This is a genomic window from Mogibacterium timidum ATCC 33093, from assembly GCF_000525775.1.
Lineage (GTDB): Bacteria > Bacillota > Clostridia > Peptostreptococcales > Anaerovoracaceae > Mogibacterium > Mogibacterium timidum.
The window spans coordinates 1-57671 of record NZ_JALU01000016.1 but is presented as its reverse complement, the minus strand read 5'-3'; the positions used below and the strand labels follow the sequence as shown (position 1 = coordinate 57671).

General features: G+C 45.4%; 49 protein-coding genes and 4 tRNA genes (1 of these 53 running past the window's edge). 3 read left to right on the top strand and 50 right to left on the bottom strand.

The window, feature by feature from the left end; translation table 11 throughout:
- From HMPREF0581_RS03980 to HMPREF0581_RS03895, 18 genes are all read right to left on the bottom strand, one after another.
- On the bottom strand, nucleotides 1–609 hold the 5' portion of the coding sequence (locus tag HMPREF0581_RS03980) for a metallophosphoesterase (protein WP_009643842.1). It extends 126 nt beyond the left edge of the window; only the first 609 of its 735 coding nucleotides appear in the window; the start codon lies at nucleotides 607–609; its stop codon lies beyond the left edge, outside the window.
- A 2-nt stretch (nucleotides 610–611) separates the two neighbouring features.
- The gene (locus tag HMPREF0581_RS03975) at nucleotides 612–1703 is read right to left on the bottom strand and encodes a DNA recombination protein RmuC (protein ID WP_036380618.1); all 1092 of its coding nucleotides are present in this window, start codon (nucleotides 1701–1703) and stop codon (nucleotides 612–614) included.
- A 133-nt stretch (nucleotides 1704–1836) separates the two neighbouring features.
- Entirely contained in the window at nucleotides 1837–2376 is a 540-nt protein-coding gene (locus HMPREF0581_RS08285; protein WP_051426924.1) for a regulatory protein RecX, read from the bottom strand.
- A gap of 164 nt (nucleotides 2377–2540) precedes the next feature.
- Nucleotides 2541–3203, bottom strand: coding sequence for a 4'-phosphopantetheinyl transferase family protein (locus HMPREF0581_RS03965; RefSeq protein ID WP_036380616.1), 663 nt, complete (start codon nucleotides 3201–3203; stop codon nucleotides 2541–2543).
- Between the two features lie 107 nt (nucleotides 3204–3310).
- Complete coding sequence (locus HMPREF0581_RS03960) at nucleotides 3311–4486, bottom strand: S41 family peptidase (RefSeq protein ID WP_083844316.1); 1176 nt, start codon at nucleotides 4484–4486, stop codon at nucleotides 3311–3313.
- A complete protein-coding gene (recJ, locus tag HMPREF0581_RS03955) occupies nucleotides 4449–6101 on the bottom strand; it encodes a single-stranded-DNA-specific exonuclease RecJ (RefSeq protein WP_036380614.1) in 1653 nt (550 codons plus the stop codon). The genes HMPREF0581_RS03960 and recJ overlap by 38 nt, the downstream gene beginning before the upstream one ends.
- A gap of 3 nt (nucleotides 6102–6104) precedes the next feature.
- Nucleotides 6105–7247 carry a murein hydrolase activator EnvC family protein gene (locus tag HMPREF0581_RS08280; protein WP_051426923.1) on the bottom strand — a complete coding sequence of 381 codons (1143 nt, stop codon included), beginning with the start codon at nucleotides 7245–7247 and terminating at the stop codon, nucleotides 6105–6107.
- An 11-nt stretch (nucleotides 7248–7258) separates the two neighbouring features.
- The gene (gene ftsX / locus HMPREF0581_RS03945; protein ID WP_009643782.1) at nucleotides 7259–8152 is read right to left on the bottom strand and encodes a permease-like cell division protein FtsX; all 894 of its coding nucleotides are present in this window, start codon (nucleotides 8150–8152) and stop codon (nucleotides 7259–7261) included.
- Entirely contained in the window at nucleotides 8142–8870 is a 729-nt protein-coding gene (gene ftsE / locus HMPREF0581_RS03940; RefSeq protein WP_009643813.1) for a cell division ATP-binding protein FtsE, read from the bottom strand. Before ftsE ends, ftsX begins: the two co-directional genes overlap by 11 nt.
- A 324-nt stretch (nucleotides 8871–9194) precedes the next feature.
- The gene (locus HMPREF0581_RS03935; protein WP_009643795.1) at nucleotides 9195–9914 is read right to left on the bottom strand and encodes an amino acid ABC transporter ATP-binding protein; all 720 of its coding nucleotides are present in this window, start codon (nucleotides 9912–9914) and stop codon (nucleotides 9195–9197) included.
- Nucleotides 9914–10630 carry an amino acid ABC transporter permease gene (locus HMPREF0581_RS03930; protein ID WP_036380612.1) on the bottom strand — a complete coding sequence of 239 codons (717 nt, stop codon included), beginning with the start codon at nucleotides 10628–10630 and terminating at the stop codon, nucleotides 9914–9916. Before HMPREF0581_RS03930 ends, HMPREF0581_RS03935 begins: the two co-directional genes overlap by 1 nt.
- 255 nt (nucleotides 10631–10885) lie before the next feature.
- A complete protein-coding gene (locus HMPREF0581_RS03925) occupies nucleotides 10886–11248 on the bottom strand; it encodes a hypothetical protein (protein ID WP_036380610.1) in 363 nt (120 codons plus the stop codon).
- Between the two features lie 403 nt (nucleotides 11249–11651).
- Nucleotides 11652–13001, bottom strand: coding sequence for a peptide MFS transporter (locus tag HMPREF0581_RS03920; protein WP_009643856.1), 1350 nt, complete (start codon nucleotides 12999–13001; stop codon nucleotides 11652–11654).
- Nucleotides 13002–13336: 335 nt separating this feature from the next.
- On the bottom strand, nucleotides 13337–14269 hold the full coding sequence (locus HMPREF0581_RS03915; RefSeq protein ID WP_009643826.1) for a transketolase family protein: 933 nt from the start codon (nucleotides 14267–14269) through the stop codon (nucleotides 13337–13339).
- Complete coding sequence (locus tag HMPREF0581_RS03910; RefSeq protein ID WP_036380607.1) at nucleotides 14269–15099, bottom strand: transketolase; 831 nt, start codon at nucleotides 15097–15099, stop codon at nucleotides 14269–14271. The genes HMPREF0581_RS03915 and HMPREF0581_RS03910 overlap by 1 nt, the downstream gene beginning before the upstream one ends.
- A gap of 206 nt (nucleotides 15100–15305) precedes the next feature.
- On the bottom strand, nucleotides 15306–16700 hold the full coding sequence (gene mgtE / locus HMPREF0581_RS03905) for a magnesium transporter (protein WP_009643821.1): 1395 nt from the start codon (nucleotides 16698–16700) through the stop codon (nucleotides 15306–15308).
- Between the two features lie 76 nt (nucleotides 16701–16776).
- A complete protein-coding gene (gene ligA, locus HMPREF0581_RS03900) occupies nucleotides 16777–18738 on the bottom strand; it encodes an NAD-dependent DNA ligase LigA (protein WP_036380605.1) in 1962 nt (653 codons plus the stop codon).
- A 110-nt stretch (nucleotides 18739–18848) separates the two neighbouring features.
- Entirely contained in the window at nucleotides 18849–21176 is a 2328-nt protein-coding gene (locus HMPREF0581_RS03895; protein ID WP_036380603.1) for an ATP-dependent helicase, read from the bottom strand.
- A 375-nt stretch (nucleotides 21177–21551) separates the two neighbouring features.
- Here HMPREF0581_RS03895 and gdhA point away from each other — a divergent pair, with 375 nt between their 5' ends.
- Nucleotides 21552–22898, top strand: a complete 1347-nt coding sequence (gene gdhA, locus HMPREF0581_RS03890) for an NADP-specific glutamate dehydrogenase (protein WP_009643784.1) — start codon at nucleotides 21552–21554, stop codon at nucleotides 22896–22898.
- A gap of 95 nt (nucleotides 22899–22993) precedes the next feature.
- Here the strand turns inward: gdhA and HMPREF0581_RS03885 are convergent, their stop codons facing one another.
- From HMPREF0581_RS03885 to HMPREF0581_RS03745, 29 genes are all read right to left on the bottom strand, one after another.
- On the bottom strand, nucleotides 22994–24118 hold the full coding sequence (locus HMPREF0581_RS03885) for an IS1249 family transposase (protein ID WP_036380601.1): 1125 nt from the start codon (nucleotides 24116–24118) through the stop codon (nucleotides 22994–22996).
- A gap of 271 nt (nucleotides 24119–24389) precedes the next feature.
- Nucleotides 24390–24465: transfer RNA gene (locus HMPREF0581_RS03880), tRNA-Met, on the bottom strand.
- A gap of 12 nt (nucleotides 24466–24477) precedes the next feature.
- A tRNA-Leu gene (locus HMPREF0581_RS03875) sits at nucleotides 24478–24566 on the bottom strand.
- Nucleotides 24567–24576: 10 nt separating this feature from the next.
- Nucleotides 24577–24651: transfer RNA gene (locus HMPREF0581_RS03870), tRNA-Asn, on the bottom strand.
- Nucleotides 24652–24910: 259 nt separating this feature from the next.
- Nucleotides 24911–25336 (bottom strand): Hsp20/alpha crystallin family protein, encoded by a 426-nt coding sequence (locus HMPREF0581_RS03865; protein ID WP_009643159.1) that lies wholly within the window; start codon nucleotides 25334–25336, stop codon nucleotides 24911–24913.
- Nucleotides 25337–25507: 171 nt separating this feature from the next.
- Nucleotides 25508–26176 (bottom strand): YwaF family protein, encoded by a 669-nt coding sequence (locus HMPREF0581_RS03860; protein WP_009643142.1) that lies wholly within the window; start codon nucleotides 26174–26176, stop codon nucleotides 25508–25510.
- Between the two features lie 25 nt (nucleotides 26177–26201).
- Nucleotides 26202–27215 carry a tetratricopeptide repeat protein gene (locus HMPREF0581_RS03855; protein ID WP_036380598.1) on the bottom strand — a complete coding sequence of 338 codons (1014 nt, stop codon included), beginning with the start codon at nucleotides 27213–27215 and terminating at the stop codon, nucleotides 26202–26204.
- Entirely contained in the window at nucleotides 27196–28725 is a 1530-nt protein-coding gene (locus HMPREF0581_RS03850) for a B12-binding domain-containing radical SAM protein (protein WP_009643160.1), read from the bottom strand. The genes HMPREF0581_RS03855 and HMPREF0581_RS03850 overlap by 20 nt, the downstream gene beginning before the upstream one ends.
- A gap of 11 nt (nucleotides 28726–28736) precedes the next feature.
- The gene (argS, locus tag HMPREF0581_RS03845) at nucleotides 28737–30455 is read right to left on the bottom strand and encodes an arginine--tRNA ligase (protein WP_036380596.1); all 1719 of its coding nucleotides are present in this window, start codon (nucleotides 30453–30455) and stop codon (nucleotides 28737–28739) included.
- Nucleotides 30452–30961, bottom strand: a complete 510-nt coding sequence (locus HMPREF0581_RS03840) for a DUF523 domain-containing protein (RefSeq protein WP_050992582.1) — start codon at nucleotides 30959–30961, stop codon at nucleotides 30452–30454. Before HMPREF0581_RS03840 ends, argS begins: the two co-directional genes overlap by 4 nt.
- 72 nt (nucleotides 30962–31033) lie before the next feature.
- A complete protein-coding gene (locus HMPREF0581_RS03835; protein ID WP_009643140.1) occupies nucleotides 31034–33409 on the bottom strand; it encodes an endonuclease MutS2 in 2376 nt (791 codons plus the stop codon).
- Complete coding sequence (locus tag HMPREF0581_RS08275; protein WP_009643158.1) at nucleotides 33402–33881, bottom strand: cell division protein ZapA; 480 nt, start codon at nucleotides 33879–33881, stop codon at nucleotides 33402–33404. The genes HMPREF0581_RS03835 and HMPREF0581_RS08275 overlap by 8 nt, the downstream gene beginning before the upstream one ends.
- Nucleotides 33882–33920: 39 nt before the next feature.
- Entirely contained in the window at nucleotides 33921–34745 is an 825-nt protein-coding gene (locus HMPREF0581_RS03825; RefSeq protein WP_009643155.1) for a TrmH family RNA methyltransferase, read from the bottom strand.
- Nucleotides 34746–34771: 26 nt separating this feature from the next.
- Entirely contained in the window at nucleotides 34772–35911 is a 1140-nt protein-coding gene (gene ftsZ / locus HMPREF0581_RS03820) for a cell division protein FtsZ (RefSeq protein WP_009643144.1), read from the bottom strand.
- Between the two features lie 148 nt (nucleotides 35912–36059).
- Nucleotides 36060–36989, bottom strand: coding sequence for a cell division protein FtsQ/DivIB (locus tag HMPREF0581_RS03815; RefSeq protein ID WP_036380594.1), 930 nt, complete (start codon nucleotides 36987–36989; stop codon nucleotides 36060–36062).
- 8 nt (nucleotides 36990–36997) lie between these two features.
- Nucleotides 36998–38110: an undecaprenyldiphospho-muramoylpentapeptide beta-N-acetylglucosaminyltransferase gene (gene murG, locus HMPREF0581_RS03810; protein ID WP_009643150.1), complete on the bottom strand. Its 1113-nt coding sequence runs from the start codon at nucleotides 38108–38110 to the stop codon at nucleotides 36998–37000.
- A 2-nt stretch (nucleotides 38111–38112) separates the two neighbouring features.
- Nucleotides 38113–39330 (bottom strand): putative lipid II flippase FtsW, encoded by a 1218-nt coding sequence (ftsW, locus tag HMPREF0581_RS03805; protein ID WP_051426922.1) that lies wholly within the window; start codon nucleotides 39328–39330, stop codon nucleotides 38113–38115.
- Nucleotides 39331–39371: 41 nt separating this feature from the next.
- Nucleotides 39372–40760: a UDP-N-acetylmuramoyl-L-alanine--D-glutamate ligase gene (murD, locus tag HMPREF0581_RS03800; protein WP_009643163.1), complete on the bottom strand. Its 1389-nt coding sequence runs from the start codon at nucleotides 40758–40760 to the stop codon at nucleotides 39372–39374.
- Nucleotides 40761–40791: 31 nt separating this feature from the next.
- The gene (gene mraY, locus HMPREF0581_RS03795; protein ID WP_009643149.1) at nucleotides 40792–41757 is read right to left on the bottom strand and encodes a phospho-N-acetylmuramoyl-pentapeptide-transferase; all 966 of its coding nucleotides are present in this window, start codon (nucleotides 41755–41757) and stop codon (nucleotides 40792–40794) included.
- Nucleotides 41758–41772: 15 nt separating this feature from the next.
- Entirely contained in the window at nucleotides 41773–43212 is a 1440-nt protein-coding gene (locus tag HMPREF0581_RS03790) for a UDP-N-acetylmuramoyl-tripeptide--D-alanyl-D-alanine ligase (RefSeq protein ID WP_009643141.1), read from the bottom strand.
- A 22-nt stretch (nucleotides 43213–43234) separates the two neighbouring features.
- Nucleotides 43235–45385 carry a penicillin-binding transpeptidase domain-containing protein gene (locus HMPREF0581_RS03785; protein WP_009643148.1) on the bottom strand — a complete coding sequence of 717 codons (2151 nt, stop codon included), beginning with the start codon at nucleotides 45383–45385 and terminating at the stop codon, nucleotides 43235–43237.
- A 154-nt stretch (nucleotides 45386–45539) separates the two neighbouring features.
- Complete coding sequence (locus tag HMPREF0581_RS03780) at nucleotides 45540–45944, bottom strand: FtsB/FtsL family cell division protein (RefSeq protein WP_156791919.1); 405 nt, start codon at nucleotides 45942–45944, stop codon at nucleotides 45540–45542.
- Nucleotides 45945–45981: 37 nt separating this feature from the next.
- Nucleotides 45982–46911: a 16S rRNA (cytosine(1402)-N(4))-methyltransferase RsmH gene (rsmH, locus tag HMPREF0581_RS03775; RefSeq protein ID WP_009643146.1), complete on the bottom strand. Its 930-nt coding sequence runs from the start codon at nucleotides 46909–46911 to the stop codon at nucleotides 45982–45984.
- An 8-nt stretch (nucleotides 46912–46919) separates the two neighbouring features.
- Nucleotides 46920–47351, bottom strand: a complete 432-nt coding sequence (gene mraZ / locus HMPREF0581_RS03770) for a division/cell wall cluster transcriptional repressor MraZ (RefSeq protein ID WP_009643154.1) — start codon at nucleotides 47349–47351, stop codon at nucleotides 46920–46922.
- A gap of 207 nt (nucleotides 47352–47558) precedes the next feature.
- Nucleotides 47559–48311 carry an acyl-[acyl-carrier-protein] thioesterase gene (locus HMPREF0581_RS03765; RefSeq protein ID WP_009643151.1) on the bottom strand — a complete coding sequence of 251 codons (753 nt, stop codon included), beginning with the start codon at nucleotides 48309–48311 and terminating at the stop codon, nucleotides 47559–47561.
- Nucleotides 48312–48372: 61 nt separating this feature from the next.
- The gene (locus HMPREF0581_RS03760; RefSeq protein WP_009643147.1) at nucleotides 48373–48996 is read right to left on the bottom strand and encodes an SDR family oxidoreductase; all 624 of its coding nucleotides are present in this window, start codon (nucleotides 48994–48996) and stop codon (nucleotides 48373–48375) included.
- A gap of 224 nt (nucleotides 48997–49220) precedes the next feature.
- Nucleotides 49221–50648 (bottom strand): alanine/glycine:cation symporter family protein, encoded by a 1428-nt coding sequence (locus tag HMPREF0581_RS03755; protein WP_009643161.1) that lies wholly within the window; start codon nucleotides 50646–50648, stop codon nucleotides 49221–49223.
- Between the two features lie 274 nt (nucleotides 50649–50922).
- Nucleotides 50923–51837 carry a D-alanyl-D-alanine carboxypeptidase family protein gene (locus tag HMPREF0581_RS03750; protein ID WP_036380590.1) on the bottom strand — a complete coding sequence of 305 codons (915 nt, stop codon included), beginning with the start codon at nucleotides 51835–51837 and terminating at the stop codon, nucleotides 50923–50925.
- A 15-nt stretch (nucleotides 51838–51852) separates the two neighbouring features.
- Complete coding sequence (locus tag HMPREF0581_RS03745) at nucleotides 51853–53004, bottom strand: double-cubane-cluster-containing anaerobic reductase (RefSeq protein ID WP_036380588.1); 1152 nt, start codon at nucleotides 53002–53004, stop codon at nucleotides 51853–51855.
- A 422-nt stretch (nucleotides 53005–53426) separates the two neighbouring features.
- On the opposite strand from HMPREF0581_RS03745, the gene HMPREF0581_RS03740 reads away from it, so the two are divergent.
- A complete protein-coding gene (locus HMPREF0581_RS03740; protein WP_242835193.1) occupies nucleotides 53427–54143 on the top strand; it encodes a TraX family protein in 717 nt (238 codons plus the stop codon).
- A 439-nt stretch (nucleotides 54144–54582) separates the two neighbouring features.
- Here HMPREF0581_RS03740 and HMPREF0581_RS03735 read toward each other — a convergent pair whose 3' ends face one another.
- Both HMPREF0581_RS03735 and HMPREF0581_RS03730 read right to left on the bottom strand, forming a co-directional pair.
- On the bottom strand, nucleotides 54583–55116 hold the full coding sequence (locus HMPREF0581_RS03735; protein ID WP_009643145.1) for a CPBP family intramembrane glutamic endopeptidase: 534 nt from the start codon (nucleotides 55114–55116) through the stop codon (nucleotides 54583–54585).
- Between the two features lie 139 nt (nucleotides 55117–55255).
- Nucleotides 55256–55343: transfer RNA gene (locus HMPREF0581_RS03730), tRNA-Ser, on the bottom strand.
- A gap of 127 nt (nucleotides 55344–55470) precedes the next feature.
- Here HMPREF0581_RS03730 and HMPREF0581_RS03725 point away from each other — a divergent pair.
- Entirely contained in the window at nucleotides 55471–56745 is a 1275-nt protein-coding gene (locus HMPREF0581_RS03725; RefSeq protein ID WP_036380585.1) for an L-cysteine desulfidase family protein, read from the top strand.
- 271 nt (nucleotides 56746–57016) lie between these two features.
- On the opposite strand, the gene tnpA is transcribed toward HMPREF0581_RS03725, so the two are convergent.
- Nucleotides 57017–57481, bottom strand: coding sequence for an IS200/IS605 family transposase (tnpA, locus tag HMPREF0581_RS03720; RefSeq protein ID WP_036379574.1), 465 nt, complete (start codon nucleotides 57479–57481; stop codon nucleotides 57017–57019).
- Nucleotides 57482–57671 lie beyond the last annotated feature (190 nt).

The window sequence follows — 57671 nt, the reverse complement described above, 5'->3', positions numbered from 1 at the left end:
TTCCCAAGCCGTCATGCCGTGTAAATGGCCGTAGATGCACTGCTCTACGCCAAATTCCTGCATTATCCTTGTAAATTCCGTCTCCTCTGTCTTGGCCGGAGGATAATGCATAGCTGTGATAATCCTCGACGCTCCGATACGCTTGGCCTCGCTTAGGCTGTTGCGCAGGCGCCCCTGTTCTCTCAGGTACATCTTCCGGTCATGCTCAGTGTACGCTATCACGTCCGGAGTCGGCCAGCCGCGCGAGCCGCAGACAGCTATGTCAAGCGGCTCGATATAGTAACAGTCATTTTGCAGAAAATGCATATCGTCGTAGAGAGTCCTTAAATACTGAATCCTGCACCACCACAGATCGTGATTGCCGCGGAGCAATACCTTCTGCCCCGGCAAATTGTGGATCCACTCCAGATCAGCCATAGCCTCATCAAGCTTGAGCCCCCACGAAATATCGCCCGGAATTATTACTACATCAGCTTCTGTCACCAGATCCGTCCACGCGGCTCTGACTCGCTCCGCATGGTCGTCCCAGCCGGCGCCGAAGACATCCATCGGCTTATCGATTCTCTCGTCGAAGGAAAGATGCAGATCAGCAATGGCGTATATTTTCATACCTAATCCTCTTTATCGTCTATATCGGTTACTCTCTGCAGAGCCCTCTTCATCCGGCGCATCCGCACGCCTGCAAGCTCATCTATATCGTCGCTCGCCATTTTGAGGTGTCCCTGCGACTTAGCGATTACCGCTTCAAATCTGTCAAATTCCTTGCGCACCGCATGCAGCAGTTCCCACACCTCACTGCTCTTCTTCTCAATAGCCAGCGTGTTAAACCCCATCTGCAGGCTGCTTAGCAGTGCCGCCATAGTAGTAGGGCCTGCTATCGATACCTTGTACTTTCTCTGCAAAGGCTCGATCAGCCCCGCATTAATAGCCTCGGAATAGAGTCCTTCAAACGGTAGGAACATTATAGCAAAATCCGTCGTAACCGGCGGATTGATATATTTCACATTGATATCCTTGGCTTCGCTTTCAATCCTATTTACAAGCCTCTTTTTCGCTTCTGCTATCTGATCCTTTTCGCCCAGGTCATACGCTTCAAGGAGAGCATTGTAGGCATCTCCCGGGAATTTCGCATCTATGGGGAGAAACACCTCATGATCATCAATACCGGGCATCCTGATTGCAAACTCTACATTTTCCCTGCAGTTCTCCTTCATCCTGGCATTCTTTACATACTGACCGGGCGAAAGCACCTGCTCTAAAATCGCACCCAGCTGCACCTCTCCGAGTATACCTCTAGTCTTGACGTTAGACAAGATTTTGCGAAGATCTCCTACGCTTTGAGCAACGGACTGCATTTCGCCAATGCCCCTATAGACCTGCTCCAAACGATCATTGACTAATCCAAACGATTTCGTAAGCCTCGTATCCAAGGTTGTCTGCAGCTTCTCATCCACCGTCTGCCTGATATTCTCTATCTGAGTATTGCTGTCAGCGCGCAATCTCGCCATGCTGTCGTTGAGTTCCTTGAGCCTCAAATCCTGATGCTCGGACATCGTCATCTGACTCTTAGCTATCGCATCGCCATAAGCCTTGAAGTATGAATCCATACGCGATTCATTCTCTCCGGTGCGCATCAGCACAAGTATGCTCATCAGCATCGATGCGATGCACACGATTAACAACAATATTACAATGATATTCATCCCTGCCGATCTTCTCCTATCTGATACATTTTGTGTTTCCGGAGTCGCTCATATCCCATTCTTGCCCTACGCCTTCCGGCTGCGCATCATGCTATCATTGCCTTCACAATCAGTGCCGCGGCTCATTCCTGCACTATACCTTCCAGCCGCGCACCTCCGACACAATCCTGCAAATCACGCTTGAGGCGTACCCTCGCGCTTCGAGCTTTCTCGCTATCGATGCAAGCTTGCGTTCTTCCAGATATTCAGCACCTTCAATATCCTTGAATTTCGCTATCACATCGATAAAATCCGAATCGCATCCGTTAATATATTCCGAACCGTAGACTGAATAAATCGCAAGACGTCTGGCATTCGCCACCTCATCGATACCCGCCTCGTATCTGTAGTCCTCGAGTGCATTTTCCGCAACAACCGCATCTACACCCTTTTGCTCCAACTCACGCTTAGCCCTCATGCCTCCGCGCAGCTTTTCGTATGAATTGCGGTAAAAAGCCAACGCATATTCATAGTCATCTATGTAATGGTGCGTCTTGAGATCCCTTATAGCACCTTCGATCTCCGACTCATCATATTCTCTCTCTGACAGATGCTGCCGCATCTCCTGTTCCGTGCGCATGCGGTGCGATAGAAACCGCATCGCTTCGTCACCTACACCTCTTTTTTCCCTCATAAATGTCCGCTATCCGATTATTATATTGCGATTAAAAATTAGATTTATATATCAAGTGCGTAATTTTCGTATACCGCCACACTGCAGCCTGACAGCTCTTATATCCTGACATTTCACTCGCGCTATAGACTGGCAGCTCTTATCTCACGAATATTTCTCTCACACTACAGCCTGATAAGATTTACGTCATTAACATTTCGAAGCGCTGAATCTCCCCTCACAGCCACTGCTGCCTTCGGCACAGGCTCGTTACCTCTGCACCCGAAATCAACATCATACAGACGCCATATACATCCGCAGTAAACCACTTCATCGTTAAGTGTGCTTGAAACCTCGTCAAACACGGTGCCCCCGGCTGCCTTTATCACAGCCTCGTGTCTCGCCCAGATGCGAAAAAACTCATCTTCCTTTCGCGCATTGAGCCTCTTGACATATAACAGCTCTTCCTCGGCATAAAATCTCTCCGCTATGCGCATGAGCTTAACAGCTCTATTATACTGTATATCGAGTCCACATGGGACATCTGCAAAAGCTATTGCCCAAGTATTTTCACTATGTGATATGGAGTAATCCGGAACACCTGCGATACAAGGTTTTCCGTTCTGATTTTCCTCGATATTCTTCTCGATATATATGAGGAGCTCCTCCTGCGACATGCAGTAAAGCTCCTTGCTCAGACAGATCTCGGAGTTATCCTCCGGTGAGCTGCTGTCAGCGGTTGATTCAGCATTTGCGAGCTGTTCATTCAGCATTGTGATGCTCTTGGCGAGCAGCTCACGGCTATGCTTCCTGCCCCTCCGGTATTCATTTGTGTAGAATAAATACATAATCGGAACCTCCGCGTTACAAGATATACCTTTTATGTCGCTCATGGCTTCAATAATTTATATGCACAAATTTATATACACAGCTGATTTGCAGCCTGACAATTGCGTTACTGCTTACCCGTGAGAATCCGGATTGCTTCTCCCTCTGCCTGTTCTCCTGAATCTGCTTTTATATCGGGCTCTATGCCTTTATTGTTGATTTTCTTGCCATCCGGATCAACGTATTCTGCGGTAGTCAACTTGACAACCGCTCCGCCCTTGAGCTTAAACACAGTCTGAATTACGCCTTTGCCGTATGTTCTGCTCCCGACAATTTTCACCTCGTTCGCCTTCACAGCTGCTGCAAATATCTCCGCAGCGCTTGCCGTATCGCCGTCAACGAGCACTACCACATTTACGCTCTGTGACTTGGAATCGGAGCTATATGTCTTAGTCTTACTCTTGGAAATAATTCTGCCAAGCTTCGCCTTTCCCAGCACCTCATCCGCTGTGTCAAACGCTTCCTCTACTACTCCGCCCGTGTTACCGCGCAGGTCGATTACCACCTTGTCACAGCCTTTAGCCTTGAGATCGCTGACTGCCGATCTGAATGCCTTAGCTGTGCCTTTCCGAAAAGTACTGATCCTCACATAACCGATATGGGCAGCTGAATCCTTAACATCATAGGTTATACCATCGTCTTCTACCTTGGATCTGTTGAGCTTGTATTCCTTGACTACTCCGCTGCGCGAGATTGTGAATTCAATCTCGCTACCGGCGGCGTCATTCATCAGGTTGCCTGCATCTTCGAGGCTTTTGACGTTTTTACTATCTATCTTGAGCAGAATATCTCCTGAGGTGATACCGGAACGCTCAGCATCGCTTCCCGCCAGAACCCTGCTTACCACTATCCTGTTGTTCTCATCCATCTTGAGTGCAACTCCCACGCCGGAATACGAGCTCAGATACCTGCGCTCAAAAGCGTCGTATTCCTTGCCGGTCATGTACTCTGCGTATTTATCGTCTACCGTCTTGAGGATGCCTCCGGCGATAAGCTTGCCGGTACCCTCGCTATTGCGTTTATAGTACGATTTGCTGCTTATCAGCCTCTCCATATCATAGTACTGTCCAAATTCATCATCCACTGCGACATAACGGTCAAGCTTGTGCTGTGATATCAGCCTTCCCCCAAGGATGACATGCATAATAAAGGCAACGCAAACGAGCGCAGTGCCAAAGCCTGCGGCAAACGACACCACATATAATCTACGCTTCCTCAATGCTGATGACCCTGACTTGAACATTCTCCCTATCCTTCCATCTATTGACGTCTATCACGCCGTATATATCCAGCGGTCTATTTGCAGTCACCAAACCGTACACGTCCATCGCCTTGTTGAACAGGATGCACTGAACCGCGCTGCCTCGCTGCATGACCGAGAATCTGGCATGCTTGTTGTCTGACAGGAACCTCCAGTCAACAACCTGCGCTCTGTCGAGCTTAAACACAGGCTCCGGGTTCCCTTCGCCAAAAGGCGCAAACAGCTCTATCCCCTTTGCCAGGTCAAGACTTATATCCGGGACAGCTATATCCATATCCGTGTCCACTTTTCTGTCAAACAACTCATCATTATCCGCAAGCAGCTCCGCCACATCCTCATTGAGCGTTATCCGTAGGTGTTCGAGCACTTCCGGCTTCATAGTAAATCCGCATGCAGTCCTGTGTCCGCCAAATTTAACGAAGCAGTCTGCGTGCTTATTTAACAGAGCGTACAGATCTATCACGTCTATCGACCTGCCGGTCCCCTTGAGCTGACCATCGCTCGGAGAAACGATGACCACCGGCCTGTTAAATCTCTCCTTGAGATTCCCTGCCACTATACCGAGGATACCCTCATGAGCACTCTCAGCCTCAATCATGATGAAATCCCCGCGCTCCAGCTCGCGCTCCGCTGTGCCGATGCAATTTTCATACGCCTCCCGCTGCAGCTCACGCCGCCTCTTATTATTCTCCATCAGCTTGGTGCACAGACGTTCTATATCATCATCGTCATCCGATAGGAGCATCTCGACTCCCAGAGAAGCGTCTCCCAGCCTGCCTGCAGCATTAATCCTCGGCACGATCGCGAACGCAACATTGGTCGAATCCATAGTGCTGTAATCCACCCCTGCCATCTCGGTCAGTCTGCGCAAGCCCTTGTTCTTAAAGCCCAGTCTCATCAGCCTGAGTCCATATTTTACAAGCGACCTGTTCTCATCTACAAGAGGCATGATATCAGCGATAGTTCCGACTGCAACCAGCTCAAGCACTTCTGTTATGAGGCTTCTGGGTATATCGCAGCTGCGGCTGAGAGCAAGTGCCAGCTTGTAGGCAACGCCTACTCCGGCCAAGCCTTTGAATGGATACGTGTCGCCCGGGTTCTTGGGGTTGATAACTATCCCCGGTGCAACTACATCCTTCACCGTGTGGTGATCGGTTACTATCGTCTCTATGCCAAGGCTGTTTGCATAAGAAACCTCCTCGGCTGAAACAGAACCGCAGTCCACTGTTACTATCACTTCACCCTCTTCCTGATATATACGGTCTATTGCCGTCTTGTTAAGACCATACCCCTCATCCAGTCTGGATGGGATGTAATATGTCACGTTGTCGGTGAGCGACCCGATAACCTTCATCAGAAGTGCCGTCGAAGTGACTCCATCGCAGTCATAATCTCCGTAGATTACAATCTTGCAGCCGCTGTATATCGCATCTAATAATAAATCCACCCCCGCATGCATATTTGCTAGCAGGAATGGATCATATGCGAGCTTAGGACTGGGGGAGAGGAACTCCTTGAGTTCCTCGTCGCCTTCAATCCCTCTTATTCTTAATAACTCGTACAGCACCGGAGTGTTCTTAAAAAAATCTGTGTTCATACTCTAGAATATACTCATCGGGTTAATGTATCTTCCGTTCTTGATCAGGCTGAAGTGCAGGTGAGGACCTGTCGACCATCCTGTGCTGCCAATATATCCGACAACCTGTCCCTTAGTTACATACTGACCGTTGGATACCGCAAATCTGCTCATATGTCCGTACAGAGTCGTATATCCGTTTCCAATAGAAATCATTACGCAGTTTCCGTATCCACCGTAGTACGACGCCTTGGTAACATAACCGTTTGCAATCGATCTGATTGGCGTACCTGTTGGAAGACCTGACACGTCTACACCGTCGTGATACTTCTTGGTATGGAAGATCGGGTGAACCCTCCATCCGAACGGTGACGTGATTGTTCCACCGCTAACCGGCCACTGGTAGCCGCCCGACGATGCGGCCGGTGTGCTTGGGCGAGCCGGGGTACTCGATCCGCCACCGGATGGCTTGCTCTGTGGCTGTGACTGAGGCTGTGACGCCTGCTGCTGTCTGAGCTTCTCCTCAGCTGCTGCCTGTGCTGCCATTGCCTCTGCAGCGAGCTTATCGCCCTCGGCATTGAGCTGATCCTGCTGCTTGGCGTACTCATCAGCCAGCCCCTTGTACTTATCGCGAAGCTCTTCAACCTGCTTCTTGTTATCCTTGAGGACCTTCTCCTGCTCTACCTGCTGCTTTTTGAGGGCATCAATCTCGTTGTAATCATTCTGAAGTGAGCCGAGCAGCTTCTTGTCATTAGATAGCACTCTCTGCACCATGCTGACATTGGTAATCAGTTCGCTCACATTGTCTGAGCTGAGAATTATATTGATAAACCCGGCTGTACCTGTCTTGTACATAGCTCTGAGCCTCGAATTTAGAGCCTCAGTCTGCCTGCTTACCTCAGCCTTCTTGGCCTCCAGCTTGGACTGTGTAGCGTTAATATTAGCCTGTGCAGAATTGATGTTCGATTCCAGTTCTTGCACCTTCTTGGTTGCTTCACCAACCTTTGCGTTGAAATCAGCCGCCTTTTCACCCGCTGCCGCAGCTTCCTTTTTCTTCTGTGCAGCTGTTGTGGCGTACGAATCAGTCGCCATCACAAATGTCGTCACTACCATTGACAAGACGAGCAGCAGAACTACCACATACTTTGATTTACTAACCTTAGCCATGCGCATCCTCCTTATCTATCTAGGAACCTTCTTATCGAGATAATACTTCCACAGGTACCTACTCCAACTCCCAGTGCGATGAATATCAGCATTACGTTAGGAATCAGATATCCTGTCGGAACAACCGGAACTGACAGCATCCTCATGATGTCCGGTCCGACAACCCCTATAAGTCTCGAATAAATAACATACATAAGTATCGTGGATATCGCCGCCGATATGAACCCGAGGATGATTCCCTCGATGAGGAACGGTCCTCTGACGAACCAGTCCGTAGCTCCGAGGTATTTCATGATACTAATCTCCTTGGAGCGGTTAAATACCGTCAGCTTAATCGTGTTCGCCACGATGACAACCGATACGATAATCAGGAACAGCATCGTAATGATGGAAGCAGTCTGGATGAAGTTTGTAATCCTCTGCAGCTTCTCCACCGTGTCCTGATAATACTTAACATCCTCTACTCCCTTGATCGATGTCGCGGTCTTGGACAGCTTATCCGCAACCCCCTTGTCCTTGACATATATCAGATACGAATTTGGAAGCGGATTATCCGTCAAACTATCGAGCAGATAGCCATTGTCTCCCCATCTTTTCTTCATGACCTTGATTGCATCAGCCTTGGAGCGATATTCCACTTTGTCTACGCCGTTGATAGCCTTGAGCTGATTCTCAATGCCACTGTTGACGGCATCTGTATTGTCATCGCTGAGGAAAACCTCGACGATATTGTAGTCCTGCTTGATGACATTTGCAAAGAGGTCTACATTTACAAAGGCTACAAAGAACAGTCCCAGAATCAGCATCATAGCTGAAATAGCCAGAACCGCTGTAATGTTCATACCCTTGTTACGGCCTATCTGCGATATCGACTGCTTGAGTGTGTATCCCGCTCTAGAAAACATATGGATCCACCCCCTCGTCGTAGTCGTAAAATTCTTCGTCGTTATAGAAGCCATACTGACCATGCTCATCACGGACAATATGTCCATCCTCAATAGCCACAACGCGCTTGTTCATCTGGTCAACGATATCCTTGGCATGTGTAACCATGAGAATTGTAGTGCCGCGGAGATTGATTTTATCCAGAATTCCCATAATCTCCATAGCCGTAACCGGATCGAGGTTACCGGTAGGTTCATCGGCGATAAGTACACGCGGATTATTGACGATAGCTCGCGCAATGCCGACACGCTGCTGCTCACCTGCACTCAGCTCATTGGGATATCTATTCCTCTTGTCGAGAATGCCTACGAGATCAAGCGCATAAGGAACCTGCTTCCTGATATCCTTGCGCCTGGCATGAACTACCTCCATCGCGAAGGCAACATTCTCATATACCGTCTTCTTCTCAAGCAATCTGAAGTCCTGGAATACCATACCTATCTTCTGTCTCAACTCCGGCACCTCTCTCCTGGAGAGTCTCGTTATATCTTTGCCGGCGACAGCTATGGAGCCGCTGTCTGCGCTTATCTCATTAAGTATCAGTCTGACGAATGTAGTCTTGCCTGCGCCGCTCGGTCCTACAAGGAACACGAAATCGCCCTTCTCGATGCGGACAGTTGCATTCTCCAGTCCGACATTCGAGCCGTAATTTTTAGTTACATTTCTAAATTCGATCATATGACCTCCTAGACCCACCAACATATTGTAACATTATACACCAGAAGTACTTAAAAATAAACTGAAAGCATTACAAAAGCACGGCATAGAATCCTTATACCGTGCTAAATAATCACTATTTGGGGCTACAAGCTTCACATAACCGCTAAATGGCGCAAAATGTAGTTGCGTGAAGTTTCTCAGCTACAATATATCTGCAATATTTCTAAAAATATCATCTATAATATAAGCAATAAACGCACACTTTATATGAAATATGAAGCACAGCTTATATTTCATCTTATTCATCTGCAAAATTCTCAAAGCCGGATCGGCTCTTGCCGATTAACTTAGCACCTTTGATAAGAAGTTCTTGGTTCTCTCCTCTGCAGGATTTACAAGTACTTCCTCAGGTGTACCCTGTTCCACAATCACTCCGCCATCCATAAAGATTACCTTATCGGCAACCTCTTTGGCGAAGCCCATCTCGTGAGTGACGACAATCATCGCCAGACCTTCCTTGGCCAAATTTTTCATTACGTCAAGCACTTCTCCGACCATCTCAGGGTCTAATGCCGATGTAGGTTCATCAAAAAGCATGATTTCGGGATCCATAGCCAAAGCTCTCGCAATAGCGACACGCTGCTGCTGTCCGCCGGATAAGGAGCGTGGGTATGCATTTGCTTTATTCGCAAGGCCTACCCTTGTCAAGAGTTCTATAGCCTTAGCTTCTGCATCCGCTTTGCTCACACCCTTGACGTTAATCGGAGCACAGGTGATGTTATCCAGAACCGTCATATGAGGGAACAGGTTGAAATTCTGGAATACCATTCCCATCTTGGTTCTAATCTCGTTGATATTCTGCTGAGTAACGAGCTCTCCATCTATGAACACCTCTCCGGATGTCGGAACCTCTAACAGGTTGATGCATCTGAGCATGGTGGATTTGCCGGAACCGGACGGGCCGACGATGCAGAGCACCTCCGCCTCGCTAACGGTCTGGTCAATGCCCTTGAGAACCTCATTACTCCCGTATGACTTGTGTAAATTCTTAATCTCTATCATTACGCTGCCTCCCCTTCGAGCGCCGGTTCTTCGTCTATCAGCTCCACTGCCTGCCTTGGATTCTTGCTCCTGTTCTCCATCACACCTATAAGCTTGGACAGCGGGATCGTCAGGAGCATATATGCAAGAGCAACACCTATGTATGCCGGGAACGCTTGATAAGTAGCGGCATTGAGAAGAGTTCCCTTACGCAGGATCTCAACTACTCCGACGAAGCTGAGTACTGAGGTCTCCTTGATAAGCGTTACGAACTCGTTGCCGACTGCAGGCAGGATAATCTTGATAGCCTGAGGAATGATGATAAGCTTCATAGCCATCGACTTGCTCATGCCGAGCGATCTTGCCGCCTCCATCTGCCCTTTATCAACTGCCTGAATTCCACTCCTGATAACCTCAGACATATACGCCGCACTGTTGAGTCCGCAAACGATGATGGCCGGGATAATCAGATTGGCCCACTTGAAGTATAACACGTGCGCCTGCATAAACTGAGGTATGCCGTACGCAAATATTAACGCCTGCACAACCATAGGTGTGCCTCTCACTATATCAACATATACCTTGGAAATCCAGTTGAGCACCTTGCTCTTGGATGTCCGCATCAGCGCCAGCAGCAAACCTGCTGCCGAACCGATTATGACAGATAATACACTTACAAACACCGTTGCCGGAATTCCCTGACAAGCAACCAGAAAACCTTTTAAATAAGCTCCCATTTCAATTTCCTTACTCCTATACTTATCTAACAGTGGATTTATGGTATCACTTATCTGTCATCAGTTCAATAGTTATTCTGTATTTATTTTAGCTTAATAGTATATTTATGCAGATATTTTCATCAATTCTTAAACAGATAAGGCATAAGGATGCCGCCCGCAGTAGCAGCACCCTTATGCCTTGATCATATTATCATCTTATACTTATCGATTTAGACTTACCAATTCAAATCCGAAACAAAGTCCGTTTTACTGTCACTGTTTAGCCGAATCTGTCACGTGGGTCTTAATTACCTCACACAGCAGCAGGTATATCGCTGTCTCAAGCACTAAAGCAATCACACCATATGTCATTGTCACTGCATAGAAAAATGTCGCCAACCCCAACAGGAATGCACTGTTGATTAAGTATCCACCATCCCAGTGGCGAGCATATCCATAAAAAAAAGGTAGGTCAAGTCTCTTTTCCACTATCAACAGTCCAATAGACACTATGGTAAGTATTATTGCAATACCAAGCGAAGCAAACTGTGGCATATATGATCCTAGTCGATTCCTGACAAAGATCAACACGATTCCCACTACCAATAAATATGCAATTCTCTTCTTAGTATCCATGCCAACACCTCCTGACAAAAATCAGCCAAGTATACGTTAAGTCATTCCATCTTGCAACATCATGATATCATTTTTATATCATAAGTCAAGTGTATTACTAGTTCTTTTCTAGGTTTATAGAATAAAGAAATTGGTGGCTAATTCAAATAACTATAAGACTCAGGTGCCTTGTGTAGCTCTCTCAAGACTGCAACATAACCCTCAGTTGATATAGATGAAGTACGTTTATCTCTCTGAAAGTATTTTGTAACTGCGACTACGCTTTTGTCCATCCTCTATCTTCTTTCAAAAAAGATAAATCCGCTGTAGCCGTTAAAATTCCAACAGCTACAGCGGGTTTTACCAACACAGTTGTCCTCTATTTCACAATCGTTATATAACAGTTTACAAATAAGATAAGGTACTAATTATCTCCCTTAACAAGGTTCATGAACTTCTTATCAACTGCAAGCATTACTAATCCGCAAGCAATAATTATTATAGCAACAGCCCCATATGCTTTAATAAATGAGTACTTAGCTAAGAAGTTATATAGAGGTCCATATCCAAGACCTGCAAAGAAGATTACAACCGGCCATACTCCCAGAAGAGTTCCAAGTAGTTGTTTAGGAGAATACTCCGAAATAAAAGCATTTCCAAGTGGAGAAAATACTACTTCACCAACTGTCATAAGAAGAGAAGTTAGAACAATAATCCAAATACCTGCTGGTGTTCCCTTACCTTCTTTAGCCATTATAGCTGCAAATACCATTGATACAATGCAGATACCAAGTAGAAGAATTCCGATCGCTGTTTTTCTCCACATACTCCAATCTCCCTTTGCTCGTCTTGACATTCTCTCCCAAATTGCAGCGAATACAGGACAAAGGATGATGCAGAACAGACCATTTGCAGAGTCAAACCAAGATGTAGGCATTGTCCAGTTGCCTATTGCCCAGTTTGCCCAACCTTTTCCGCCCTGTTCAACAGGACCGAAATTGTAATACACAGGCATATAAACCATGTACCAGAACAACCAGAAAATTCCTGAAAAAATAGTTACTATTAAAATTGCTGTAACTCTTTTCTTCTCTGACCTTGTTAGCGGACTCTTCTCAACGGCTTTTTCTGCCGTATCCACTACCGCACTGTTATTGAGGAATGGTTTCTTTCCAGCATCATTAAGAAGGAATCTCACTCCAAATAACCACCATGCAGTGTCAAGGAATAAGAACAATCCGCAAACAAGAAACATTGCTCTATAACCATATGTGGTTCCCACAAGTACAAGGAATGTAGTACCTAAGAAAGAGCCGATATTAACAAATGAATACTGTAGTGAAAATACCTTATTAAGCATCTGCTCATCTGTAAACTGACGTCCGTTGATACCAGAAACATTACCCTTGAAGAATCCTGTACCGATAGCTACAAGCAGAATACAAAGAAGCAATGAACCTTTACCGGTAGCCTGCCATGCTACAAGGTATCCTAATCCCATAAGTATTTCACCCACCGGCACAAGAATCCTTGGACTAATCCATCTATCAGCAACAATACCTCCGATAACTGGAGTGATATAAGTGAATGCTACGAACCATGATGATAGGAGAGCTCCTTCAGCATGAGTCAAGCCTAATCCACCCTTTGCCACTGCCAGTACGGGGAAGATAGCCATCCCGTATTTAGCCGTATAGTATGCAAGTCTCTCGAATGTAAACGAAAGTGCGCAAACATAAAAGCCAAAAGGGAGTTTTCTTGATGTAGTTTCCATTTTAAAAAACCTCCTAAAGTAATAAAATGATAATTGCAAGCAACTAGCTTATACATTGCGTATACCGCAGTCCGCCATTTGCGCCCGAACCTGAACACATCGGATTCAAATTCGTTTTTAACAGTACACATTGTATCACTTATTCATCACAATGTAAATTAATATTGTTGTATTTAAATATTTTTTCGGCAAATATTTACCTATAATAACCAAAATTTATAGTTGCATATAGATTCAGTTTATAAATAAACCGTGCACATGTGAAGATTTCATCACGTAAGCACGGCTCATATTTCTCAATTCCTTGTAAATACAGCGTCACAAGTGACGTTCTCTTACTCAAGAGTGTTTGTCACTGCATTAATGATATCTGCCTTTGTCAGGCCGTACTTTGCTCTCAGCTCATCCGGCTTGCCCGACTCTCCGAAAGTATCCTTCTGTCCGACCATCGCTACCTTCACCGGCTCATTTTGCACCAGAACCTCAGCAACTGCGCTGCCCAGTCCGCCGATTACAGAGTGTTCCTCTGCTGTTACGATTTTGCCGGTATCGGCAGCAGCCTTGATGATAGCATCGCTATCTATCGGTTTGATGGTGTGCATATCTATTACGCGAGCTGAAACTCCCTTTGCAGCCAGTTCATCAGCTGCTTCAAGAGCATCTGCTACCATGATGCCTGTAGCAATGATTGTCACATCTGTACCCTCGCGCACAGTGTTAGCCTTTCCAACCTTGATGTCTGCATCATCTCCATAAATCACCGGCACCCCGGATCTGCCCAACCTTACATAAGCAGGGCCGTCAGTATCAACAACCTCGTCGAGCAGCTTCCTGGCGCTTACAGCGTCAGCCGGATTTACAACAGTCATACCCGGAATCTCTCTCATAAGAGCGATGTCTTCAAAGGTCTGATGGCTGGCACCGTCCTCGCCGACCGTGATCCCGGCATGAGTAGCGCACACCTTTACATTTGCATGAGTATATCCTATAGAATTTCTGATAATTTCGTATGCTCTGCCCGTAGCGAACATTGCAAATGTGCTGGCACACACCACATGTCCGGACAGCGCGATGCCCGCCGCCTCCGCCATGAGGTCCTGCTCTGCAATTCCGCAGTTAATAAATCTCTCCGGGTAAGCCTGCGCGAAGCCCTTTGTCTTGGTCGAACCTGACAGGTCAGCATCCATTACGACAAGATCCCTGCGTACAGCGCCTTTCTCTACCAGGAATTCTCCGTATGCAGCTCTAGTTGCGATCTTATCTGCCATTAATTGTCACCTCCAAGCTCTTCAATTGCAGTAGCCAGCTCCTCATCACCGGGAGCCTTGCCGTGCCATCCTGCATTATCTTCCATAAACGATACGCCTTTGCCCTTGTGTGTATGTGCGATGATAGCAGTTGGAGCAGTCTTACACTCCTTAGCCTCCGCAAAAGCTCTAATAAGCTCATCATAACTGTGTCCATCAACCACTATTACGTTCCAGCCAAAGCTCTTGAACTTCTCATCTACCGGGCCGACCTCCTTGACATCGCTAACCTTGCCGTCAATCTGCAATCCATTGAGGTCAACGATTGCAACCAGGTTATCGAGATGTCTGTGTGCAGCCTGCATAGCAGCCTCCCACACGATCCCCTCCTGAAGCTCTCCATCTCCAGCCAGGACATATACCCTGCCGGGGTTATTATCGATCTTACCGGCTATCGCCATACCGACCGCCGCCGAGAAGCCCTGACCCAGAGAACCGGTAGACATCTCGATACCCGGCACCTTGTGCATGTTGGGATGCCCTTGGAATCTGCTGTCAACCTGCCTCAGCGTCATCATGTCATCTACATCGTAGAAGCCTCTCTCTCCGAGAGCTGCGTAGAGAGCCGGAACAGCGTGACCTTTCGAGATTATGAATTTATCTCTATCTGCCTTATCAGGCTCCTGGGGATCAATATTGAGCACCTCAAAATACAGAGTTGCGATAATGTCGGCAGCCGACAGCGATCCACCCGGATGTCCGGATTTTGCAGCATGAATTGCCTTGAGAGCGTTGATTCTGATTCTGCGAGCCCTTTCGGCCAGCTCAGCATAGTTGTTAGTATTCACCATGTCCTCCTGCAATTAAATTCTGGTAGCTAATATAGCTAATTAAGCAATTACGTTGATATATAAAACAAAATATCCTGACTAATTATCGGTTTTGAAATATTTGAAATATAGTCAACATGCATTTCCCAATATATTTATATTATCTCTATACTACTTATTTTCCTTATTCCTGTTACATATATTACCGTTATTATCGTAAAAATATTCTATATCTTGAGCACTATCCGAGCCATCGTAAAGTATGTACCCAGCGCAACCATATCGGTCAGTGAAGCCATCATAGGCCCGGCGATGAGCGCAGGGTCGATACCGATCTTCTTGGCGATCATCGGGAGCAGCGCGCCAATGCACTTTGCGATTACTACGATAAGCACCATCGAGAAGCATACTGTCAGTGCAACCAGCGAGCCATTGTGATCGAACAATACTATTCTGAAATAGTTGAGTACGCTGACGCAGATACCGACGATGATACCTATGCGGAATTCCTTCCACAGGACCTTGAGTATATCCGACAGCTCCAGAGCACCTGTCGCCATACCGGTGATGATAACGGTCGAGGACTGCGTGCCTGAGTTACCTCCGGTTCCCATCAGCATAGGCATGTATGCTACCAGTGCGATTACCGCTGACAGAGAAGCCTCAAAGCTGGCTATCATTCCGCCTGTAAATACATACGAACACATCAGAACGAGCAACCATGGCAAGCGCGCCTTGACATGCACCAATACCGGGGTATCGAGGTAATCCCTATCCTGATTGTCGATGACACCTCCCATACGTTCCATATCCTCTGTGCTCTCGTCTTCAATTACATCCAGGATGTCGTCAAACGTGATGATACCGACGAGTCGCTCCTCGTTGTCAACTACCGGAATAGCGATGAAGCCATATTTTTTGAACAGCTCAGACGTCTCTTCCTGATCGTCATCGACATGAGCATAAATAATGTCATCACGCATGATGTCTGAGACCTTGGTATTCTCGTCAGCGAGCACAAGGCTCCTGAGTGAGCAGACACCTATGAGCTTGCGTCCGCCATCCAGCACATAGCAGGAATAAATCGTCTCTGAATCCATTCCGACATCGCGTATGTGGTCGAGTGCCTCACGTCTCGTCATGTTCTTGCGCAGATTGATATAATCCGGGGTCATCAGCGAGCCGGCACTATATTCCTTGTACATGAGGAAGGTATTTATCTGTCTGCGTTCGTTTTTTGGTGTCTTGTCGAGAATCTTATCCACGATATTGGCAGGCAGCTCCTCGAGCACGTCTATCATGTCGTCGAAATCCAGCGCATCGATGATGTACTTGATCTCGGGATCGGTGATAATATTGATAATCTCAACTTGGTCGTCAACGTCAAAGTTTGCAAATACCTCGACAGAAATGTCCTTCGGTAGCGTGCGGAACAAGATGACGGCATTCTGCATGTCGTACTCTTCCATCACATCCTCGAGCAGCTCGGCGATATCTACTTCGTTGAATTTGAGGAGTTCATCTCTGCAGCGGAAATATTTCTTCTCTGCCAGCAGTTCAAAGATTTTATCTCTGCTTTCTTCGAAAGCCTGTTCCTGGTCAATCAGATTGTTATTTTCCATTGGCCCTCCTCTGCTTTCTAAAAATTATAATTGCAACTTACTCATTATATATCTAAATAAGCCTTACGATAACCCCCTAATACCCGAGCATCGCCCTTATTTCGTCCTCGGTGATTATCTCGACGCCCAGCTCCGCTGCAGACTTGTTTTTAGATGACCCTGAATTGGGGTTGTTGGTTACCAGATAGCTCGTGTTCTTGCTGACACTGCTGCCAACCTTGCCGCCTTGCGCTTCTATTTCTTTCTTGAGCTCGGTGCGACTCTTGTAATGCTCCAGATTGCCTGTTATTACGAATATCGATCCGGTCAGTTCATTTCCGGCAGCTTCGTAGCTCTCATCTATATCCAGCATTCCGATCAAATCGGACAGAACCTGCTTGTTGTGTTCATCTGCAAAGAAAGCTTCATAATCTCTCGCCAACACTTCACCGATACCGTCGATTGTGATCAGCTCATCGTAAGTCAGGGCAGCAATCTTGCGCCATTTATTTTCGTAAGTCTTTGCGACCTGTGTTGCAGTTGCCACGCCAATGCCGGGGATTCCGACAGCCGCCAGAATCCTAGCCGGTACAGTATGGCGAGCCTTTTCAATCGATGCGGCAAGCTTATCGTATGACTTTTCACCAAAGCCGTCGAGCTCCACAATTTCATCTCTGTGCTCATGAAGGCGAAATATATCTGCAAACGATTTGATATACCCCAGTCCTATGAACTTGAGCAAGGTCTGCTCCGATAAGCCTTCTATATTGAGCGCATCTCTCGATACGAATAGCGAAAATCTCTTGACCTGCTTGGCCAGGCAAGCCGGATTGGTACATGTAAGAACCTTGGTTCCGGTCATGACCTTAACCTCTGTATCGCCGCCGCACACCGGGCAGTGGCAAGGCAGCTCTATATGGCTGCTCCTGGTGAGGTTGTCACCAATCTGAGGAATAATCATGTTCGCCTTGTAGACGGTGATTATATCTCCGATGCCTAATTCCAATGACTCCATGATGTTGAGGTTGTGCACTGATGCGCGCTTAACTGTTGTGCCTTCGAGCTCAACCGGGTCAAATATCGCTATCGGATTGAGAAGTCCCGTGCGCGACGGGCTCCATTCGATGTCTCGGAGAACAGTCTCCGCCTGCTGATCCGCCCATTTGAAAGCGAGCGAGTCGCGAGGGAATTTTGCAGTAGTGCCAAGCGTAGCTGCATATCGCAGATCCTCAAGCGTTAGCACAAGGCCGTCAGAAGGCAGCTCGAAGCTCTGCACCCTCTCGGCGTATCTCTCGATAGCATCCGGTATGCTGTGCCGGTCGACCTTGACGTATTCGACGACGTCAAAGCCCTGCGCGCTCATCCACTCCATTTGATTGGACCTGAGGTCTGCAAAATCAACACCTGCAGCCTCACTAAGTGTGAAAGCGTAGAACCTGACATTGCGCTCCGCGGTAATCTTGCTGTTGAGCTGACGCACGCTGCCGCTGCAGAGGTTTCTAGGATTCTTGTACTTGGCATCTGCGTCATCTATAGCCTCGTTGATTTTCTCAAATTCCTCGTAGGTGATAACGGCCTCACCGCGAATAACCGCGTGTCCCGTATAAGCTATCCGCTTAGGCACATTTGCGAACACAAGTGCGTTAGGCGTTATAACCTCGCCTATGTCGCCATTGCCGCGTGTTACTGCCTTGGTAAGCCTTCCTGCATCGTAGGTCAGCACGACCGTCAGCCCATCAAGCTTCCACGAGAGCAGGCCCTCGTGCTCGCCCAGCCACGCAGCCAGCTCATCACGGCTCTTAGTCTTGTCCAGACTGAGCATGCGGCTTGCATGTCTCTCTTTAGGCAGCTCCGACTGCACTGTGTAGCCGACATTCCTCGTCGGACTGTCATTCGGCGTGTATCCGGTCTCTCGCTCCAACGCTTCGAGCTCATCATATAGCGCATCGTATTCGTAATTGCTCATAATCTCACTTGCCTCGTCGTAGTAAGCCGCCGAAGCCTTGTTGAGCGTGATTATCAGCTCATCTATTCGATTCTTCTTGTTCTCAAGATTCATGTTTTCCTCTTTTTCCAGTCCTGTCTGCTGCCTTAGTTGTATTTTGCACCGTAATTTGTGCTAAGCTGCAGCTTATGCTATGCCATAGTTTATCTAACAAGCAAACTAGGCTATTCGACCTTGATAAGCTTGACAAAACCCTTGCCGAGCTTCTTGATCCCGACAGAATCAAAGGCGATGGTCAACGTCTTGGCATCCTGGTCGATCAGGAGCCCTTCGCCGAACTTAGGATGACTAATCCTGTCTCCTGCCTCAAAGCCCTCGTTGCTGATACCCTTGGATGCCTGCTTCCTGGCAAATTTCAGCGCATCAAAAGGCTTGGTGAAGCCGGCATCGTAGCCATCCGCGCTGCCCTCGTATCTTCCTTTGAATTCCCTGGTCCCAAACAAGCCGTCATCGCCCAGAAAGCCTCCACCCGCAGCAGCTCTCTGGATCGCCGTTGGATCGCCCTCCAGCAAATCCACATTCATCTCCCGCATAAATTCCGATTCAACGGTGTAGTCCGTCCTGCCGTACAGCATTCTCATCTCAGCACTTGTCAGATACAGCTTGCGCTTAGCTCTGGTAATTCCAACGTAGCAAAGTCTGCGCTCCTCTTCCATCTTGCCGGGATCATCCATCGCTGCCGCGCCCGGAAATATACCGTTCTCCATACCCGGCATGAACACGACCGGAAATTCCAAGCCCTTGGAACTGTGTAGCGTCATCATGATTACAGCTTCCTCATTGTCATCGCGATTATCAATATCGGACAGAAGCGCTATCCTCTCCAGGAACGATTGCATAAGAGTTGGCTCCTTTACATCAAAGCCTTCGGCTCTAAGTCTGTCACGTTCCTCCTTGAACTCTTCCTCCTGTTCGGTTAAAATTGCACCCTCTGCTTTGTTCTCAAATTCCACGATTACTGAACGGAGTTCAAGGATGTTCTCTATGCGTGCGTCAGCTTCTACGGTGTCCTCTGCCTCGAGCGCGGCGAGATATTCAGAACGTCTAAGCAGGTTGTCGTATACATCCGCCAGCTCCATGTTTTCCTGTTCTGCCCGCAATTCATCAAGCATATCAACCAGATTGGCAGCTGCCGTCTGAGCTTTCCCGGACAGCGCTCCAACCACCTCCGGTTCCTTGAGTGCCTCAAATATACTTATCCTGTACGCCTTCGCGTAGGAGACTATGCCCCCTAAGCTCTTTGCACCGATTCCACGCTTCGGTTCATTGATGATCCTGGTCATAGCCACATCATCACATGGATTGTCGACAAGGTGCATGTACGCCATTACATCTTTGATCTCCTTGCGATCGTAGAATCTGGTGCCTCCAAGCACTCTGTATGGGATACCTCTAAATGAAAACTTTTCTTCAAAAGGACGTGACTGCGCATTCTTGCGATACAGGATGGCCATTTTATTGAACGGAATACCTTCGTCATCATGTAAGCGCTGGATCTCGCCGCCGATATACCACGCCTCGCGTTGCTCGTCTTCAAGTCGTCTGTAAGTGACCTTTCTGCCGGCAGCCTTATCTGTCCACAGGGCCTTGGCCTTGCGATTCTTATTATTGACTATTACGGAATTCGCGAGCTCCAGAATATTGGCATCCGATCTGTAATTCTGCTCCAGCTTGATAACCTTGGTCTCCGGAAAGTCGTTCTCAAAATCCAGAATGTTCCTAATATCCGCTCCTCGCCACTGATATATGCACTGGTCGTCGTCTCCGACCACGCAGAGGTTGTGGCTTTTGCTCGCCAGCGCGTGAATGATCTTATACTGCAAATAGTTGGTATCCTGATATTCATCGACCATTATATACCGGAATCTTCTCTGATAATATTCGAGCACCTCGTCACTAGCCTCGAGCACCTTCACAGCATTCCACAACAGGTCGTCAAAATCCATAGCGTTATTTTGTTTGAGCTCATACATGTACTGTTCATACACCTTTGCTACAGTCTCAGCCTTGAAATTCATGGGGTTTTGTTCGACGTACGTCTCCGGGTCTTCCTCAGATTCCTTACACGAGCTGATTACACTCGCAAGATATGATATCGAATATATTTTTTCATCAATCTTGAGTTCCTTTACTATCCTCTTGAGCAAAGCTTTCTTGTCCGATTCGTCATACACCGAAAACCCATTATTATATCCGATCACTTCACCGTGATTCCTGAGTATGCGCAGACACATAGCATGGAATGTCATCACCCACATGCCACGGACTATTCCGGTCAACGCTTCTATTCTATCTTTCATTTCACCTGCAGCCTTGTTCGTGAACGTGACAGCCAGAATGTTATACGGCGGCACTCCCTGCTCCAGCATATAGGCTACGCGATGAGTCATCATCGTCGTCTTACCGCTGCCGGCACCGGCCAGTATAAGCAGCGGCCCTTCAGTATATCTGACCGCTTCCTGTTGCTCTCTATTAAGTCTGCTCAGATCCATTTTTCTCAACTTTCTTCTATGACAAAATAAAAATATTAGAGTTTAATTCTATCACAGCGCCCAACGTTTGACTAACCTTAATCATGTATAACGCGCACTGTTATACATCGGAAAATCACAAAAAACCACAAGCAAATCTGCAAAATTTTGTGTGATATTAAATATTTTAAATTCAGCGTCAATTAATTTCTTGCAAAATAATCAAATTTTTTTGTCAATTGTGATACGCCTTCTCTCAAGCCCTTGTTATTACTACGTTGCAAGATATTGTATACACGTTGACAGCTTCATATACGAGTGCTAAAATTCATTTGTATGATGCCTGTGCATCAAATTTAATGCATTTTTAATTGTATTTTTTGTAAGGAGTTTAAAATGGCTAATATTTCACAGAAGTACATCGACATTGCCAAGAAGAACTATCCTAACGAGCCTGAGTTCCTTCAGACTGTAGAAGAGGTTCTAACATCTATCGAGCCGGTTCTCGAAGCTCATCCTGAGTATGAGAAGGCCGGTCTGGTTAAGAGACTTATTGAGCCTGAAAGAATGATTTCCTTCAGAGTTCCTTGGGTTGATGACAATGGCGAGGTTCAGGTTAACAGAGGCTATAGAGTGCAGTTCAACAGCGCTCTCGGACCATACAAGGGTGGTCTAAGATTCCAGGCTAACGTATATCCGGGAATCCTCAAATTCCTCGGCTTCGAGCAGATTTTCAAGAATTCTCTAACAGGTCTTCCAATCGGAGGCGGCAAGGGCGGCTCTGACTTCGATCCTGCCGGCAAGTCGGATGCAGAAGTTATGAGATTCTGCCAGAGCTTTATAACAGAGCTTTACAGACATATCGGACCTAACACAGACGTTCCTGCCGGAGACATGGGTGTAGGCGGCAGAGAGATCGGATATATGATGGGTCAGTTCAAGAGAATCACTAACCAGTACGATGGAACTTGGACCGGTAAGGGAACTACGAACGGCGGACTAAACGGAAGAACCGAAGCTACCGGTTTCGGTATCGTATTCTTCGCTAGAGAGGTCCTCAAGCACTTTGGTGATTCCCTCGAGGGTAAGACTGCTGTTGTTTCCGGATTCGGTAACGTATCCTGGGGAACGATCACTAAGCTTGTTGAGCTAGGTGCTAAGCCAATTACGATCTCCGGACCGGACGGATACATCCTCGACGAGGAAGGTATCACAACTCCGGAGAAGATCGAAACACTTCTTGAGCTACGTAACTCCGGCAAGAATATTTGCGCTCCTTACGTAGATAAGTTCCCTAACGCTAAGTTTATCCCCGGCAAGAGACCTTGGGAAGTTAAGGCTGATCTGTACATGCCATGCGCTATGCAGAACGATATCACCATGGATTGGGCTAAGGAAATGGTTGCTAACGGTGCCAGATATCTCATCGAAGGTGCCAACATGCCTACAACTAACGAGGCTGTTCAGTACCTCATGGAGAACGGCTGTGTGGTTGCTCCTTCCAAGGCTGCTAACGCCGGTGGAGTTGCTTGCTCTTGCCTCGAGATGGCACAGAACGCTGAGCACCTCATCTGGAACAAGGAGAGGGTATACGATGAGCTCGAGAACATCATGGTTCACATCTTCAAGATCACAGAGGAAGCTTGCGCTAAGTATGACCTCGGTGAGAACCTCGTAGCAGGCGCTAACATCGCCGGATTCGAGAGAGTTGCAGATGCTATGATGATGCAGGGTATTGTATAAATCCTGGCTCAGGAGATATAACACCATACAGAAAACGCGGGGATGCAGTTACGCATCCCCCGTTTTACGGCTTATAGGACAAAAAACGTGTTTTGCTAATCCCAGTAAGAAGGATAATTGTCCTCTCTATGGAGTTCACTCCAGACGATAGCATCACCCCACATAGGGATAGTTGAGGTGCGTTTTTCGCTATCCGAAATTCTTTCGTATATATCTGAAATGCTCTTGTCTGTGGGCATCACTCTCAATATTTCAGACACAGAAAGCGGCTCCGGTGAGTGCATATAACACCACCAGAAGACCGCTTTTATTCTTCTTTCGACAGATAACCCTCTATGGTCCCGGAGCAATGCTCTTATCCTCGAATTGACGCCTCCTTCGATCCGATTATTCGTTGACGGCAATTCATCTATTTCCTGACTTAACTGCTCATCCAGATATGTGAACATGCTGTTTTCTTTTATCAGCCTTACAATGGAGCGCTGTGCCTTTAACAACCTTTCATGTGTGTATCTCCAGTTTCCGTTTTCGTCACGGGACATCTGGCTCAGGAATTTGTTGTACTTGCTCATCCATTCCACAAATCTTTCTGTCCATTTCTCTGCTTCCTCTTTGGTATCAAGCTTCAGCAGATCCTTTGAAAGTGTGTATAACTCAATCCCTGCAAGGGTTTTAGGCCGCGTTGTCGTATATCGTTTTATCTGTGAAAACACATGAAACAGGCACCTTTGGTGTCTCGCATGAGGCCACGTTTTACGAAGTGCCTTATTAAAACCAGAGCCTCCATCAGACACCACCATTACAGGTTCCTCTATTCTAGACATCAATGCCTTCCAGGCACCGGAATGCTCATATCTGCATAGATACCATCCAAGTACATGTTTGTCATCACAGCAGATCAATACACATGCCTTTCTGGCAAGATATATGCCGTCTAAATACAATACGTCTTTCTTGTCCTCAATGACAGGAGGCATAGGCCACAGGTTCCAGAACTTTACCGTATTTCTACGAAATGTTCTGCCTCCACCCGGCATATTCGCTTGAGTGCTTCGTCCAAACAACCACTTCAGGAACATATTTAATTGCTTTGAAGAGTTATCGATTTTAGGTGTAAATGATGACTTGCACTCAGGGCAAAACCATCTCTGCGTACCTGAACTATTCTTTCCATGTCTGATACATTTGGCTCCACAATATGGACAATTAACGCTCTTCATTCGGTATCCTCCCGATAATTCATTCTCAGAAAGATATAACGCCAATACATGTTGAAATTTCAACTGTTAACAAGCATTCTAAACACGTTTTTTGTCCACCCTCTATCTTCTTTCAAAAAAGATAAAACCGCTATAGCCATTGAAATTTCAATGGCTATAGCGGTTTTGTAACACGTTTTTTGTCCTATAAGCCACAAAAGACCGGCAATACGCCACTGTTTAATCCATTGCACTAAAAAACCGCAGACATCAGCCTACGGTTAAATTTCGTTGGTTGCGGGGACAGGACTTGAACCTGCGGCCTCCGGGTTATGAGCCCGACGAGCTACCAACTGCTCTACCCCGCGATATTTAATTATTGGTGCCGGAAACCGGGGTCGAACCGGTACGAGAATCACTTCTCACGGGATTTTAAGTCCCGGGCGTCTGCCAATTCCGCCATTCCGGCACAAAATCAATGGCTCCGAGGGTGGGGCTCGAACCCACAACCTACCGGTTAACAGCCGGTTGCTCTGCCATTGAGCTACCTCGGAACATCTTCCCACGTTCGCGACTTCCTTATTTTATACTAACCATCATGTCATGTCAAGATTTTTATAGTCAGTATATCATAATTCTATGTATCATTTCATCATTCCGTTATTTTGGAACCTGCATTATTAAATCATTTCTTTAATGAACTATATTATATCAGACAAGCAGCCGAAGCTAACCGCCCCGGCTACTCATCTTGTCACTTTTAATTTTACACCTTTAAGAAGTTATACAATCATTTGTGCTTCTTATGTTACACTATCCTTCAATCTCAATAACACGTGAATTGTCAAGCTCCTGCCGGTTTCGCTTTGGGATATCCAATGTTAACACGCCATCTGCCATGCTTGCATGTATATCCTCCTGCTTTACGCCCTTTCCCAAGTAGAACTGACGCTGATAGCTTCCATAATAGCGTTCTCTTCTTACATACTTACCATTATCATCCTTTTCATCATCAGATGACTTTGCATTAGCTGAAATCGTAAGATAATCCTGATCAAGCTTGATACTTACATCTTCCTTCTTCAACCCCGGCATATTCACCTTTAGCTCATATCCACCTTCTGTTTCTTTAACATCGGTTCTCATGAGCTTCGATGCATCCCAGCGTCTAAAGAAGTCACGATCAAAGTCATTCATAAAATTATCAAATACGTTTTCTCCAAAAATTGCAGGTAACATTCTATCACACCTCCTCATTTTCTACTCTCTGTAAGCCTTAACTATAATCTCATCTCTGCTTACATCTATAGTATAGGCGTAATTGTTAGCACTGTCAACTGTTGAGTGCTAATCTTCATAGTGTCGTCACATTTCTTTAGCGATTTCTCTTACTTAACTATATACGTTAAGCTAATCGTGCATTTTGATTGCGGCATATGCTCTGTCCAGCAGCGGTTCGCCTCCTGAAATTACAGCAGTCAATAACACAAACAGCATATATTTGTTCAACTGTAACGGAATACCGGGTGGAAGCTCAGTCAGATAGCCGTAATTGCTACCGAGCATAGCATTTACAATAACGAGAAATGCATTCATCACTACCGTCATAACGCATGCATCAATTACGCAGAGCTTTACGTCGTTTCTGGCAATAACCATGATTGATCCCATAGCTATAAAGCAATGTGTAGAAACGAAGGTAAGATTGGTCAAGTGTGGCCACATAAAATCCGACGGATCCGGAAAGACAAAAGCGATCACAGCTCCAACCAGTCCCATCCAGGCAAAAAACCTAGCCACCTTCGGTTTATTGAAAAAATATCCAGCAGCTGACATCAAAGCTGCCAGCCTGCAGTGGTATAAGGGAAGACCTTCCTTAATCAGTAGCGCCTTGTCTCCCAAATACCACGCGAACATAACAGCCTGCAAGGCCACACTGATAATCAGCACGGCCTTGAGTAGTTTTTCGTTTTTTCTAAATTTAACTGCGATAGCTATTGATACCGCAAATATTACATATATGAGCATCATATTGAGATACGGTTCGCCGTCCATCTCGTACCTGAAGAAATGCGACATCGACACCTCCACTCCATAGTATAAATTATTGATTTCCACTCTCTTGCTTAATATTGTTTTTTACGATTTCAATCTTATTAAGATATTTGACAGCATTTGCTTGATCACCTATAGCCGCATAGACAGAAGCCAGTTCTTCCATGATATCTGTGTTGCTAGGTGTGTATACCAATGCCTGCTTGTAGTAGTCGATGGCCGGTTCCGCATTACCCAGGGAAGCCTCAGATACGGCCAGATAGTACCACAACGGCCACCAATCCTTGTAATTCCCATCAGTATATTGCGAAAGAATGTTAATTCCTCCCATATAATCCCCACTGAGAACGCAGTTCACACCCTCCTCGATCTTGACCGGCTCCCTGAGCGCATCTAACCTCTCGGAAATTTCACTCCTCAGCTCCTCAATCTCCGGGTCACCCGTTGCCGCAGTCCGTTCGATGAATTTTGCCCATGTGAGGTCAGCTTTTATATATAGCCCCAGGTTAGCGTATCCGTATCCGAGGAAGTAATATCCCATCACGAAGTCAGGGTGAAGCATCGTAAGTAGCTCAAATATTTCCAACGATTCAGCCTTAAAGCTACCTACATACTCCTCGTCCTCATTCTCCCGCTCATATGCATCCTTGCAGGCTCTGCCGTATAGATAGAGTGCATCTCGCGACCTTGAGTCGAATATGAGCACCGCTCTGAAAAACATTGCCGCAAGCTCGTAATTCCCCGACTGTCCGTATTTTGCGCCTTCTGCAATTAACGCCTTTGAGGCATCGTCTCCAAAGAGCTGCTTAATATACGCAACATAGTTGTCCTTGTATTCAAAGTTGGTATCCGCTCCGATTACCCTAGCCATTCCAAATGCGATAGTTAGAGTAGATAGCTCATCGCCAACTCCGGCAGCGATTGGAACAGGAACGCCGTGTAGTATATCGTAGATGCCTGCCTCGCTTAGATATTTATCTGAAAGCTCATCAAACAAAATACCTCCATTTGATTTCTGGAGGTATGTTGCTATGCGATCTTGCTTAGTGTTTTGCTGTGACATGTATTTCCCACCCTTTACGTTCTAATTTCCTAATCACATCCTGCGATACGTTTTTGTTCATATCGCTGTGAAGCACCTCCTGCAGCACCTGCAGTTTCAAGGTATCTTCGTTCTTATCATACAAATCTGCCGCATATGTATACAGCACTCTGTACATATTCTCTTCCTTGCCCAGCTTGCGAGATAAATCGTTTCTCATGATAAACGATGTGAGTCCATCGAAAAATTCAAATGGTCTGAGACCGGCATCAAACATAATCTTATTGATAGAATCCTCAAAGCCATGTTCAAAGGTCTTGACCGTATTTGCTATCAGTTTAATCCTCACGATGCTTGCAGCAGAGAGATAATCGCTTGCAATGACCTCATTAGGGCACTCTCTGCTGTACTCATATCCGAACTGCTCGGCACGCTGTCTGAACATCGTTCCCCTCTTGATGCGCAACACCTCTATATCAAAGGTATCTGCATGAAGATTGTATATCTTGTTAAAGGCTCTTTCAAACAGCTCTATCGTCTCACCCGGAAGACCCACACGCTGCACCACTCTGACGTCAACCTCGCTGTTCTGAAGCAGCTTTGTGACATTGTACATAAGCTGGTATATATTCTCCTTACGTCCTGCTGCGGCCAGCGCAGTCGCATTGGTGGTCTCGATATCAACATCGAAATGAAACAATCCGGGTCTGGCTTCACTTAGAAGCTCAACTGTCTCCTCATCGAGCAAATCACCATTAATATCAAATATAAAGGATGTAATTCCATTGTCATTATTGATTAGATATTCCCAGATTCTGTACGCTCTGGCCACATCATAGTTAAACCACTTCTCGACAAAGGTCACCTTGCCAACCTTCTTAACCAGGAAATATCTCAGCTCATTACAAATCCTATTGAGAGAAAGCGAACGGAGCGACATGCCCGGCATATACTGAGAATAGTGGCAGGTGTCGGGAACTCCGCGAGACGATTCGTAGTATACGTTCTCACCTTCTGCCACTTCGAATTTATCGTACGTAAAAGGTATATCTTCGTAGCGAATCGGCTCTCCAATCTTATTGACCAATATCTCGTCATTCTCTCGATAAGCGAGACCATCTATATTCTCGAAGTCAAAACTGTATGTGATAATTGATCTCACAAAGTCAAACAACACCTTCTCGCACTCACCGCGGAACACATAGTCAATCTCCGGATGCGCCTGCATGAACTCACGTGTCTCAAAGCTGACCTCCTTACCGCCCACAACAGCGATACAGCTCGGTACGGCCTTCTTAATCAATTCGCAGATGTGCGCTATCTTGAATTCATTCACTTCATCGCAGTGAAAATATAGAATGTTGTATTTCTCTCCCAGCAATTCTTCATAAATTCTCTGGTCAGGATCGCTCAGGTCAAATTCCCTGAGATACACGTCCAGCGGTGCATTCCCAACGACGTTGTACATATTCTTAAGTGCTAGCTTTGAATCAAAGCATTCTGTCTTGACTGTGCTGAGCAGTAGCTTCATCGTCGTCTCCCCTACATCTTATCAGGCGCCTGTATGCCGAGAATTGCCAAGCAGTCGGCAATCGTAATCTTAGAAGCATACACCAGCGCTAGTTTAGCCATCTTCTCATCCTCGTTATCTACTAAGATATGTTCATCGTGATAGAACCTGTTAAAACCCTGAGCGATATCTATCAGGTGTCTGGTCAGTATCGATGGCTCATACTTAGCAGCGGCCTCTCTGATTACCTCCGGAACCCTGTAGATCAGCTTGGTCAGCTCATATGCGCTTTCAGATGTCACATAGCTGAAAGCGCCGATGTCTGAGTTTTGAATCTTGCTCAGCTCCTCCTGCGAAGCATTTCTAAGAACACTGGACGCTCTTGCATGTGTGTACTGAACATAAGGACCCGTCTCTCCATCGAAGTTTAGTACCTTATCCCACGAGAACACATAATCCTTGATTCTGTTGTTGGACAGTTCCTGGAATATTACCGCACCGATTCCGACTTCTCTTGAGATCTCATCAATATCAACCCCGCCCGTATTCTTCTCTTCGATGATCTCCCTGGTTTTCTCAACAGCCTTGCTCAGCACATCCTCAAGAAAAACCACTCTGCCCTTACGAGTCGACATCGTACCATCTTCGAGGCTAACCAGTCCAAAAGGGACGTGGATACAATCCTTTTGCCAACTGTACCCCATTAATTCCAGCACCTGCTTCCACTGCTTGAAATGCAGATTCTGCTGAGTTGCAACAACGTATATATTTTTGTAGAAATCATAGTGCTGCTTTCTATATATTGCAGCAGCTATATCTCTAGTAGCATATAGACTTGATCCGTCGGACTTGGTAATAACAGCCGGCGGCATACCATAATCTTCCAGATCCACGATCTGAGCACCTCGTGATTCGTGCATCAAGCCCTTATCCTTGAGCTCCTGCAACACAGAGGGCATCTTGTCTGAATAGAAGCTCTCGCCGGCATATGAGTCGAACTCTATCCCAAGCATCTTGTACACTCTGTTAAATTCCTCGAGACTCAGATCTCTAAACCTCTTCCAGAGAGCAACCTCTTCTTCTGCTCCGTTCTCAAGCTTGGCAAACGTCTCTCTAGCCTTATCATCCAGACTTGGATCTTTCTCAACCTCTTCATGGAATTTAGTATAATATTTAAGCAACGATTTAATCGGGCTCCGTTCAAGCTCATCCTCACTGCCCCACAATCTATATGCAACAATCATCTTGCCGAACTGTGTGCCGTAATCACCGAGATGGTTGATTCTTACAACATCATAGCCTGTCGCTTTATACAGCTTATGGATGGAATTTCCGATTACGGTGCTCCTGATATGGCCAATGTGGAACGGTTTGGCAATATTAGGCGATGAGAATTCGACTATAACCGTCTTGCCCTCACCAATATTGGATTTTCCGTAATCAGCACCGGTACGAATCACCTCTGTGACAACGTTTTTAACGAACACATCCTTGCGGATAAACATGTTCACATATGCGTTTACCCGCTCTACCTTCTCAAAAATCGACTCGGATTCAATTGTCTCAGCTATTCCGGCAGCTATCATCTGTGGCGCTTCCCTCATCATCTTCGCTAGTCTGAAACAAGGGAATGCAAAATCGCCATTGTTAGAATCAGCTGGCACCTCAATCATTTCAGCGATTTCATCTGCGCTTAGCCCTATATCCTGCTTAGATATAATTTGTGCTATCTGTAACTTGTAGTCGATCATTTCTCGGCCTTCTCCTCTACGTTTAATCTCTCTTTAAAATTCTTTTCACTCATAACCGGAACATTGCGTTCCTTGAGCATCCCGGCAAATATTCCATCTCCAGGTATCAGCACCCCTGCAAAGGTTCCATCGTATATCATATCGCTACCGCACGAAGGGCTGTTTGCCTTTAGTATAGCACCCTCTATCGTTTCACCTGTAGATTCGCATTTCCGAAGCACCTCGTTCATTGAGATATTAGCCCCATTGAAGAAATTTGCGGTTCTATCCTTACCGTCCTTATCTATTACACGTTCTTCAACACTGCCATCAGGCATAGTCACCAACTGATGCTCTGCCGGTGGTCTGGGCGACTCCAGTTTACCTGCTGTCTCTGGGCAGACTGCAATAACGGAGTGATTGCGGCAAAACTCGATGACATCCTCGTTCAAATTATTCCCGCCATTATATTTGCAATTAATTCCTAAAAGGCATCTGCTAACGACGTACATTGACACTATCCCCATTATCAATCTCTAATCAATTAATTATATATCAAAACCGGCTTTTTAGTAACCTTTTTGAACGGTTTAAGCTCATTATTTATCTATAAATGTGACAACTGTCACCCCTTCGCCGCCCTGATCATACGAAGCTCCCGCTATAGACTTGATATTTTTGTTGCGTTTGAGCATCTGTCTGAGTCCTGTGCGCAGAATTCCTTCTCCTCTTCCGTGCACAATCCGGACTTCATTTACGCCGGCAAGAAACGCGTCATCGATATACTTGCTTACTTCCATCTCGGCGTCATCCAAATTCTTGCCTACCACGTTGATAGATGGTGAAATCGTCCTCACCTTAGATGTATTCATAACAGCATAGTTTTCGCGTTTGCGTGCTTTATTGCCAGGTCTGTTGTCCTCAATGATCACTACATCCTTGAGCTTTGCTCCCATCTTGAGCGCACCTATCCTTACAGTCAGACTGCCGGATGCATCCGGCGGAGTCTCAACCTCTCCGTTTTGACCCAGCTTTAATAATTTGATACGAGTCCCTCGCTTGAGCTCCTCGGCTTTAGGGACATTGCTGTTCTTAACCTCTTTAGGTGCAGCAGCATTTTTGATATACTTCTCTCGAAGTTTGCGTTTACTCTCAGCCACAGCCGCGGAGGAATTGTCACGGTTTTCCTTGGCAGCCTTCCTAAGCTCTTTGCTAACCTCTTTAACGGTTCTATTTGCATCGCTTATTATGTCTCGAGCCTCTTCCTTAGCAGACTCAATGATCCTACGCTTGCTATCCTTAGCTGCTGCCAGCTTTTCTTCGGCATCCATGAGCTTGCGATTCGCCTCCGCCTCCATCGCCTCAGCTCTAGCAAGAACTTCATCTGCTCTGTTTTGATCAGCCTCAACACGTGAAACCGCCCCCTCGAATTCGATGTCATTCTCATTCATCAAGGAGATAGCTCTATCGATTATCGCCGAATCCAGACCAAGCTTCCTGGAAATCTCAAACGCGTTGGACTTTCCCGGCAAGCCGATCTTGATCTTATACGTAGGTGAAAGTGTCTCCATATCGAATTCCATCGATGCGTTTTCAACCCCTTCAGTCGATAGTGCGTATTTTTTAAGCTCGGTATAATGCGTCGTTGCAACAATATGCGCCCCTTTTGTCTTTAGCACCTCCAGCATTGCAATTCCCAGGGCAGCACCTTCTGCGGGATCCGTTCCTGAACCGATCTCGTCGAGGAGTACGAGTGAATTCGCGTCTGCATTTGCAATAATATCGGCCGTATTCAGCATGTGCGACGAGAACGTACTTAGATTGTTCTCGATGCTCTGTTCGTCTCCAATCTCTGCAAATACATCTCTAAAAATTGGTATGCGGCTCTCCTCACAGCATGGAATATGCAGCCCAGATTCAGTCATCAGAATGAATAATCCGATAGTCTTGAGCGTAACCGTCTTACCTCCGGTGTTAGGTCCTGTTATGAGCAGCGTATCGTAGTCTTCGCCCAGCGAAACATCGATAGGTACGACCTTGTTCTTATCCAAAAGCGGATGTCTGCCTGCGCGTATGTTGAGAACTCCGTTTGCATCCAGATGTGGAGCCACCCCGTCCAGCGCCACAGAAAGTCTACCTTTAGCGTTGATGACATCAAGCTTGACCATGAGTTCCTGGTTATTTCTGAGCTCGTTGTAATGCTCGCCCACTCGGACCGACAGCATCTGCAATATACGCTCTATCTCCCTCTGTTCAGCCAGTTCAAGCTCTCTGAGTTCGTTGTTGAGGTTCACTATAGCCTGCGGCTCGATAAAGAATGTCGCACCGGTTTTAGACTGGTCGTGAATTAACCCCGGAACTCTGCTGCTATATTCACGCTTGACCGGTATTACGTATCTGCCATTTCTCATTGTAACAATTGAATCTTGCAAATACACATTGTTGCTGCCGCTGCTCGTATAGCTGTCGATTTTGTGTCTTATGCTTTCGTTTTTATTTCTTATTTCACGCCTAATGCGTTTAAGCTCCGGTGAGGCATTATCCGACATCTCGTCTTCGGACAGTATACAGCGATTTATTTCACTCTCCAACCGTGGAATCGGTGCAATCAGCGAGCTTATCTCACATATCATCGGAATTTCCGGAACATCGGAGGAAAGGAAGTCTTTAACTTCCCTTGCTCCGACCAAGCTTCGATTGACCGTGAGCAGTTCTCTCATTGAGAGCGTTCTACCCTTGCGAACTATATCGAGTAGACCGATGATGTTCCCAAATTCCCCAACAGGAATATCGCCTTTATATAGAATAACGGAAACTGCTTCCGTAGTTTCCGTTAATGCCTCTTGAATCATCCGCATGTTGGACATAGGTGCAAGCTCAGAAATGCGCTCACGCGCAAGAGCCGACCCCGCCTCAGCGGAAAGCAAGTCTATTATTTTGTTGTATTCCAGAAGCTTTAAACACTTTTTATTCATTCTCGCCTCTGAACTTCTGCAGGTTCCTAATCTCGTTCTTGAGGTTGGTGTTTTCCATTTGAAGATCAAAGTATGCATTTTCAAGCTCGCCACACTTGGCCTCAAGCTCCTTATACTTCTCACTTTCCTGAACATTGAGATCAGATGCAGTTGTCATCTTATCCTTTAGATCAGATACCTGAAGCTTAGCATCCTCCCACAGTGAGATGTAGTGCTTAACGTCGTTGTCAAGCTGGTGATTCTCAGTCTGAAGCTTGAGCAGCAGATCACTGTTATCCATCAGCTTTTCAGCCAAATTGATAGCCGTGAGGACTGCGCTCCTGTAGTTTGGATTGCTATTAAGCAACTTACTGGTATGTCTAAGCTCATCGTCAACATACTTGGCAATCTCTTTTATCTTATCCTCGCTCTTATCGCCGGATAGAACATAATCATTGCCACAGATTGTTACGTCCGCTTTGCATTTTTCCATAATGTACTCCATTCTGCTATAAACGTTGTATTCGTACTATCACTCGTCTATGCGCATTGCCTCGTACATGAGTAACGAAGCGCAAACAGCCGCATTAAGTGATTCTACCTCTCCTTGCATCGGTATGTTTACGCGGATATCGGAGCTCTCCAATATCTCTTCGCTTATACCATTGCCTTCATTTCCTATGACAAGTGCTACATCTCTCGCGAGACTGCATTTGTAATAAGGAACTCCTTTTCTTGGATCTGTCACAACAATCTTCTTGTCTAGTCTGGACACCATTTTCTTTAGATCATTTGCATCTACAAGCTCAACAACTGCAATGTCAAATATCATTCCTGCAGACGCCCTCAGCACCTTCGGTGAATAGATGTCCGCCGTGCCTTTAATCGTTGCGACTATAGAATACCCCGCCGCAACAGCAGTCCTAATCATTGTTCCAATATTTCCGGGATCCTGTAGTCTGTCTAAAACTAAAATATTCCCGACGCACCCATGATGAGAACGTAGCATGCTCTCAAGAGTATCCAAAGAATACGAACTCTTATTAACGACTGCAATAATTCCAGATCCATTCTCCGCATCGCTTATCTTTTCATACAGATAACGCGGAACCAGGTATATACGATGATAATCCACGTTACCGGAGAGCGTTTCCGCAATCTCACTGTAATCAAAGTCGTCGGCAATCAGAACCATCTCCATGGTCAAAGCTTTGCTAAGTGCGGCTCTGACAAGGTTAATCCCTTCAATAAGGAATTTCCCCTGCTGATCGCGATACTTCTTGTGACCGAGTCTCTTGATAAAACGTATCTTATCATTGTCGGGAGAGCTAATGAATCTATACGGTTCACTAGCCATCCCCTTATGGTCGTTGTAGGTTTCCACTACTTGAGGAAATCAGGAACATCGAAATCAGAAGATCCCTTGTCAGCCTGATTGTCGTCCTTCATAAAATCACTCATGTCAACAATCTGTCCCTCAAGACCGTCTACGTTAACACGGGTGCCTTTCACGCTTGGTCTGGCTACTTCCGGTGTTTCACCAGCGGGAGCTAATCCACCGGTAGTGAAGTCTGTCGCGATAAGTGTGATGGATACCTTATCGTTCATATTCTCGTTAACAGTTGCTCCAAAGATAATGTTAGCTTCAGGGTCTGCCTCGTCCTGAATCTTGCTGGCAATCTTGCTGATATCCTGCATACCAATGTCATATCCACCGCATACGTAAAGCAGAATAGATCTAGCACCATCGATAGAAGTCTCGAGAAGCGGACTCTCGATTGCATTTCTAACCGCATCTTCGATTTTGTTGTCTCCGGTACCAATTCCAACCCCCATGTGAGCAACTCCTCTGCCCTCCATGATTGTCTTGACATCGGCAAAATCAACATTGACTATTCCGTACTCGGAGATAAGATCGGAAATCCCCTGAACACCCTGTCTAAGGACATCATCTGCCATCGAAAAGGCCTCGATCATCGTTGTGTTCTTTTCGCTTGAGTCAATCAGTCTATCATTAGGAATGATAACAAGAGAATCAACGAAATTGGTTAGATACTGAATTCCCTTTGTAGCTCTGTTCCAACGTTTCTTGCCTTCAAATGAGAATGGCTTGGTGACTACTGCGACTGTCAGAGCTCCGCAATCCATAGATGCCTTGGCAATAATTGGGGCAGCACCTGTTCCTGTTCCACCACCCATGCCAGCTGTGACAAATACCATATCTGCATCCTGTAGGTAACTCGAAATCTCCTCGAGAGTTTCTTCGGCCGCCTTCTGACCGATCTCGGGGTTAGCGCCCGCACCGCGGCCTCCGGTAAGCTTCTCTCCAATCTGAATCTTCACTTCAGCCTTACACTTTGCAAGTGCCTGCTTATCAGTATTGACTGCAATAAAGGTTACACCTTGAAGATTCTCGTCAACCATTCTGTTGATAGCGTTGCAACCGCCGCCGCCAACACCTACGACTTTGATGATCGCAGCATTATCTGTGCTGGATACGAAGTCTGAAACAAATTCCATCATAAAGCCCCTCCTATTATCGACTAAATCTAACTAATAATATCATATTGAATCATACAATGCACTATATATACGGTTCTTTTTTACATTCATACCACAAAATACATGGTTTTTGCGGTATTTAATTAACAAATAACTCATATGCGTAATCCTATAATTCCGGAGTAAATGACGCATATCCATCAGATGAAATTGTAATAGTTCCTCGCTTGATATTTCTCTTGAACAGCTCATCCAACACCTTATGCAATCTCCCTTTATCTATTGTGTCCTTTAAATCCTTATACTTGCTCCTAACGACCAATGAATCGTAAACATTAGCAGTGATAAACAGCTCTGTGACGTTTATCTTGGTGAAGTAAACATCGCCACTCTGCATTGAGCCAAGTAGAGACAGCAGATTTTTAAATAAATCGGTGTTGCTTACTCCGACCTGCTCTCCCAGTTCCACTTTCTTAACCTTAAATCCAGTAACTATTGTCAGTTTAGGTTTGGTATTGGTAATCCTCAACAGCGTCCCCTTACCGTCTATGATCAGATATTGATCACCGTAGGTTAACGCTGCAATCTGAATTCTCTCCGTAACATTGATCACAATCGTACTTGGCAGTCTCCTGTACACCCTTGCCTCTTCTATGTAGGGATTTTTCTCCAAATACTTGAGCATCTGTCTTTTATTGAGCTTATATATCAGATTGCGCCCGGTTGTAGCGTGTGCCAGATTGGTAATTTCTTCGTCAGTGTAGTACTTGTTGCCTTGAACATCGATTGTATCTACGGTAAAGAAACCGGACATCGAAAATGCTATAAGCGCTATCAGGATGCCAAGCACTATAAACACTCTTGTAAAGAATCCCGGCTTTTTGAGCTTGCGCTTGCGTTTTTCCCTGCGTTTTTCAATCTCATCCAGTGTGCTCTCATCTCCGACAGTCTCCGTAAAATTATCAGTTACACGCTCTTTGCTATCAATATTATCCGCTCCTGCAACTGTGTTTACTTCATCCGCATTCCCGGCAACAGCATTCCGCTCTCGGCTTCTTTTGTTATTAAGTTCGGGTGTTACATTATTATCCTTGCTCATTATAACCTCTAGCTTCGTCTTGCCCTCAAGTCCTTGATGATTTCCTCGCAAATTATCTTGGCCGCGTCGACAGGTGCCGACCTGTAGCTTCCCTTCTCCATATCCTCGAGGAGTGACGGATCAGTCTTGAGAGCTTTTAAGGCATTGAGAACTCTTATTTCCACGTCGCTATCCTCGGTGATCAGAACCGCTCCTCCATTATCTGCCACAGCCTTTGCATTATAGTACTGATGATCGCCTGTTACATTTGGCGACGGAACAAATATCGCTGCACGACCGGCCATAGTGACCTCGGCAGTAGACAGTGCTCCTGATCTGCAGATTATTACGTTACTGGCAGCGAGCATCTTGGCCATGTCGGAGATATACGGCATAACACGGACATTTGCAGGAACTTCTCTGTTTCCGGCCGCAAGTCGCCGGTTTACATGTTCATAGTAGTCCTTGCCTGTTCCGAATATAATCGTAGTATCCTCATCGTTACCGTAATTGCTGACAATCTCAAGACCGATGTCGTTTATAGTCTCTGCACCGAGGCTACCGCCAAAGGTTAAGACTACAAAGTCGTTCTCCGGAATTTCCAACTCCCTGCGCGCATCACTGCGGCTCTGTTCGCCAAATTCGTTCCTAACGGGATTTCCTGTATAAACGACTTTCGCACTAGGAAAATATCTTCTAGCCGCTTCAAAGCCGAGAAAAACCCTTCTAGCATATTTGGAGAGCAGCTTGTTGGCCATCCCCGGATATGCGTTCTGCTCATGGATATAAATAGGAATTCCGAGCGACTTTGCCGCCAAGGCAACCGGAACACTTACAAAGCTGCCTGTGCTCATGACAAAATCCGGCTTGAAGCGCTTCATGGCCCTGATAGTCTCTCGTTTGCCCTTTTCGTTTTTTAGCAGAGTCTTGGCAAGCTTGAGTGGGCTGCTTCGATCAAACCATCGCGAATCTATGTACTTAAGCTCATATCCGTGCTTTGGAACTATATATTTCTCCATACCTTCATCAGAACCAAGGTATAGAAACTCTGCATTCGCATCTATTTCCTTAAATTGATCTGCAATCGCAAGTGCAGGATAGATGTGACCGCCCGTGATGCCGCCTGTCAATATAATTCTCATCTCTACTTAGCCCTTCCCTGCTTAGAAATATTTAGCATAATTCCCATCGCTGCCATAAATACCCACAATGATGTACCGCCATAGCTTACAAATGGTAGCGTAATACCTGTTGCCGGCATGGAAGCTGTAACGACAGCAACATTGACAACAACCTGAAGTCCCAGCATAATCGAAATACCGGAAGCCATAAACAAGCCCAGCTTGTCCTTAGCCTTGGATGACACCAAAATGCACCTCCAGATAAGGTATAGATATATACCCATCATTATGAACACTCCGATGAAGCCCAGTTCCTCTCCGATGATCGCAAGTATAAAGTCGTTCTGCGGTTCAGGCAGATACAGATTTTTGGATATGCTTTTGCCCAGACCCAACCCTTTGAAACCGCCGTTACCCAGCGCAATAATCGATTGAGACACCTGATAGCCTTCTCCCTGCGCATCCTTGAACGGATCCATCCAATTGGTAAGTCTCGAGTACCAGTGTGTGTGACGGAAGAACAGGAGGATGGACACCATGCCCGCAGCGAGTCCCCCGAACGCAAAAAATATGTATCTCCACGCTAGACCTCCGACAAACAGTATACCTATCATAATTGCCACTATCACTATGGCTGTCGACAAATTTGGCTGTTTGATAATCAGCGCAGCATGCACCGCCATCATTCCAAGGATCAGAGACATCCCTGTCAGACCTTGCTTGGCTCGCTTAGGATTTTCGGATAAATAAGTGGCCGTAAAAATAATCATCGCCAGCTTGGAGATTTCACTTGGAGTGATTCTAATTGGCCCGATAAAAATCCAGCGTCTTGCGAAGTTGACCGTTACGCCAAGAGGCGTGAACAGTAACAGCAGCAGTATCAAGCTGACTACCGCAATCTGCTTATAATATTTTGAATACGAGTGATAATCTATCTTGGAAACAACCAGCAGGATGATAAAGCCTGTAAATGCAAATGCCAGCTGCCTCTTGAGAAAGTAATACGGATCAGTCGACTTGGCTAAAGTCGAATAATAGCCGGCACTGAAAACCATGACCACCCCAAAAGTAGTGAGTACGGCTACAAGCAGGAGTATCACAAAATCACTGTCTGTATACAGGCTCGTCAAGGCGCTGCTAAAGAAACCGCGACCGGCAGAGAGCCGTCCCCTCTTTGCCCCGGATTCTTTGTCGGCCTTCTTATTTGTTCTTTTCTTTTCTATACTGGTTGGTTTCTTCAATTTGGCTTCCCTCTATCCCAAACTTAACCTAATAATATTCGCTACCGAAGAAGTAGGTTTACACAACTTTTGAAGTGTTCACCACGCTGCTCATAATTATCGTACATATCCCAGCTTGCGCATGCCGGCGACAAAAGCACCTTATCGCCTTCTGCTGCGAGTGACAGAGCTTTCTTGACACAATCGTTCATATCATTTTCGAAATATATACTTGTAAATCCAGCCGCTGTCGCCGCCTTTTCTATATCTTTTGCAGCTCTTCCGAGCAGTACAATCGACTTTACTCTACCCGCAAGGTTCTCGCTGAGCTCAGTAAAACCCTGTGCTTTCCCATCACCGCCGGCTATAAGGATAATGTTTTCCTTGAGCGCTTTGAGTGCGATTATCGACGCCTCGACATTGGTTCCCTTTGAATCATTGTAGAATTTAACTCCATCCACAACCCCGCAGTACTCGATTCTATGCTCTACACCCGGGAACTTCTCGATTGCATCAGAGATGGCCTCGCAGTCTATCCCTGCAAAAAACGAAATAGCAGCCGCTGCCAGAGCATTTTCAATGTTATGGTCACCGATAATCTTGAGCTCCTCACTGTTGCATATCTGATGAACGATGCCGTTTTCATCTCTTATTACGATGTAACCGTCTTCCAGATATGCGCCGAATCCGAGGCTTTCCTGTCTGCTAAAAGGAACAACCTTGGCCTTAGTTGCCCTCGACAATGCCAGACACGCCTTATCGTCATAGTTAACAATCATGTATTCATCTTCGGTCTGATTGGAAGCGATAGCTGCCTTACAAGCCCCGTATGCATCCATATTCCCATGTCTGTTCAAGTGATCCGGAGTAAAATTCAGAATAGCTGATACAACAGGCTTAAACTCCGAGATAGTCTCAAGCTGAAAGCTGCTGGCTTCGGCAATCATCCACTCGTCATCTGTCGAATCCTGCACCTTGGAAATAGCAGCTATACCGATGTTTCCGACTACGGTTGATTTCCTTCCTGCCTCCTCAAATATCTTACCGACCAGACTCGTTGTGGTGGTCTTGCCGTTAGTGCCGGTTATGGCAACGTATTTACCCCGGGACAGCCTGAATGCCATCTCAAGCTCTCCAATTATCTCTACACCTGCATTCCTTCCATCTACCAGAAAATCCAGGTTAGGATTTACTCCGGGGCTGAGCACAACCATATCGAAGACGTCCATATGCTCCGGAATGGAACCGAAATAGTATTCAATAGCCTCCCTATCCAGATATGTTATGAATTTAGGATCTAACTTGTCTACGGTGTTGATGTCCTGTGCCGTTACAGTCGCACCAAGCTTGTGCAGCTCCTTAACTGCTGCGATGCCCGAACGCCCCATGCCTACGACAAGGATTTTTTTTGCAGAAACTTCTCTTCTGTACTCATCAACTGTATAACTCATAATTCACTCCCAATATATTCTTTTTATGCAGCTATGCTGCAAAGTACGCAATTGCGCTCGCGCATATTGTCACTAGTGTAAACATCTTGACTACATTGTATTCCTTCATTCCGCCGAGCTCGAAGTGGTGATGAATAGGCGCCATACGAAAGAATCTCTTGCCGCCGGTCTTACGGAAATATGTTACCTGAATTATTACAGATAACGACTCTACTACGTAGATAATACCGGCAATTGGAAGCAAAAACTCTGTCTTGCTCACGATAGCTATTGCCGACAGCACACCGCCAAGTGCCATCGATCCGGTGTCGCCCATAAAAATCCTGGCCGGGTATTTGTTGAAAACAAGAAACCCTATAAGCGATCCGGCAATAGCCACCCCACTGATCATAAGGATATCATTCCCATGAACATAACCTACAAGTGCAAATAATATTGCAACTACCAGAGTTACCGACGAAGCGAGTCCGTCGAGACCGTCGGATAAATTTACACCGTTTGACATAGCGACTTCTGTGATGATTACAAAAGGCATGAAAAGCACACCGAAGTTCACATATATCTTGACAAACGGTATGAATACCTCCGTTCCACTCCCGCCGAATATCATATAGAGACCAATTCCAAGGCTGAACAGTATCTGCAGCATGATTTTTTGTTTGGGCGTCAGTCCAAGATTATTCTTCTTGGCAATTTTCTCGAAATCGTCGAGGAATCCAATTATTCCGAATGCCAGCATCGTCAGGATGATTGCTGTTGTATCCGCTGTCACGTTTCTGTTACATATCATCCCTGTAACTAAGCCCACAATGATACCAAAAACAATCATCACTCCGCCCATAGTCGGAGTTCCGGCTTTCTTCTTATGCGCCTGTGGACCTTCTTCACGTATGAATTGTCCAAACTGCTTATGTCTGAGATATGGTATCAACAGTTTTGTGCCAATCGCCGACACGAACAACGAAATAATAAAAGCAACCAAAAGTGTAATATTCATCTAGCCTCTTCCTTGCTATTTTATAGCTGAAATAACGTCTTCTAGCTTCATGCCACGAGATGCTTTGACCAAAATAACATCTCCTTCTGTGAGCAAATCATTGATTTCCGATATTGCCTCATCTTTATCTGTATATGCGATTACCTCCGGTCCACCATCATATGCAATCCCCTCAGCTTCCTTCGCTGCAACAGCTGCTCTCGCTATAGCTGTCGCATTAGAACCAATTGTGATTAAAAGGTCGATTCCGATATCATGCGCATATGTTCCTACAGACTCATGCAACGCCTCGGATTCATCTCCCAATTCATACATATCACCCAGTATCGCGACACGCCTTGAAGCCTTTGATGAATTTAATATCTTTAGTCCTGATTTCATAGATTCGGGACTTGCATTATATGAATCATCTATAATCGTAAATCTATCTGTCTTTATCACTTCCAGTCGCCCGGAAGAGAACCTCGTATCAGCCAAAGCGCGTATACCGTCTGCAGGGTTGATGCCAAGCTTAACTCCGGCTGCAATCGCAAGTGCCGCGTTGCCGAGGTTATGAGCACCTATTACCGGAATAACGAGCTTATATGTGCCATCGTATTCTGTGAGTCCGAGCTTCACATCCAGAGAGCAGCTAACACCGTCTATGCCGAAATCCCCAATATTATAAACTATAATATTATCGTTAACTTCGCTGCCGACCGTAACCACGTCAGTTCCTGCAGGCACTATTTTTTCAACATTTTTACGACTAAGCTTGTCGCAATCTGAGTTAACAATAATCGAATTACCGACGTCAAAGAATTTCGATATCCCCAGCTTTTCCGCTGTTAAAATATCCCTCGTTCCAAAAGCCTCAAGGTGTGACGTACCGACATTAGTAACAACACCTATATCCGGTCTTGCTATGTCAGCCAGCTCGCTGATATGAACAGAACGTCCTGCGCCCATCTCCAGCACAGCAGCTTCTATATCTTCATCGAAGCCGAAAACAGTTAACGGTAATCCGTAATCACTGTTAAGATTGCCTGGAGTTTTTCCGGTCTTATATTTTGAGCTGAGCACTGCTCCGAGGAAGTCCTTAGTACCGGTCTTCCCTACACTCCCGGTTACCGCCACCTTTAACAATCCGTGCCAGTCCGCAATATACCTCTTTGCGAGCTGCATGAGCGCATCTCTGGTGCAGGACACCAAGATTACTGTCATATCACCATATGCTGCAATCTTATCCCCCCACTCAGTATCTGACACTATTACTGCATGGCAGCCGTTCTCTCTGACAGATGGAAGAAAGTCATGCCCGTCATTTTTCTCGCCTATTACGGCAAAGAACAGAGAACACTCTTTCACCTGTCTAGAGTCAATCGCTACACTTGTCACTTCTGCACTGCCGGCATCTGATAACAGCTTTGATTCCGGTATAGCATCAAGAATGTAGTCAACACTTATCTTTTTCATCGAATTATTCCTCAGACTCGCTTTATTCGCTATATATGTACACAGTCCCGCCCTTTGCGAGCTTATCGCCCTTCTTAGGGTATTGGTCTATTACGAGGAACGAATCCCCCGTGCCCTCAGGCATTTTCTTGGCCTTGAGTCCCGCAGCTTCTATCTTGCTGATAGCTTCGCTGCTGTTAATTCCCGTTACATCAGGTACGGTAACCTCAGCCTTAGCCAGTTCGCTTTGCTCACTCTTGGAGTATTTGCGTTCAACACCCTTATATATCAAGGTCTTTTCGAGTATCCTTTTGACAATTGGTCCTGCATTTGCAGCTCCAAAAATGCTCTTTTTAGGTCTTGTTACCATTACGAGTATCGAAATCTGCGGATCATCCATCGGCGCCATCGCGATGAATGACGCAATAGTCTGTTCAGAATAGCCCGAGTTCTCTGCGATATTTGCAGTACCGGTCTTACCACCAACTCTATAGCCCGGCAGATACGCGCTGGTTCCACCGCCTTCAGCTACGTAATACTCCATGATAGAACGCATCTTGTCCGCTGTACCCTTCGACACGGTCTGTCTCACGCGTCGGTCCCTGACGGTCTTCTTGACCTTGCCATCCGGCCCGACAACCTGCTTCACAACCTTAGACTGCATCATAACTCCGTTATTACCGAGAGAATTTATAGCCGTCATCAGCTGGATTGGCGATATAGCAATACCCTGTCCATATCCCATAGTCGCAATATCGACATTGGATACAGCGCTCTGATTCTTGACGATGGAATCAGCTTCTCCCGGCAGATCAACCCTTGTCTTCTGTGTAAATCCAAAAATATCTATATACTTATAGAAGTTGTACTTGCCCATATCTAGCGCAACTCTTGCAAGTGCAGGGTTACATGAGTTTCCGACTGCCTCGGTGATGTTCTGGGTGCCGTGTGGAACCGGACTCCAACACTTGAGGCTAGTTCCATCAACATTGATATATCCCGGGTCGCTGTACCTCGAAGCATCAGTGGTCGTTCCGCTCTCGATTGCAGATGCAGCTGTAACCAGCTTAAATGTCGAACCCGGCTCATACAGCCCGCTGACTGCAGGATTTGTCCACATCCTGCTCAGATATGCGCTCTTGTCCTTCGTGCCTAGCTCCTTGAATTTCTTTGCTTCATCGCCGGACGGAGTATATGGGTTGTTAGGGTCGTAGCTTGGCGTGCTTGCCATAGCCAGGATATCGCCTGTCTTAGGGTTCATTACTATGCAGGTTATGGATTCGGCCCCCGTATCCTTCATACCCTCACTAAGTGCGTCTTCAACATAGTGCTGTATTACTTCATCTATTGTGGTTACCAGACTATCTCCATTCTTGGGCGAATAGTATTTACTGCTACCTACTGATAGTGCATTGCCATAGATATCGGTAGTTCTCACTACTCTTCCCTTGATACCGGCAAGTTTCTCGTTGTACTGGAACTCAAGTCCGTTCAGGCCTACATTTTTGTTGTCGACCGATCCGAGCAGTGTCGAAGCAAAGGTTCCATTTGGATATGACCTGGTAACCTTTGTCTTGACAACTATATCACCGCCCCAAAGTTTCTGAGCCTTGTTGACCTGATCCTGATCTAAGCCTTTTGCCAGCAAAACCAGATTATCCTTGCCGGACAGAATTTTCTTCATATCCTTGCGTTCCGCGCCTGCAAGCCTAGTGAGCTCACTCAGGTTCTTCTCCTTAGCAGCTTTGTCTAGTTCCTTATTTTTGTACAGGTTCTGCGAATAACCATATAACTCGTACTTTGTAACGGTTTGTGCCAACACCTTTTTGTTCCGGTCATATATATTGCCTCTGATCGGATCGAGTTCTGTATCGATTTTCTGCATCTCGGCCGCCTTGGCATCAAGGTCATCAGCCCTTATAACCTGCCAGAATGCGAGTCTAAATATCAGAATCGTAAAGCATATCGCAATAATAAGGAACCCGAACCCGAGTCTGCTCTTATTTTCCGCAGTTACAGCAGTAACCGCGCCCCTGCGGCTCTGTGCGCCGGAAGCGCCGCGTTGCTGCACATCGGAGGACATGCGGGAAGCGGAAGCTGTTTTTTTGACAGAATCACCGCCTGCCTTGGACACCTTGCTCTTGCGAGAAGTCCTTTTATTTATCTTATTTAAAGGATTGCGGAACTTTGCCATCCATTGTCTCCTAAATCAATCTCAAAATTTCCATACTTACATAGATTATATTATATACCATATCGCGCTATTTTACCGCAGAATAACATGTATATCCTAAAAGGCCACCGACCCGAATAAGGATCAGTGGCATTCTATAATCAATACGGATTATTTATTCGTAAGCTTCATCCTTGATTGCCGATGCTAGGTTTGTCTTGCCTGAGCTCTTAGAATCGCCTACTGTAATGCAGTTCTGCGACTCTGAATGTACCATCCCGTATTTCTCGGTTGCTGTCTTCTCAATCTTGTTAATGTTGCTTGCGTCGTTAATCTTGGTATTCAGCGAATCTATCTCTGCCTGAATATAATCATTCTTCTTCTGAAGCTCGTTGTTTTTCCGGTTGAGATTCGCCGCAAAAGCCGACATCACAACAACCGAAAGGCATAACACTCCTACCAGAAGTACACATGCCAATATTTTTGAATTTTGCTTTGCCTTTGCGTTGCGGTTGCCAGTTACCTTTGTTTTTCTGACCACACCAACACCGCTGTTCATTGCGCCTGCACTTGTTGCCATCTGCATTTCCTTCTTCTCCTTTGCTGAATACCCGCTGTTAAAGCTTCTCTATTACTCTGAGCTTTGCACTCCTGGCCCTCGGATTCTCTTCGAGTTCATGCTCGCTCGCTACTATCGGTTTGCTTGTCACCTTGGTAATGTCTGCCACCTTACCACATATACACACGGGTAATTCCGGCGGACACGTGCAAGGATTTGCTCTCTTATTAAACGCTACCTTCACGATTCTGTCTTCTAGCGAGTGGAACGTAATCACTGCCATCCTACCGCCCGATGCAAGCAGGTCAGGAAGCTTCTCCATAGCCCGGCTCAAATGCTCCAGCTCTCCGTTGACTTCAATCCTTATCGCCTGAAATGTTCGTTTGGCCGGATGAGGTCCGGTCCTTCTCGCCGAAGCGGGGATCGCTGCCTTGATAATCTCGACAAGTTGTCCGGTCGTCTCAATCTTTGCTTCACTCCTCGCCTTGACGATGAACTTGGCAATTCTCGATGCCCATCTCTCCTCACCATATTCCTTGATGATACGAAACAGTTCCTTTTCAGAATACTCATTTACAACCTGATAGGCTGTAAACAAATCATCCTCGTTCATGCGCATATCCATCGGTGCATCGTGCATGTAAGAAAATCCTCGCTCCGCTGTATCAAGCTGATACGATGAAACTCCCAAGTCAAGCAGAATTCCATCCACACTTCCACATTCAGCTTTGATAGCATCGATATCGCTGTAGTTAGCGTGGATAAAGGTTTTTTTGCAGTCATAATCGGCCAGCCTGTCTTCTGCCGCTCTGAGGGCAATGCTGTCTCGGTCGACAGCTAGGAGATGACCTTTCTCGCTGAGCCTCTCACATATACCGGAAGAATGGCCTCCTCCGCCTACTGTTCCATCCATATAAGTTCCGTTCGCCCTGATACCTAACGAATCAATCACTTCATTGAATAGTACCGGTACATGCTCAAATGTCATCTCTTCTCCTACAACCCATACTCTGCTAGCTTAGCGATGAAATCTTCGTCGTCCATCGGATTATCATCCTCATTTTCGTCAAAGGCTTCTTTGCTCCAAATCTCTATCTTGTCCATCGCACCTAGTGTCACCAGTTCCTTGTCAATCCTTGCGTACTTCTTGAGATTGGTCGGAATAATTACTCTACCCTGGGAATCAAGCTTACATTCACTCGCTTGAGAGAACAGCTTTCTGATGAACTCTCTGATAGCCGGATCTGACTGTCTAAGCTCTTTGAGCTTGTCTGCGAGCATCTCCCAGTCCTCCATCGTGTAGATGTAGATGCATCGGTCGTAACCTCTGGAAAGCATACACTCGCCACCGAGCTGATTTCTATACTTGGCCGGTATGATCATCCGGTTCTTGCTATCTATTGAATTTTCGTAAGTCCCGGTAAACATCTATCGTCCTCTGTACACGTCAGCTCTAGTTTTCACTCTTGCTCCTCCATTTTAAACCACTTCACACCACTTTTCAACACAATATTGGTATTTATTGTGATTTTTCAACACATAATTTAATTTTCAACATAAAAAGGGGAAAGACTACCTTTCCGCAGTCTTTCCCTTAAACAAACTATCTCTATGAATTATCTTTTAATAAATTTATTAAATACTTTTTAGCCCTATAGCCGCCTCGATATTGGTCTCCCCATCAGCCTCCGTGTAGAAATATATAAGCTTGTCAGCCCGTGGGTCCATATCACCCGGTTCAACAGCTCTACTTGTGTATACCACGAACTCACTCTCAAACGGAGCTTCGTGAACATAACGCAGGTTCATTGATGTTATAAAATATTTCTCCGCCTCCGGAATATTATCATACAGCTTGGTCGCATATACGGTGTTGTTCATGTGTCCATTGATATCTATCATAGAACGGTTAACAACGGTTCTCTCCACATCTTTAAATTCAAGCTCCTTCGGCAACCTGAATCTCTTGGGAATGCTCAGCTTGGGGGTCTCATCCCTAGAGTAAGAAGACATATCATAATCCTTATTGAGTATCAGCTTGCCCGTTTCTGTATTGACGAGCGCCCAGACTCCAAGAGCTCTAGCTATGACCCTTCCTTCCTTAATCATCTCATAGCCCCGGGGAAAATTCGCCGCCTTCCCCTGTATAACCCACGTCTCAACATCTACATCCGAATACTTCTGAGCCGGCTCAAAAATCTCAATATTCATGCGGCTAACTACGAAAGACTTGTGCTCTTTTATATACAAATCATCATAAGATACGGCCTCTGCCCTCATCTGCCTTTCACCGCTCTCCTGCATCAGCTGCATCAGTTGCATCGGCTTAATTGCACCATTTAAGTCTACCTCGTAAGATCTTATGTTATAATGCTCCTTGAATTTCATCCTTACCTCTTTTTTCTATATCCCTTTTTCTATACTTTGGTAACTGAATGCACGGCATATATTACAGCCGTATAATCTGTCCGGTTATAAACGAAGAATCGCTAGAAGCAAGCTGTCTCACAGCCTCGAACACATGACTGCCGGCATAATCGCTATTCCGGTAGATAATAGCATTCACGTGAATACCGACGCTCCTCATCGACTCCGACAGCGACCTCGTCAAGCCTTCTATATATGACTCCATGATTTTGCTTGCAAATCCGGAATTTTCATCCTTTGCAGCGGCTATGATAATACTCCCTCCGTTTCGATTCATGAACGGTCTAAGCGCCCTGATTGTATAAAACAGACCGTCAATTTCAGCGATAACTTCACGCCTCCACTTTTCACCGCTCATGTCATCAAAGTCAGTATCATTTGCGAGATCAATATTACATACTAACGTATCAAATTCGTCGTCAAAATACCCTCTGAGCACCTCTCTCGCCGACCAAAGGGAATCAAGCTTTGCAATTTTGCATCTGATATTTAATGCACTCGCCTCTCTGCTTAGAGCAAGAGCCTTGTCATAGGAATGGCTGTAAAAGAAGGCAGTTGATGCTCCGTATGAAGCAAAGCCCCTGACAAGTTTATCGCCATTTGCACTTACGCCGTCAGTAACAACTACACGTTTGCCTTTTCTCATTGTAACGACCTCCAAATCCAGCTTATGAACAGACTTAATGTTATCACTTCATCCCTAATACATCAAGAGACCGTGTACGCTTGCACATACTCGCGGTCTCTTAACATTTATTATATTGAATATTATATTTTGTATTGAAGCATACAGTCTAGCAACAACCGCCAGACTACATCAACTTATACGTTTCTATACATTGATCCTGCCAACACTGACTTCAAATTGAACTACTTCCAGAAATCCGTTTCACCCTTGATGCCGATATGAGCAGCTATAAAGTGCGGTTCAATCCCTTCGTATCGCTGCTTCCTATAATCGTTGAGGCACTTGATGGCAATTCCGCCGAGAATGAGTATTACCGGAACGTTTGTGATGACCATCAGTCCCTGTGCCATATCAGCCATATTCCACACGAGATCGGCCTGCGATACAGCACCTACGTATACAAGAACAATGGCCGCGACTCTGAAAATAATCTCCTCGCTTCGTTTGAGATCTCTCTTGAGGACGAAGGCGAGGCAGCCTTCACAATATGAATAGTTGCCAATCAAGGTGGTGAACGCAAAGAAACACATCGAAACGGAGATGAAGATAGGTCCGAAGTTTCCGAGAGTAGAATGAATAGCGGCCTGCACGTAGCCCGCGGCATTTGCGGCATCTCCATCGATATACGCATGAGGATTTACATCTGTAATCAAGCACAGAAAAGCAGTCGTAGAGCAGATAAGCAGTGTATCGATAAATACGGAAAGCATCTGTACGAGCCCCTGCTTTACAGGGTGCGAAACATCAGCGGTTGCAGCAGCATTAGGAGCGGATCCCATACCGGCTTCGTTGGAGTAGAGACCTCTCTTGATACCGAACATAATGCAGGATCCTGTAAACCCTCCAAATATGGCCTTGAAATCAAACGCGTTCTTGAAAATCGTGCCAAACATATGTGGAACGTTCTTGATGTTGAGAATGATAACAATCAGAGCTACACCAACATACACGACACCCATCACAGGAACGAGCACCTTCGTTACATCCGAAAGTCTCTTTGCACCACCCAAAACAATCGCTCCAAAAGCAATAGCAAGAATTACTCCGATAACCTTAGGGGTGTTCTCATTGTAAAAGCTGAAGGTATTAAATGTCGACTGCAGGTTATATGCAGCGAGCATGTTGTATCCTACAGCATATGTAAACATAACGATAATCGAGAAGAATACACCGAGCCATCTGGCATTGAGTGCATCACGCATATAGTATGCCGGTCCACCATAGCTGTTCCCTTCATGGTTTCTCTTCTTATAAATCTGAGCCAACGTCGACTCAATGAATGCCGTCGCACCGCCAAACAGTGCGGTCAGCCACATCCAGAATATCGAACCGGCACCACCCAGTATGATAGCAGTCGCAACACCGATGATGTTGCCGGTACCAACTCGAGATGCGGTCGAAACCATCAGCGCACCGAATGAAGAAATGCCGTTCTCAGACTTAGGCTTCTCTGAAACTACCTTGATTGATTCCTTGAACATGCTGAGCTGTATGAATCTGGTGCGCATAGTAAAATACAGACCACCGGCCAGCAGCAGAAGCGGTACAAGCCATGGTCTGTACAGCACATCGCTAACCGCGAGTACCACATCATTAATCGCTTTTTCCATAAATAATTCTCCCTGACAAATAAATTCGCAAAAGCTATAACGTATAAAGTAAAAGTTTTTGGCATAAAAAGCTGATGCACGATTTACCCTTATAATCATGCATCAGCCGTGGAAATTATAGCATATTCTAAAAATTGTGTCTAATATTTGTATTATATTTAAAAATTTGTTTGCCTTAAGCAAATCTGTCAGCTTCATAAGCGTATAACACTTGACTTCATGCTGATATCAGACATCAATTGGATAGGGTCATGCAGAGTCGAAAATCTGAACTCTAAATATTATTCATGACCTTCAACACGTCATCGACGTGTCCGTAAGTCTTACCATCAGCCTTGAGCCCCAGTGTAACAACAATATATCGTTTGCCATTTTTCTCGACTAAAACCGCAAGGCTCTTTCCGGCTTGCGGAGTATAACCGAACTTGCCTCCGATAATTTTCAGTCCCGCAGACCTGTATTCCTTGAATTTATCTACAACATCATTGGGAAAAGAAATACCGTCAGGATGCTCAGAGGTTCGTGCAGATGTGTAATTTTCAGCGGTAAAAATCTCATAGTAATCCTTATCATCGAGCGAAACTCTGAGAAGCTTAGCCACGTCCTCGGCCGTCGAGTACTCTTCTCCATTGTATACCCCATCAGGTGTCGCATAATGAGTATTAAAAAGTCCTATATCTTTAGCTTCTTTATTCATCTCATGTATAAAATTCTCTGAATTTCCACCTAGAATTTCAGCTATCGAGTTGGCACACACTCCATCCGACCGCATAATCATAGCGTGAAATAAATCCTCCCAGGATGTCTGCTCCCCAACTTCGTATCCGATCATGAATTCATTCTGCTTCTTGACTAACTTATAAGCTGAGCTCGTCACACTGCATTGATCAGAAAGTCTTATGCTCTTTGCTCTCATAATCTCCAGGGCTTTTCGGCAGGTCATCAGCTTGGTGAGAGAAGCGACGGGCAGTCGTTCATCCCCATTGATATCTACTTGAACCTTGTCATCAGTGAGATTGTACACATATATACTCTTGCTGTTATAGCCTTTCAAATGCTTTCCATCCCCCGAAGTTTCGCGATTATGAACGGTAAGTGACCGCAAAGAAAAAGCGGCTGCGAACAAAATTACACCTGCAATTATTATCAGAAATATTGTTTTTCGTTTTTTATCGCTCTGATTGCTCATGCACTTTATATTCCTTTATAGCATCTCGAGAAATGCCGTAATTCTAGTGTTGAGCTGTCCTACATCTGCCTGAGAATAATCAGTCTCAACACTTAGATATGGGATTCCTTTCTTTTCCGTCACAAACTTTTCGATTGACTTTGATTCGATGTTATAGGTCAGACAAGCCGTTAGTGACATGTCGATTACACCATCAACGTTATACTGATCGATTAACTTGTCAAGGAGCTTATATCTGCTGCCATTTGGAGTCATTACCGAGCATCCGATATTTAAATATCTATCTGCAATCGCACCGATGATATCGTCGCCATCCTCATCAACAAGCTCATCAAAGTTCTTGTAGCCCGAACAGTTCTCATAACATACGACAACTCCTCCATTATCTTCGATAGCCTTAACCACCTTGAGTGTGCCGCTTCCCATCGGGCAGCCGGTAATCAAGATGCGCGCACGTTTATCCAACATGTTGCCCTTTATATACTCATCCTCAATTCTATCAGTTAGACTGATGAGAGATTCCACAAGCTCATCCTTGTCGAAATTGAACGTGCTGCCATATACTGTATTGAACAGATCCAGTCCTGTGATCGGGGCCGGATCATGCATCATAACCTCTGAAAGCTTTCTCTGTGCTTCCCTCTCTCGATTCTTAAGGTTAACTGCAGCTCGAAGCTTCTCCTCTGTTATCTCAGTTCCAAATCTGTCGCTTAAGTAATTGATAATCTTGACCACCTCTGATCGCCACAGCTTTCTGCCCTCTTCATCCTGGCTATTGGGCAGCTTCATCAGATATAGCTCTTTGAAGTCAGCCATTAGCTCATACATCTTCTTCTTACCATCGCAAGTCGTCTCACCCACAACCACATCGGAAAAGTGGAAATAAGGACACTTATCGGATTTTGCAAATCCATAGCTCGACTTGATTAGTGGACACAGGTTTGCCGGCAAATCCTTCTCCGCCTCTGAGATAGGTTCATCAGACATTGAGCATAGTCCGATAGGAGCAGCGCCTGCCGCCATCGCGATCTCCTGTGGGAAGTATGTGCAGTACGCACCGACAACAGGTGTTCCGGACTCCTTTATTTCCTTTACGGTTAGAAAAGAATTCCTTCTCTGTTCAGAAAAGCTCTCGAATATCTCCGGCAAATCTTTGATAAGTTCCATATATAACCTCCTCGTCCGTCATTTTACTGTTATCCAATCTATGAAAGTCATCTCTATATACTGAATCTATAGCAGATCACTATCAATAACCATTAGCTTGCCAGCTGATAAATGTAAAGTTTACATCAACTTTACATTTCTTGCAATTTTCAGAATATGTATTTGACAGTTTTTACACCAATTATTAATTTTTTCAATACGGAATTTTACTTTAGCGTACGCCTTTCTCTCGGGGATATTGGCGAGAAGAGATTTTTGTATCTCATATGGCGAAAAAAGTTAGAACCATAGACATATGGTCGTTGATATCGTACTTATTAAGCATTTATTAATTGAGCTCAATCCATCTATGCAAGCACCTCGTAAGATGCTATATTACAGGAAATGCCAAGCACATTAATTTAAAAATTGGAGAATACACCATGAACAATCCTGCAATAAAAAAGCTCAAGGTCATGTCAGGTGCACAGCTAAAATACATAGCGTTCCTGTCTATGCTGATCGACCACATTAACAAGGCGCTTATCTACCCGTATCTCAAGGGCGGTGCTTTTAACACTGTAAGCAACCTATTTGACATACTAGGTAGAATTGCCTTCCCTATCTTCGTATTTCTTCTTGTAGAAGGGTATTTCAAAACTAGGAATAAATGGCGTTACCTCGCTACATTACTGATATTCGGAGTGATTTCGGAAGTGCCGTTCGATATGTTTACGACTTCCGAATACTTTAACATAAACTGGAATAATATCATGTTCACACTCGGACTCGTGCTAATCACCATATGGGTCATTGATACACTAAAGGTCAAGATGGAATCTCTGCCATTACCCGCATGGTTCCTCGTGTCGTTTGCAATCGTTGCCGTTTCGTGTCTGATAGCTATGAATCTGAGCCTCGATTATGAGCATCACGCAATACTGGTCGGCTACTTCTTCTACATCTTCCATGAACGTGAATTGCTATCTATTCCTTTTAACTTTGCATCGATGTACAAGGAGCCGTGGGCACTACTGGGATTCGGTTTGGTGCTCACATACAACGGCAAGAGAGGCAGACAGAGCAAGCCGGTTAACTACCTGTTCTACCCTGTTCACCTGCTTATATTAGGGCTGATAAGGATGAAGCTTGGGGTGTAAGTTATATAATAATTCAATACTCTACCCTGATTTGTTCAGCACATGCAAAAATGCCTGATTTTAAGAACCAGACCTTTTTGCATGTGCGAAATGTGGAGTTAGGAATATTTCGATCGATATGTAGATATGGCCAATACCCGAATCAGATTATGCAGGTACACGCCTCAAAACTGAATGCGATATGCTTCTTCAAATAAAGGTTACGTCAAGCAGCAATATCAATATTCAGGTTGTCTTCTTTTTATACGTATCCTCACTTTTTGTAATTAGATTCTAAAGCATGGCACTGTTCTATGGTCATTTGTAAAATATTTTTGGTAATTAGTAGAAAGGCTCAAAAAATAGCAGTGCACCATTTTTTAGATACTATTTTATTCATATGTAAATCATCCGTCAAAATTCTGAATCTTACTACAAAAAAATAATCTATTTCATTACATCACGTGAAATTATGTAGGAGCACAAATATTGATGCAAATAAATTATTCAGTGAATGTATCGTAATAGCGATAACAATATTCTCCGTTTTCTTATATACGATTCCTATACCGGTACCCAGAATAAAATATGGAATCATTGCAACACTTAATCCGACATGTGTTATACCAAACAAAATACCAGTTAAGCATGGAGATATCCACCATGCTACTGTTTTTGTCTTTTCATCCAGCATTTTTTGTATTATGACACGATAAATGATTTCTTCAACTATAGGACACAAACATATAGCTACCACCAGAGTTGCACATGCTACTATTCCTTGATTCAGCAACATTCCCTCAACTTCAATCTCGTTTCTTGACTTAATCGCACCCGCATAATAAGTATTAATTAACAGGCTTGAAAATATCGATATTGATTCGATAACAACAAACCACATTAGAACATTTTTTAAGATATACCATTTTGAAACACCTTTAATACCGCCACACAATACATCCTTATATATGTGTCGTAACACTACGGCCATCATTATAAATACTATCAGATTAATAGTATCCCATAATATTTTTGCCGTATTTCAATCCATAATTCAATGGCAATCTTGTGGCAATTTTTATCAAAAACAAAAATAAAAAGTCCCGGAACCGTTGAAATTCCAAGACTTTTTCTGGCGGAGGACATGGGACTCGAACCCACGGGGCTGTTACGCCTTACCTGATTTCCAATCAGGCTCCTTAGCCACTCGGTCAATCCTCCACACGCGACTAAATGCATTTATATTCAAATCGTGCTTAATCAGGTTAACACAAACAGACTTCAAACGCAAGCCGTTATTATACCGACACTTGTGATATCATTTAGCTATAGTAGAAAGGAGTCCGACATGCATGAACTTATTGAACTACTCAGCTCTGATATGAAACCCGCCCTCGGTGTCACTGAACCCGGTGCTATTGCCTATGCGGTGTCAACAGCCTGTTCTTATCTCTCCGGCAGGGCAGAACGAGTTGATCTTCGTTTAAACAGCGGAATATACAAGAACGCATTTACCTGCGGAATCCCGAACAGCACTCACCTCGGCAATCTCTATGCTGCCGCTCTCGGTGCGATTGCTGCCAACCCGGAGCTGGGATTGGAATGTCTATCCACCGTCACACCGGAAGACAATACAGCTGCCGAGACCATGATTAAATCCGGAGCGATTACTGCCGAGGTTTCAGAGATCAGCAGCCGCATACACATTGAGGCAATGGTATACTGCGGTGATGAGTCTGCTACGGTCATCATCCGGGACAGCCATACCAATATCAGCTGCATCAAGCATAATGGCAAGGTTGTCATGGGAAATGAGCATAACGATGAGACACGCGATGATCCGCTCGCAGTGCCGATTATTCACAAATACACGCTTAGCGACTTTGTCGAGCTGATCGAAACCGTTTCATACGACGATATAGCATTTATAAGAGAAGCCTATGCTGTTAACCTCGCGCTTTTTGATACCGCTATGGCTAGTGACCGAACCACGTTTGCCGGATCGCTCTTCAAGAAAAATGGCAACAAGGTAATCAGCGACAATGATGTAGATACCGCCAGTCTACTCTGCAACGCCGCAATCGAAGCCAGAGTCCTCGGTCTCGACGCCCCTGCGATGAGCATCACCGGTTCAGGAGCGCACGGCATAATAGCCACGCTCCCTCTCTATGGTTACTGCAAAATCCATAATATAGATGAGGAGAAGCTTCTCCGAGCAACCGCGCTGAGTTATCTCATCTGCACATACATAAAGGAATATTCGGGAAGGCTTTCTGCGTTTTGCGGCTGCGCAATTGCTGCCGGAAGCGGCATGGCGTGCGCACTGGTTTACCTAGATGGCGGAAATGTAGATGATATGCGCAGATGTCTTAACAACATGGCCAGCAGTATCACCGGCATGATTTGTGACGGCGGCAACCACGGCTGCGTCATGAAGGGTATATCCGCTGTGGACACGGCTTTCCGTTCCAAGGATTTTGCCATATCCGGAATCTGCATTGAAAACATGCACGGAATCAACGGAGCAACTCCTGAGGATACGATGCGAAACATGGGTCTTATCGCATCTCCCGGGATGGTTAAGACCGAAGAAACTATTCTGGACATCATGAAGTCAAAATAATCTAACGGAGTCTATGATCAGGACTGACAGGTCTCATATGATGCTTTTACGTACATTTGCCGGGAGCGATATGTCTATAGTAAGCATTTAAGATTATATGCATATTTTATATGCTATTGATACATGATGTACCGGTTATAGACCTATAATCATAACCACCGGCTCAGCCGGTGATTTGTTTTGGCCCTATAAGGGCCTTTTACCTGCTGCATCTTAAGATGCGTTGAATAGATTCGCCAACCGCACGTATTTTCCTACAAGTCCTAAAGGACTACTTCATCTTTTCTCCTGTGAATGGATCAATATACTCTTTCAGCGTCATTTGATCATCTACTATGTCGTCTTGAAGTTGTGTACGTATGTATTCAGCTATTTTCTTTTCGTTTTTCCCTACTGTATCAACATAGTACCCTCGGCACCAAAAGTGTCTATTCCCATACCTGTATTTTAAATTTGCAAATTTATCGAATATCATAAGAGAACTTTTCCCTTTCAAATATCCGACTATTTGCGACACAGAATACTTTGGCGGTATTTCTACAAGCATATGTATATGGTCAGGGCATAGCTCTGCCTCAACAATGTTGATACCTTTTCTTTGGCATAGGATTCTTATCATCTTTCCTATTTCCACTCGGTACTTCCCATATATTTCTTTTCTTCTATACTTCGGTGCAAATACTATATGATATTTACATCTCCAGCTTGTGTGTGCTAGAGTATTTTTGTCATCCATGATGGCAACCTCCTTTGTTATTTGATATGGTTGGCGAACCAACATCATGATAACATTGGAGGTATTTTTCTTGAAGCTAAAGCTATCCTAATCACACCGGCATAGCCGGTGGTTTATTGATTCACCTCGCTATCGCTCGGCGAATCCTCTGCTAAAGCAGAACCAACGAAAATCGCACATGACAGATTTG

What these genes read in the sequence shown, in the direction of transcription:
- HMPREF0581_RS03975 (WP_036380618.1), bottom strand. Translation starts at nt 1,703, where the DNA reads ATGAATATCATTGTAATATTGTTGTTAATCGTGTGCATCGCATCGATG.
- HMPREF0581_RS08285 (WP_051426924.1), bottom strand. Translation starts at nt 2,376, where the DNA reads ATGAGGGAAAAAAGAGGTGTAGGTGACGAAGCGATGCGGTTTCTATCG.
- HMPREF0581_RS03965 (WP_036380616.1), bottom strand. Translation starts at nt 3,203, where the DNA reads ATGTATTTATTCTACACAAATGAATACCGGAGGGGCAGGAAGCATAGC.
- HMPREF0581_RS03960 (WP_083844316.1), bottom strand. Translation starts at nt 4,486, where the DNA reads ATGTTCAAGTCAGGGTCATCAGCATTGAGGAAGCGTAGATTATATGTG.
- recJ (WP_036380614.1), bottom strand. Translation starts at nt 6,101, where the DNA reads ATGAACACAGATTTTTTTAAGAACACTCCGGTGCTGTACGAGTTATTA.
- HMPREF0581_RS08280 (WP_051426923.1), bottom strand. Translation starts at nt 7,247, where the DNA reads ATGGCTAAGGTTAGTAAATCAAAGTATGTGGTAGTTCTGCTGCTCGTC.
- ftsX (WP_009643782.1), bottom strand. Translation starts at nt 8,152, where the DNA reads ATGTTTTCTAGAGCGGGATACACACTCAAGCAGTCGATATCGCAGATA.
- ftsE (WP_009643813.1), bottom strand. Translation starts at nt 8,870, where the DNA reads ATGATCGAATTTAGAAATGTAACTAAAAATTACGGCTCGAATGTCGGA.
- HMPREF0581_RS03935 (WP_009643795.1), bottom strand. Translation starts at nt 9,914, where the DNA reads ATGATAGAGATTAAGAATTTACACAAGTCATACGGGAGTAATGAGGTT.
- HMPREF0581_RS03930 (WP_036380612.1), bottom strand. Translation starts at nt 10,630, where the DNA reads ATGGGAGCTTATTTAAAAGGTTTTCTGGTTGCTTGTCAGGGAATTCCG.
- HMPREF0581_RS03925 (WP_036380610.1), bottom strand. Translation starts at nt 11,248, where the DNA reads ATGGATACTAAGAAGAGAATTGCATATTTATTGGTAGTGGGAATCGTG.
- HMPREF0581_RS03920 (WP_009643856.1), bottom strand. Translation starts at nt 13,001, where the DNA reads ATGGAAACTACATCAAGAAAACTCCCTTTTGGCTTTTATGTTTGCGCA.
- HMPREF0581_RS03915 (WP_009643826.1), bottom strand. Translation starts at nt 14,269, where the DNA reads ATGGCAGATAAGATCGCAACTAGAGCTGCATACGGAGAATTCCTGGTA.
- HMPREF0581_RS03910 (WP_036380607.1), bottom strand. Translation starts at nt 15,099, where the DNA reads ATGGTGAATACTAACAACTATGCTGAGCTGGCCGAAAGGGCTCGCAGA.
- mgtE (WP_009643821.1), bottom strand. Translation starts at nt 16,700, where the DNA reads ATGGAAAATAACAATCTGATTGACCAGGAACAGGCTTTCGAAGAAAGC.
- ligA (WP_036380605.1), bottom strand. Translation starts at nt 18,738, where the DNA reads ATGAATCTTGAGAACAAGAAGAATCGAATAGATGAGCTGATAATCACG.
- HMPREF0581_RS03895 (WP_036380603.1), bottom strand. Translation starts at nt 21,176, where the DNA reads ATGGATCTGAGCAGACTTAATAGAGAGCAACAGGAAGCGGTCAGATAT.
- gdhA (WP_009643784.1), top strand. Translation starts at nt 21,552, where the DNA reads ATGGCTAATATTTCACAGAAGTACATCGACATTGCCAAGAAGAACTAT.
- HMPREF0581_RS03885 (WP_036380601.1), bottom strand. Translation starts at nt 24,118, where the DNA reads ATGAAGAGCGTTAATTGTCCATATTGTGGAGCCAAATGTATCAGACAT.
- HMPREF0581_RS03865 (WP_009643159.1), bottom strand. Translation starts at nt 25,336, where the DNA reads ATGTTACCTGCAATTTTTGGAGAAAACGTATTTGATAATTTTATGAAT.
- HMPREF0581_RS03860 (WP_009643142.1), bottom strand. Translation starts at nt 26,176, where the DNA reads ATGTCGCATTTCTTCAGGTACGAGATGGACGGCGAACCGTATCTCAAT.
- HMPREF0581_RS03855 (WP_036380598.1), bottom strand. Translation starts at nt 27,215, where the DNA reads ATGTCACAGCAAAACACTAAGCAAGATCGCATAGCAACATACCTCCAG.
- HMPREF0581_RS03850 (WP_009643160.1), bottom strand. Translation starts at nt 28,725, where the DNA reads ATGAAGCTACTGCTCAGCACAGTCAAGACAGAATGCTTTGATTCAAAG.
- argS (WP_036380596.1), bottom strand. Translation starts at nt 30,455, where the DNA reads ATGATCGACTACAAGTTACAGATAGCACAAATTATATCTAAGCAGGAT.
- HMPREF0581_RS03840 (WP_050992582.1), bottom strand. Translation starts at nt 30,961, where the DNA reads ATGGGGATAGTGTCAATGTACGTCGTTAGCAGATGCCTTTTAGGAATT.
- HMPREF0581_RS03835 (WP_009643140.1), bottom strand. Translation starts at nt 33,409, where the DNA reads ATGAATAAAAAGTGTTTAAAGCTTCTGGAATACAACAAAATAATAGAC.
- HMPREF0581_RS08275 (WP_009643158.1), bottom strand. Translation starts at nt 33,881, where the DNA reads ATGGAAAAATGCAAAGCGGACGTAACAATCTGTGGCAATGATTATGTT.
- HMPREF0581_RS03825 (WP_009643155.1), bottom strand. Translation starts at nt 34,745, where the DNA reads ATGGCTAGTGAACCGTATAGATTCATTAGCTCTCCCGACAATGATAAG.
- ftsZ (WP_009643144.1), bottom strand. Translation starts at nt 35,911, where the DNA reads ATGATGGAATTTGTTTCAGACTTCGTATCCAGCACAGATAATGCTGCG.
- HMPREF0581_RS03815 (WP_036380594.1), bottom strand. Translation starts at nt 36,989, where the DNA reads ATGAGCAAGGATAATAATGTAACACCCGAACTTAATAACAAAAGAAGC.
- murG (WP_009643150.1), bottom strand. Translation starts at nt 38,110, where the DNA reads ATGAGAATTATATTGACAGGCGGCATCACGGGCGGTCACATCTATCCT.
- murD (WP_009643163.1), bottom strand. Translation starts at nt 40,760, where the DNA reads ATGAGTTATACAGTTGATGAGTACAGAAGAGAAGTTTCTGCAAAAAAA.
- mraY (WP_009643149.1), bottom strand. Translation starts at nt 41,757, where the DNA reads ATGAATATTACACTTTTGGTTGCTTTTATTATTTCGTTGTTCGTGTCG.
- HMPREF0581_RS03790 (WP_009643141.1), bottom strand. Translation starts at nt 43,212, where the DNA reads ATGAAAAAGATAAGTGTTGACTACATTCTTGATGCTATACCGGAATCA.
- HMPREF0581_RS03785 (WP_009643148.1), bottom strand. Translation starts at nt 45,385, where the DNA reads ATGGCAAAGTTCCGCAATCCTTTAAATAAGATAAATAAAAGGACTTCT.
- HMPREF0581_RS03780 (WP_156791919.1), bottom strand. Translation starts at nt 45,944, where the DNA reads ATGGCAACAAGTGCAGGCGCAATGAACAGCGGTGTTGGTGTGGTCAGA.
- rsmH (WP_009643146.1), bottom strand. Translation starts at nt 46,911, where the DNA reads ATGACATTTGAGCATGTACCGGTACTATTCAATGAAGTGATTGATTCG.
- mraZ (WP_009643154.1), bottom strand. Translation starts at nt 47,351, where the DNA reads ATGTTTACCGGGACTTACGAAAATTCAATAGATAGCAAGAACCGGATG.
- HMPREF0581_RS03765 (WP_009643151.1), bottom strand. Translation starts at nt 48,311, where the DNA reads ATGAAATTCAAGGAGCATTATAACATAAGATCTTACGAGGTAGACTTA.
- HMPREF0581_RS03760 (WP_009643147.1), bottom strand. Translation starts at nt 48,996, where the DNA reads ATGAGAAAAGGCAAACGTGTAGTTGTTACTGACGGCGTAAGTGCAAAT.
- HMPREF0581_RS03755 (WP_009643161.1), bottom strand. Translation starts at nt 50,648, where the DNA reads ATGGAAAAAGCGATTAATGATGTGGTACTCGCGGTTAGCGATGTGCTG.
- HMPREF0581_RS03750 (WP_036380590.1), bottom strand. Translation starts at nt 51,837, where the DNA reads ATGAGCAATCAGAGCGATAAAAAACGAAAAACAATATTTCTGATAATA.
- HMPREF0581_RS03745 (WP_036380588.1), bottom strand. Translation starts at nt 53,004, where the DNA reads ATGGAACTTATCAAAGATTTGCCGGAGATATTCGAGAGCTTTTCTGAA.
- HMPREF0581_RS03740 (WP_242835193.1), top strand. Translation starts at nt 53,427, where the DNA reads ATGAACAATCCTGCAATAAAAAAGCTCAAGGTCATGTCAGGTGCACAG.
- HMPREF0581_RS03735 (WP_009643145.1), bottom strand. Translation starts at nt 55,116, where the DNA reads ATGATGGCCGTAGTGTTACGACACATATATAAGGATGTATTGTGTGGC.
- HMPREF0581_RS03725 (WP_036380585.1), top strand. Translation starts at nt 55,471, where the DNA reads ATGCATGAACTTATTGAACTACTCAGCTCTGATATGAAACCCGCCCTC.
- tnpA (WP_036379574.1), bottom strand. Translation starts at nt 57,481, where the DNA reads ATGGATGACAAAAATACTCTAGCACACACAAGCTGGAGATGTAAATAT.